At 53.4% G+C, this 57,671-nt stretch carries 51 protein-coding genes and 2 pseudogenes (2 of these 53 only partly in view); 40 read left to right on the top strand and 13 right to left on the bottom strand.

The features are described 5' to 3' along the window. The 9 genes and pseudogenes from fabF to ACE6ED_RS10695 form a co-directional block, all read left to right on the top strand. Positions 1–234, top strand: the 3' end of a protein-coding gene (gene fabF, locus ACE6ED_RS10655) for a beta-ketoacyl-ACP synthase II (protein ID WP_410827095.1). Its footprint begins 1,005 nt before the window's first position; only the last 234 of its 1,239 coding nucleotides appear in the window; its start codon lies beyond the left edge, outside the window; it ends in the stop codon at positions 232–234. A gap of 12 nt (positions 235–246) precedes the next feature. Further along, positions 247–951, top strand: a complete 705-nt coding sequence (gene rnc / locus ACE6ED_RS10660) for a ribonuclease III (RefSeq protein WP_410827096.1) — start codon at positions 247–249, stop codon at positions 949–951. A 290-nt stretch (positions 952–1,241) separates the two neighbouring features. After that, positions 1,242–4,811, top strand: a complete 3,570-nt coding sequence (gene smc, locus ACE6ED_RS10665; protein WP_410827097.1) for a chromosome segregation protein SMC — start codon at positions 1,242–1,244, stop codon at positions 4,809–4,811. A gap of 88 nt (positions 4,812–4,899) precedes the next feature. Further along, a complete protein-coding gene (ftsY, locus tag ACE6ED_RS10670) occupies positions 4,900–5,895 on the top strand; it encodes a signal recognition particle-docking protein FtsY (RefSeq protein ID WP_410827098.1) in 996 nt (331 codons plus the stop codon). A gap of 203 nt (positions 5,896–6,098) precedes the next feature. Then, entirely contained in the window at positions 6,099–6,881 is a 783-nt protein-coding gene (locus ACE6ED_RS10675; RefSeq protein WP_410827099.1) for a MerR family transcriptional regulator, read from the top strand. Further along, positions 6,862–7,212 carry a DMT family transporter gene (locus ACE6ED_RS10680; protein WP_410827100.1) on the top strand — a complete coding sequence of 117 codons (351 nt, stop codon included), beginning with the start codon at positions 6,862–6,864 and terminating at the stop codon, positions 7,210–7,212. The genes ACE6ED_RS10675 and ACE6ED_RS10680 overlap by 20 nt, the downstream gene beginning before the upstream one ends. Next, positions 7,212–7,526, top strand: a complete 315-nt coding sequence (locus tag ACE6ED_RS10685) for a DMT family transporter (protein ID WP_410827101.1) — start codon at positions 7,212–7,214, stop codon at positions 7,524–7,526. Before ACE6ED_RS10680 ends, ACE6ED_RS10685 begins: the two co-directional genes overlap by 1 nt. Positions 7,527–7,952: 426 nt before the next feature. Further along, positions 7,953–8,759, top strand: coding sequence for an SDR family oxidoreductase (locus ACE6ED_RS10690; RefSeq protein WP_410827102.1), 807 nt, complete (start codon positions 7,953–7,955; stop codon positions 8,757–8,759). Between the two features lie 688 nt (positions 8,760–9,447). Next, positions 9,448–9,585, top strand: a pseudogene (locus ACE6ED_RS10695) (IS5/IS1182 family transposase); the annotation flags it as partial. A gap of 86 nt (positions 9,586–9,671) precedes the next feature. Here ACE6ED_RS10695 and ACE6ED_RS10700 read toward each other — a convergent pair. Beyond that, positions 9,672–10,208: a hypothetical protein gene (locus tag ACE6ED_RS10700; protein ID WP_410827103.1), complete on the bottom strand. Its 537-nt coding sequence runs from the start codon at positions 10,206–10,208 to the stop codon at positions 9,672–9,674. A gap of 77 nt (positions 10,209–10,285) precedes the next feature. Here ACE6ED_RS10700 and ACE6ED_RS10705 point away from each other — a divergent pair, with 77 nt between their 5' ends. The 3 genes from ACE6ED_RS10705 (at position 10,286) to ACE6ED_RS10715 (ending at position 11,929) form a co-directional block, all read left to right on the top strand. Continuing rightward, entirely contained in the window at positions 10,286–11,071 is a 786-nt protein-coding gene (locus ACE6ED_RS10705) for a DUF2087 domain-containing protein (RefSeq protein WP_410827104.1), read from the top strand. Positions 11,072–11,133: 62 nt separating this feature from the next. Further along, entirely contained in the window at positions 11,134–11,526 is a 393-nt protein-coding gene (locus tag ACE6ED_RS10710; RefSeq protein ID WP_410827105.1) for a GIY-YIG nuclease family protein, read from the top strand. Between the two features lie 34 nt (positions 11,527–11,560). Further along, positions 11,561–11,929 carry a DnaJ family domain-containing protein gene (locus tag ACE6ED_RS10715; protein WP_410827106.1) on the top strand — a complete coding sequence of 123 codons (369 nt, stop codon included), beginning with the start codon at positions 11,561–11,563 and terminating at the stop codon, positions 11,927–11,929. A 129-nt stretch (positions 11,930–12,058) separates the two neighbouring features. On the opposite strand, the gene gluQRS is transcribed toward ACE6ED_RS10715, so the two are convergent. After that, positions 12,059–13,048 (bottom strand): tRNA glutamyl-Q(34) synthetase GluQRS, encoded by a 990-nt coding sequence (gluQRS, locus tag ACE6ED_RS10720; RefSeq protein WP_410827107.1) that lies wholly within the window; start codon positions 13,046–13,048, stop codon positions 12,059–12,061. A 419-nt stretch (positions 13,049–13,467) separates the two neighbouring features. On the opposite strand from gluQRS, the gene hrpB reads away from it, so the two are divergent. The 3 genes from hrpB to ACE6ED_RS10735 all read left to right on the top strand — a co-directional run bounded on the left by hrpB (position 13,468) and on the right by ACE6ED_RS10735 (position 17,523). Then, positions 13,468–15,963, top strand: a complete 2,496-nt coding sequence (gene hrpB / locus ACE6ED_RS10725) for an ATP-dependent helicase HrpB (protein WP_410827108.1) — start codon at positions 13,468–13,470, stop codon at positions 15,961–15,963. Between the two features lie 228 nt (positions 15,964–16,191). Beyond that, positions 16,192–16,833 carry a general stress protein gene (locus ACE6ED_RS10730; RefSeq protein ID WP_410827109.1) on the top strand — a complete coding sequence of 214 codons (642 nt, stop codon included), beginning with the start codon at positions 16,192–16,194 and terminating at the stop codon, positions 16,831–16,833. A 330-nt stretch (positions 16,834–17,163) separates the two neighbouring features. Then, positions 17,164–17,523: a helix-turn-helix transcriptional regulator gene (locus tag ACE6ED_RS10735; protein ID WP_410827110.1), complete on the top strand. Its 360-nt coding sequence runs from the start codon at positions 17,164–17,166 to the stop codon at positions 17,521–17,523. Between the two features lie 300 nt (positions 17,524–17,823). Here the strand turns inward: ACE6ED_RS10735 and ACE6ED_RS10740 are convergent, their stop codons facing one another. Then, positions 17,824–18,387 (bottom strand): TraR/DksA C4-type zinc finger protein, encoded by a 564-nt coding sequence (locus tag ACE6ED_RS10740; protein ID WP_410827111.1) that lies wholly within the window; start codon positions 18,385–18,387, stop codon positions 17,824–17,826. Between the two features lie 175 nt (positions 18,388–18,562). On the opposite strand from ACE6ED_RS10740, the gene ACE6ED_RS10745 reads away from it, so the two are divergent. The 6 genes from ACE6ED_RS10745 (at position 18,563) to ACE6ED_RS10770 (ending at position 24,360) form a co-directional block, all read left to right on the top strand. Continuing rightward, positions 18,563–18,973, top strand: a complete 411-nt coding sequence (locus tag ACE6ED_RS10745; RefSeq protein WP_410827162.1) for a DivIVA domain-containing protein — start codon at positions 18,563–18,565, stop codon at positions 18,971–18,973. 179 nt (positions 18,974–19,152) lie between these two features. Then, complete coding sequence (locus tag ACE6ED_RS10750; protein ID WP_410827112.1) at positions 19,153–20,025, top strand: PRD domain-containing protein; 873 nt, start codon at positions 19,153–19,155, stop codon at positions 20,023–20,025. A 13-nt stretch (positions 20,026–20,038) separates the two neighbouring features. Continuing rightward, the gene (locus ACE6ED_RS10755) at positions 20,039–20,548 is read left to right on the top strand and encodes a PTS sugar transporter subunit IIA (protein ID WP_410827113.1); all 510 of its coding nucleotides are present in this window, start codon (positions 20,039–20,041) and stop codon (positions 20,546–20,548) included. 34 nt (positions 20,549–20,582) lie between these two features. After that, positions 20,583–22,037, top strand: coding sequence for an N-acetylglucosamine-specific PTS transporter subunit IIBC (gene nagE, locus ACE6ED_RS10760; protein WP_410827114.1), 1,455 nt, complete (start codon positions 20,583–20,585; stop codon positions 22,035–22,037). Between the two features lie 216 nt (positions 22,038–22,253). Then, complete coding sequence (locus ACE6ED_RS10765) at positions 22,254–23,135, top strand: VanW family protein (protein ID WP_410827115.1); 882 nt, start codon at positions 22,254–22,256, stop codon at positions 23,133–23,135. An 88-nt stretch (positions 23,136–23,223) separates the two neighbouring features. Continuing rightward, on the top strand, positions 23,224–24,360 hold the full coding sequence (locus tag ACE6ED_RS10770) for a zinc-dependent alcohol dehydrogenase (protein ID WP_410827116.1): 1,137 nt from the start codon (positions 23,224–23,226) through the stop codon (positions 24,358–24,360). A 105-nt stretch (positions 24,361–24,465) separates the two neighbouring features. Here the strand turns inward: ACE6ED_RS10770 and ACE6ED_RS10775 are convergent, their stop codons facing one another. After that, positions 24,466–25,293, bottom strand: a complete 828-nt coding sequence (locus ACE6ED_RS10775) for an HAD-IIB family hydrolase (RefSeq protein ID WP_410827117.1) — start codon at positions 25,291–25,293, stop codon at positions 24,466–24,468. A gap of 74 nt (positions 25,294–25,367) precedes the next feature. Between ACE6ED_RS10775 and ACE6ED_RS10780 the strand changes: the two genes are divergently transcribed. The 3 genes from ACE6ED_RS10780 to ACE6ED_RS10790 all read left to right on the top strand — a co-directional run bounded on the left by ACE6ED_RS10780 (position 25,368) and on the right by ACE6ED_RS10790 (position 28,958). After that, positions 25,368–26,360 (top strand): LacI family DNA-binding transcriptional regulator, encoded by a 993-nt coding sequence (locus ACE6ED_RS10780; RefSeq protein ID WP_410827163.1) that lies wholly within the window; start codon positions 25,368–25,370, stop codon positions 26,358–26,360. 805 nt (positions 26,361–27,165) lie between these two features. Next, on the top strand, positions 27,166–28,083 hold the full coding sequence (locus ACE6ED_RS10785; RefSeq protein ID WP_410827118.1) for a DMT family transporter: 918 nt from the start codon (positions 27,166–27,168) through the stop codon (positions 28,081–28,083). A 38-nt stretch (positions 28,084–28,121) separates the two neighbouring features. Further along, positions 28,122–28,958 (top strand): class I SAM-dependent methyltransferase, encoded by an 837-nt coding sequence (locus ACE6ED_RS10790; protein ID WP_410827119.1) that lies wholly within the window; start codon positions 28,122–28,124, stop codon positions 28,956–28,958. 96 nt (positions 28,959–29,054) lie between these two features. Here the strand turns inward: ACE6ED_RS10790 and ACE6ED_RS10795 are convergent, their stop codons facing one another. Then, positions 29,055–29,939 carry a LysR family transcriptional regulator gene (locus tag ACE6ED_RS10795; protein WP_410827120.1) on the bottom strand — a complete coding sequence of 295 codons (885 nt, stop codon included), beginning with the start codon at positions 29,937–29,939 and terminating at the stop codon, positions 29,055–29,057. Positions 29,940–30,187: 248 nt separating this feature from the next. On the opposite strand from ACE6ED_RS10795, the gene ACE6ED_RS10800 reads away from it, so the two are divergent. The 7 genes from ACE6ED_RS10800 (at position 30,188) to ACE6ED_RS10830 (ending at position 36,237) form a co-directional block, all read left to right on the top strand. Continuing rightward, positions 30,188–31,171 (top strand): phosphate ABC transporter substrate-binding protein PstS family protein, encoded by a 984-nt coding sequence (locus tag ACE6ED_RS10800; protein WP_410827121.1) that lies wholly within the window; start codon positions 30,188–30,190, stop codon positions 31,169–31,171. Between the two features lie 90 nt (positions 31,172–31,261). Continuing rightward, positions 31,262–32,164, top strand: a complete 903-nt coding sequence (gene pstC / locus ACE6ED_RS10805) for a phosphate ABC transporter permease subunit PstC (protein WP_410827122.1) — start codon at positions 31,262–31,264, stop codon at positions 32,162–32,164. Continuing rightward, entirely contained in the window at positions 32,161–33,057 is an 897-nt protein-coding gene (gene pstA, locus ACE6ED_RS10810; protein ID WP_410827123.1) for a phosphate ABC transporter permease PstA, read from the top strand. Before pstC ends, pstA begins: the two co-directional genes overlap by 4 nt. Before the next feature lie 115 nt (positions 33,058–33,172). Next, on the top strand, positions 33,173–33,946 hold the full coding sequence (gene pstB, locus ACE6ED_RS10815) for a phosphate ABC transporter ATP-binding protein PstB (RefSeq protein WP_410827124.1): 774 nt from the start codon (positions 33,173–33,175) through the stop codon (positions 33,944–33,946). 213 nt (positions 33,947–34,159) lie between these two features. Beyond that, a complete protein-coding gene (locus ACE6ED_RS10820) occupies positions 34,160–34,897 on the top strand; it encodes an MBL fold metallo-hydrolase (protein ID WP_410827125.1) in 738 nt (245 codons plus the stop codon). A 27-nt stretch (positions 34,898–34,924) separates the two neighbouring features. After that, entirely contained in the window at positions 34,925–35,503 is a 579-nt protein-coding gene (locus ACE6ED_RS10825; protein WP_410827126.1) for a TetR/AcrR family transcriptional regulator, read from the top strand. 41 nt (positions 35,504–35,544) lie between these two features. Continuing rightward, entirely contained in the window at positions 35,545–36,237 is a 693-nt protein-coding gene (locus tag ACE6ED_RS10830) for an AlkZ-related protein (protein WP_410827127.1), read from the top strand. A 395-nt stretch (positions 36,238–36,632) separates the two neighbouring features. Here ACE6ED_RS10830 and ACE6ED_RS10835 read toward each other — a convergent pair whose 3' ends face one another. The 3 genes from ACE6ED_RS10835 to ACE6ED_RS10845 form a co-directional block, all read right to left on the bottom strand. Then, the gene (locus ACE6ED_RS10835; protein ID WP_410827128.1) at positions 36,633–36,800 is read right to left on the bottom strand and encodes a hypothetical protein; all 168 of its coding nucleotides are present in this window, start codon (positions 36,798–36,800) and stop codon (positions 36,633–36,635) included. 228 nt (positions 36,801–37,028) lie between these two features. Further along, the gene (locus tag ACE6ED_RS10840) at positions 37,029–38,258 is read right to left on the bottom strand and encodes an aminopeptidase (RefSeq protein WP_410827129.1); all 1,230 of its coding nucleotides are present in this window, start codon (positions 38,256–38,258) and stop codon (positions 37,029–37,031) included. A 30-nt stretch (positions 38,259–38,288) separates the two neighbouring features. Continuing rightward, positions 38,289–39,521: an aminopeptidase gene (locus tag ACE6ED_RS10845; protein WP_410827130.1), complete on the bottom strand. Its 1,233-nt coding sequence runs from the start codon at positions 39,519–39,521 to the stop codon at positions 38,289–38,291. Between the two features lie 651 nt (positions 39,522–40,172). Here ACE6ED_RS10845 and ACE6ED_RS10850 point away from each other — a divergent pair. Further along, positions 40,173–40,448 carry a hypothetical protein gene (locus ACE6ED_RS10850; RefSeq protein ID WP_410827131.1) on the top strand — a complete coding sequence of 92 codons (276 nt, stop codon included), beginning with the start codon at positions 40,173–40,175 and terminating at the stop codon, positions 40,446–40,448. A 1,082-nt stretch (positions 40,449–41,530) separates the two neighbouring features. Here the strand turns inward: ACE6ED_RS10850 and ACE6ED_RS10855 are convergent. Continuing rightward, positions 41,531–42,877, bottom strand: coding sequence for a TrkH family potassium uptake protein (locus ACE6ED_RS10855; RefSeq protein ID WP_410827132.1), 1,347 nt, complete (start codon positions 42,875–42,877; stop codon positions 41,531–41,533). A 153-nt stretch (positions 42,878–43,030) separates the two neighbouring features. On the opposite strand from ACE6ED_RS10855, the gene ACE6ED_RS10860 reads away from it, so the two are divergent. Next, entirely contained in the window at positions 43,031–43,387 is a 357-nt protein-coding gene (locus ACE6ED_RS10860; RefSeq protein WP_410827133.1) for a VOC family protein, read from the top strand. 235 nt (positions 43,388–43,622) lie between these two features. Here the strand turns inward: ACE6ED_RS10860 and ACE6ED_RS10865 are convergent, their stop codons facing one another. Continuing rightward, on the bottom strand, positions 43,623–44,942 hold the full coding sequence (locus ACE6ED_RS10865; protein WP_410827134.1) for a hemolysin family protein: 1,320 nt from the start codon (positions 44,940–44,942) through the stop codon (positions 43,623–43,625). 144 nt (positions 44,943–45,086) lie between these two features. Here ACE6ED_RS10865 and ACE6ED_RS10870 point away from each other — a divergent pair, with 144 nt between their 5' ends. Both ACE6ED_RS10870 and ACE6ED_RS10875 read left to right on the top strand, forming a co-directional pair. Then, positions 45,087–45,845, top strand: a complete 759-nt coding sequence (locus ACE6ED_RS10870) for a DUF1836 domain-containing protein (protein ID WP_410827135.1) — start codon at positions 45,087–45,089, stop codon at positions 45,843–45,845. A gap of 33 nt (positions 45,846–45,878) precedes the next feature. Beyond that, on the top strand, positions 45,879–47,090 hold the full coding sequence (locus ACE6ED_RS10875) for an MFS transporter (RefSeq protein ID WP_410827136.1): 1,212 nt from the start codon (positions 45,879–45,881) through the stop codon (positions 47,088–47,090). A gap of 75 nt (positions 47,091–47,165) precedes the next feature. Here the strand turns inward: ACE6ED_RS10875 and ACE6ED_RS10880 are convergent, their stop codons facing one another. Beyond that, entirely contained in the window at positions 47,166–47,396 is a 231-nt protein-coding gene (locus ACE6ED_RS10880) for an LSm family protein (RefSeq protein ID WP_410827137.1), read from the bottom strand. Between the two features lie 177 nt (positions 47,397–47,573). Here ACE6ED_RS10880 and ACE6ED_RS10885 point away from each other — a divergent pair, with 177 nt between their 5' ends. The 5 genes and pseudogenes from ACE6ED_RS10885 to ACE6ED_RS10905 all read left to right on the top strand — a co-directional run. After that, a complete protein-coding gene (locus ACE6ED_RS10885; protein WP_410827138.1) occupies positions 47,574–49,616 on the top strand; it encodes a TerB N-terminal domain-containing protein in 2,043 nt (680 codons plus the stop codon). 4 nt (positions 49,617–49,620) lie between these two features. After that, a complete protein-coding gene (locus ACE6ED_RS10890; RefSeq protein ID WP_410827139.1) occupies positions 49,621–50,934 on the top strand; it encodes an ATP-binding protein in 1,314 nt (437 codons plus the stop codon). Beyond that, complete coding sequence (locus tag ACE6ED_RS10895; RefSeq protein ID WP_410827140.1) at positions 50,931–53,141, top strand: DEAD/DEAH box helicase; 2,211 nt, start codon at positions 50,931–50,933, stop codon at positions 53,139–53,141. The genes ACE6ED_RS10890 and ACE6ED_RS10895 overlap by 4 nt, the downstream gene beginning before the upstream one ends. Positions 53,142–53,233: 92 nt before the next feature. Further along, positions 53,234–53,743, top strand: coding sequence for a GNAT family N-acetyltransferase (locus ACE6ED_RS10900; protein WP_410827141.1), 510 nt, complete (start codon positions 53,234–53,236; stop codon positions 53,741–53,743). A gap of 494 nt (positions 53,744–54,237) precedes the next feature. Then, positions 54,238–54,416: pseudogene (locus ACE6ED_RS10905) on the top strand (transposase); the annotation flags it as partial. 400 nt (positions 54,417–54,816) lie between these two features. Here the strand turns inward: ACE6ED_RS10905 and ACE6ED_RS10910 are convergent. Both ACE6ED_RS10910 and ACE6ED_RS10915 read right to left on the bottom strand, forming a co-directional pair. After that, entirely contained in the window at positions 54,817–56,430 is a 1,614-nt protein-coding gene (locus ACE6ED_RS10910; RefSeq protein ID WP_410827142.1) for a response regulator, read from the bottom strand. Then, positions 56,427–57,671: the 3' portion of a sensor histidine kinase gene (locus ACE6ED_RS10915; RefSeq protein ID WP_410827143.1), read on the bottom strand. 498 nt of this gene lie beyond the right edge of the window; 1,245 of the gene's 1,743 nt are visible here — the last part of the coding sequence; the start codon falls outside the window, past its right edge; it ends in the stop codon at positions 56,427–56,429. Before ACE6ED_RS10915 ends, ACE6ED_RS10910 begins: the two co-directional genes overlap by 4 nt.

A 57,671-nucleotide genomic window follows, 5' to 3' on the forward strand; every position in this document is an offset into this window, starting at 1 on the left:
ATGACAGGCCATCTGCTTGGCGCTGCCGGCGGGGTGGAAGCGATCATCTGCGCCCTGTCGCTTCAGAAGGGGATCATTGCCCCTACGATCAACTTGGAGAACCCGGATCCGGAATGCGATCTGGACTACGTGCCAAACGTGCCGCGTGAAGCGGACCTCAATATTGTAATGTCGAATTCCTTTGGTTTTGGCGGACATAACGCAACCGTGATCTTGAAAAAATTCAACCAGTAAGGGGACTGTGCGGTGAATGGAGATCTGAAGCAACTTCAAACTCAACTTCAAATCAAATTTCACGATCTATTGCTGCTGAAGCAGGCCTTTACCCACGCTTCATACGTTAACGAGCACCGTTTTCATCAGCATCAGGATAATGAGCGCCTGGAGTTCCTGGGCGACGCCGTGCTGGAGCTTACGGTGTCCGAATATTTGTACAACCTTCTGCCGGACCGTCCGGAAGGGGAATTGACCAAGCTGAGGGCTGCGATTGTCTGCGAGCCCTCGCTGGTCAAATTTGCGGAGAACTTAAACTTCGGCAAATTTGTTCTCCTCGGCAAAGGCGAGGAGCTGACAGGAGGACGGACACGGCCGGCGCTGCTGGCCGATGTGTTCGAGTCCTTCGTGGGAGCGCTTTACCTGGATCAGGGACTGGACGCGGTCCGCGATTTCCTGAACCGGTACGTCTTCCCGCTCGTCGAGACGGACGGGAAGCTGCAGATGCAGATGAGCGACTTCAAGACCGAGCTGCAGGAGCTGATCCAGCATCACGGCATGGGATCGCTTGAATACCGGATCGTAGAGGAACGGGGCCCTGCTCATGAACGGGAGTTTGTATCCGAGGTGTTTATGGGCAGCCGATCACTGGGACGCGGTACGGGCCGCTCCAAGAAGGAAGCGGAGCAGCAGGCGGCGGCGGGAGCGTTGAACGAGCTGAAAGACAGCGGTTCTTAAGGGACAAGCTGTGTGCTGAGGCATAAACATGCGGGAGCAACAACGGACTGCGGCGCCGTGCGGGCGCGGGCAGACGTTGTTGCTTTTTTTCTGCGCAGGGGCGTCACGGGGGCTTGGCAGGGGACTGGACTGGCATTGAAGTAGAGCTACACTCCAGCCGGAGCTTAGAAGCCGAGAGCATAGGACGGCTGTGTAAAATTAGAGTTTGCCAGGCGGTTCTGCAGCGGGTTTTACGCATATTAGCCCGCGGTCAGGCTGTGGTATAATAGGGCAGAGGTGATTGTCTAGGTATGTTTTTGAAACGGATTGAACTGTCGGGCTTTAAATCGTTTGCCGACAAGACGGAAATGGAGTTTGTCCGCGGCATTACCGCCGTGGTCGGTCCCAACGGGAGCGGCAAAAGCAATATTTCCGACGGGATCCGCTGGGTGCTTGGCGAGCAGAGCGCCAAATCGCTGCGCGGAGGCAAGATGGAAGACATTATTTTTGCCGGCAGCGACGCCCGCAAGGCGGTCAACTATGGCGAAGTGTCCCTGACGCTGGATAACGCCGACCATGCGCTTCCGCTGGATTTTAGCGAAGTGACCGTGACCCGGCGCGTACACCGCAGCGGAGACAGTGAATACTTAATTAACAAACAGGCCTGCCGGCTGAAAGATATTACGGAGCTGTTCATGGACACCGGGATTGGACGCGAGGCGTATTCCATCATCGGACAAGGCCGTATCGAGGAGATTCTCAGCACACGGTCAGAGGACCGGAGGGGAATCTTTGAAGAGGCGTCGGGGATCGTGAAATACAAATCCCGCAAAAAAGACGCCGGACGCAAGCTGGATGAAACCGAGCAAAATCTGCTCCGGATCCATGATTTGATCTCCGAACTGGAAGATCAGATCGGCCCGCTGAAGGATCAATCCGAAAAGGCGATTCGCTACAAGAGTTTACGGGAAGAACTGAAGCATAAAGAAATTTCGGTTTATGTGCACCAGATTGAAGGCATTCACACCGCCTGGCAGGAAGGCAACGCCAAACTCGAACGTCTCAAAAGCGAGCAGCTGGAGCTCTCCACCGTCGTGTCCGCGCATGATGCGAAGCTGGAGAGCGGACGATCCGCGCTGCGCGCGTTGGAAGAGCAGCTCGAACGCCAGCAGGAAGAACTGCTGCGCTGCAGCGAGGCGTACGAGAAAGCGGAAGGCTACGGCGAGCTGCTGAAGGAACGCCGGCGCAATCTGGAGAGCAACCGGGAGCAGCTGCTGGCGACGCTGGGGTCAGTGGGCGAACGGTCCGAAGGCAGACAACGCGAGCTGGCCGATCTGGAGCGTAAGCTGCAGCAGGCAAAGGAAGCGCTGGAAGCGCTGCGGCTCGAAATCCAGGAAGAAGAGCGCAAGCTGGAAGGCATGGCTGGTGAAATTAGCCAGAGCAAGGAAGAAACGCTGAAAAGCGGCCTGCTGGAGCTGATGAACCAGATGGCGCAGGCGCGCAACGAAATCCGTTATGCCGACCAGCAAAAAGAAGCGCTGGAGCGCCGGGCTTCCCGCAGCCAGGAAGAAGGCGACAAGTGGAACAAGAAGCACCAGGAGCTGCTTGCAGCCCGCAAGGCGCTGGAAACGCGGATTAAGAAGCTAGGCGAGGAGCTGAACAGCCTCCGCAGCGGCTATATCACGGAAAGCGAGCAGGCAAGCAGCCGCCGCAAGCTGCTGGAGGAAACCCAAAGCTCACTGCGCAAATGGGAGCAGAAGCGGGAAGCCCAGGTCTCCCGGCAAGAGACGATGAAGGAAATGCAAGAAGACTTCGACGGCTTTATGCTGGGGGTCAAGGAAGTGCTGAAGGCTTCGCGCAAAGGCCAGCTGAGCGGTGTGCACGGTGCGGTCGCCGAGCTGATTTCGGTGCCCGAGAAGCTGGAAACCGCGATTGAGACGGCGCTTGGCGCATCGCTGCAGCATGTGGTTATGGACAATGAAGCCGTCTCCAGACAGGCGATTCAGTTCCTGAAGCAGCGGCAGCTGGGACGCGCTACCTTCCTGCCGCTGGATGTGATTCGACCGCGCCAAATCTCGGGCAGCGAGCGGCAGACGATTGAAGGAGCGGAAGGTTTTGTCGGCATCGGCGCCGACCTGGTAGGACATGATCCGAAGTATGCCAGCATTGTCGGCAGCCTGCTCGGCAACGTGGTGATCGCCGAGACGCTGGAACAGGCGAACCGGATTGCCGCGCGGTGCCAATACCGCTTCCGGGTGGTCACGCTGGAAGGCGATGTGGTGAATGCCGGCGGTTCGATGACAGGCGGCAGCCAGCACAAGAAGAACAGCAGCCTGCTGGGCCGCAAACGCCAGCTCGATCAGCTGTCGGAGGAGATTCAGGAGACCGAACGGCAGATTGTGAAGCTGAAGCAGGGCATGTCGAAGCTGCGCGCGGAGCAGGAGGCGTCTGATCTGAAGCTGGACGAGCTGCGCCGTGCGGGCGACGAGAAGCGGCTGGAAGAACAGCAGGCCGCGGGCGACCTTAAGCAGCTGGAGCAGGAGCTGCGGCATGTGCAGGACCAGGTCGACAGCGCCGGCGCCCAGCGCACCGGATACATGGACGAAGTGAAGCAGCTGGATGAAGCTCGGCTGAAGGCCGTCCGGGAGCTGGAGCAGCTGGAGCTTCAGGAGCAGGAGGCGCATGCGAGCATCCGCAGTGCGGAATCCGAACGCAAAGCGAGCGAGTCCGCTAAGGAAGCGCTCCAGAGCCAGCTGACCGGCAAAAAGGTGGCCGAGGGCAAGCTGGACCAGGAGGTTTTTTCACTGGAGGAACAGCTTCGGCGGCTGCGCAGCGACGCGGGTTCGCAGGAAAAAGAGCTGCGCCAGAACCGCAATCTGCTGAACACCATTGAGCAGGACCTTGAGCGGAATGCGCAGGAAGCGGTCAAACAGCTGGAGGATTTAAACGCTTGGCGGCTGAAAAAGGAAGAAACCGCGGGCAAACTCGATTTTGGCCGTGCGGAACGGGCGGCTTTGACGCGGAAGCTGGAGCAGGAGGAAGGACAAACCAAAGACCAGCGGCAGGCGCTGCGTACGGTGGAAGAGCAGCTCCGGCAGACGGAAGTGGCTGTAGGACGGATGGATGTCGAGCTGGAGAACATTTTGCGCAAGCTGCGGGATGATTACGAGCTGAGCTACGAGCTGGCGAAACAGCGGTACCCTGTACCGGACGACGTTCCGGCCGCCCAGGCTGAAGTTCAGCGGTTAAAGCGTTCAATTTCGGCGCTCGGCGAGGTGAACCTAGGGGCGATCGACGAATATCAGCGTGTACATGAACGTTACACGTTCCTGAGCGGACAGAAAGACGACCTGGTGGAGGCGAAAACAACGCTGTACCAAGTGATCCGCGAGATGGAAGACGAGATGTCCAAGCGCTTCAAGACGACGTTTGATGCAATCCGCAGAGAGTTCGGCACGGTATTTACCAAGCTGTTTGGCGGAGGACGGGCCGATCTGGTCCTGCTTGATCCGGAGCATATGCTGGATACGGGGATTGATATCGTCGCCCAACCGCCAGGCAAAAAGCTCCAAAACCTGCAGCTGCTGTCCGGCGGCGAGCGGGCGCTGACAGCGATGGCGCTATTGTTTGCCATTTTGCAGGTCAAACCAGTACCGTTTTGCGTGCTGGACGAGGTGGAAGCGGCGCTCGACGAAGCCAATGTGGTGCGGTTTGCCCAGTACTTACGGGAGTTTAGCGAACAGACGCAGTTTATCGTCGTGACGCACCGCAAAGGTACGATGGAGGAAGCCGATGTGCTGTACGGCGTAACAATGGAGGAAGGCGGCGTGTCCAAGCTGGTTTCCGTCCGGCTGGAGGATGAAGAAGCGGAAATCGCCTAAAGGATGGATAGCCGGCCCGGCAATCCGGTGATCATACAATAGAAGGACTTCGCGGCAGATGCGGGTCATATACGGAGGAGCGTAGACGATGAGTTTTTTTCGCAAACTTAAAGAAAGCATCGCCGGGAAAACGGAAAGTGTAACAAAAAGCTTCCGCGACGGCCTGGAGAAAACAAGGAAAGGGTTCGTCGAGAAGGTCTCGGACCTGATTATCCGCCGCAAAAAAATCGACGAGGAGTTCTACGAGGAGCTGGAAGAAATCCTCATCGGCGCGGACGTTGGCGTAAATACGGTGATGACGCTTGTGGAGGAGCTGCGGGCGGAAGTGAAAAAGCAGCGGATCGAAGACGCGGCCCAGCTGCAGCCGATCCTCTCCAGCAAGCTGATGGAGCTGCTCCGCGGCGACGACGACAACCAGCTGAAAGAAAATCCGGACGGGATTACGGTGATTTTGTTTGTTGGCGTTAACGGCGTCGGCAAAACCACCACGATCGGCAAGCTGGCGCACCGCTACAAGCAGCAGGGGAAAAAAGTGCTGCTGGCCGCGGGCGATACCTTCCGCGCCGGAGCGATCGAGCAGCTTGAGGTCTGGGGCGGACGGGCCGGCGTCGACGTCATCAAGCAGCAGGCAGGCTCCGATCCGGCGGCCGTTATGTACGACGCGGTCCAAGCGGCCAAGCAGCGCGGCGTGGACGTACTGCTGTGCGACACGGCAGGCCGGCTGCAGAACAAAAGCAACCTGATGGAGGAGCTGAACAAAATTTTCCGCGTCATCCAGCGGGAAATTCCAGGGGCCCCGCATGAGGTGCTGATGGTGCTGGACGCGACAACCGGACAAAACGCCTTGACCCAAGCCAAGTTGTTTGGCGAAAAAAGCGGCGTAACCGGTCTCGTCCTGACGAAACTTGACGGAACGGCTAAAGGCGGCATCGTGGTCGCCATCCGGCAGGAAATGAACCTTCCGGTCAAGCTGGTTGGCCTCGGCGAAAAGATCGACGATCTCCAGCCATTTGATTCCGAGCAGTTCGTGGGTGCGCTGTTCGCGGGACTTATTTCGGAGAACGAACAGACAGAAGAAACGTAAATCCATAATGGAATGTTGAAATACGAGCAGCGGAACCCCGCGCCGGCCTTTGAGCTGGCGCGGGTTTTTTTAACATTATCTCATTGTGGAGTTTTACTTTTCATCTCACTTGTAAATCCAAATTTATTTAAGGATATTTCCAAATAAACTTGACTCTCACGTATACCGGAGACTATATACTTGATTTTGAGAGGTGGGTCATTATGTACAGCATTGGGGAGTTGTCCAAGAATACAAATATATCTATAAGAACACTGAGATACTATGACGAGATTGGATTACTAAAACCTGCCAAGGTAGCTGATTCGGGCTATCGGTACTATTCAAATGAGGAGATTAGAGTACTCCAGCATATAGCTGCATTGAAGGAGCTAGGCTTTACGCTGGCGTCGATCAAGGAAATGTTGTCTACAGGGAAGGATTCACAGGAGCAACGATGGAGAGATTATTTGGATTTTGAGTTGGATGCTATTGCAAAAGAAAGGAAACGTCTGGATGAGATGGCGAAGTTGTTGCAGACAGCAAGAAATGCCTTTGAAATGAAAGGGAAGATCGAAACGGAGGATATCTTTCTTTTCATTAGGTCACTGCAATCCCCCTCAGAGGCTAGAGAAACCTTTTTAACCCAGCATTTTTCGGATCATGAAATTAATATTATTAAAAACTTGCCGGATCTGAGTTCAAACGATCCACGAAGCATGGAGTGGACGAAGCTGATGCGAAAGGTCAAGGAGCATATGCACGAATCCCCTTCCTCTATCATTTCTCAGAAGCTTGCGGCACAAATCATAGAAATCTCTATGGAATGGTTTCAGCAGGACGAGCAACTCATTGATAAGTATTGGTCATTAATTCGCCCTGAAGAAGGAATGGAAACAAAGGTTTACGGAATGGATGCAGAAGTAATGGATCATATCGATCGAATTGTTGACTATTATCTGCATCACTTACAGGAAGGAGACGGCAATGACAGTTACAACGGATAAGCGAATAAGTGAGGCAAGAGCATGGACTTATGTACTCTTAGGCGGACTATTGGAGATCGTATGGGCAAGTGGCTTCAAATACGAGGGTATTCCCAGCATTGTCGTTCTTGTCTCCCTATTGACAAGCTTTGATTTAATTATTAAAGCTGCCAAGGCATTGCCGGTTGGAACGGTATACGCTGTGTTTGCAGGGATGGGAACTTTGGGGACTACGATTGTGGAAATGGTGATGTCTGGCGGTACCGTCAGTATATTGCGGATTATTTTCATCTTATTGCTGTTAGCGTGTATCATCGGCTTGAAATTATCGAGCAATGGAAGTGAAGCCTGATGGATTGGATGATGCTTATTGCGGCTGGATTGCTGGAGGTTATCGGGGTAATCGGTATTAAACGCGTAGCTAAAAATAATAACTGGACCAATAACATCATCCTCATAGGCGGGTTCGTCCTAAGCTTCAATCTTCTTGTCGGGGCAATGGGAACAATACCGCTGGCGACTGCTTATGCAGTTTGGACAGGAATTGGAACAGTGGGGGCTGCTATTGTTGGAATGATATTTTTTAAGGAATCGAAAAGCTGGCTTCGTATCAGCTGCATTCTTGGAATTATTTTTGCCGTTGTTGGCTTGAAGCTGGTCAGCTAAGCTTGGCTTCCCCCCAAAAAAACTTTCAAAACGCCGACTGCGAATTGTGGATTTGCCAAGCCACGTTTCGGCTCCACCATCATCAAAGCCAGCCGCAAGAGGCTGGCTTTTTTGTCTTGCGTTAATAATAACCGCGTTTACGTTTGGGAATAGCTGGTGTTTATGGTGGCGGAGATTTATAAAAATTTCATTGTATAACTATTAAATCATGTGAAAAATTCAAATAAGTACTAGACTTTAGTTAGGTAGTAAACAATAAGGATAACAGTGCCACAGAGCAAATCACGTGTTTCTTTCATTAAGCATCCAACAACCGATGCTGCTGCGCGCTGTGCAATTTTTTGCACACACTGATTTAAAGGAAGGGGCATTTGGGTAATCTTGAGACATAACCCACCCATCAAAACCGTGAAGGAGAGATTACATATGAGCCCTACCAGTAAAAAACAGCGTTATGCGGGAAAAATCGCAATTGTGACCGGCGCGGGCTCGGGAATCGGAAGGGCGGCAGCGATTCAGCTGGCCCGCGAAGGCGCTTGTGTCGGCCTGTTCGATCTTGTGAATGAGCGCACTTCGGTACTGGAACGCCAGCTGAACCGGATGCGTGAAGGATGCGCACTGGCAATTGACGTTGACACGTCGGACCCTGAGCGGATGGAAGAGGCGGTTCGCCGGACGGTGGAACAGTTCGGCGGTCTGGACATGGTGTTTGCCAATGCCGGGATCAACGGCGTGGTTGGACCGATTGAAGACTTGTCTCTGGCCGATTGGGAACAGACGCTGCGGGTGAATTTGACCGGAACCTTTTTAACGCTGAAATATACGATTCCGCATCTGAAGGCACGCGGGAAAGGAAGTATTGTCATTACCAGCTCCATCAACGGCAATACTCGGTTTACCAGCTTCGGCTGGTCTCCTTACAGCACTACGAAGGCCGGGCAAGTTGCTTTTGCCAAAATGGCTGCGCTTGAACTCGCCAAATTCAAAATCCGGGTGAACGTGATATGCCCCGGAGCAATCTCCACGAATATTGACGAAACAACCGAGATGAGCGAAGAGATTGAACAAATCGTAATCCCAATCGAGTTCCCTGAAGGCGCGCAACCGCTCGCGGACGGCCCGGGCAAACCTGAGCATGTGGCGGACCTGGTTGCTTTTCTGGGTTCAGATGAATCCGTGCATATCACGGGGGCGCAAATTGTGATCGATGGTGCGGAATCACTGTTATCTTGAGCAAACAAAAGGCGATGGACGGCTGGAATAACGGATATCCTCAGCGTATAAAACGTGATTGCCGGAGCGGAATCGCTGTCGCTGTTATAGCCGAAATGAACAAAACGTGAGAGTGACTGAAAAAAGAACAGGCCACGGCTTGTTCTTTTTTTAATTAGGGTGTGTACGCAAACTGTAAATTAAGGAAATAAGGGTCAGTCAAATTTCGTGATGGGTTACGAAATGCGATCAGCCCTGGATCTACACCTGTTTATTGTCAGATCGATCTACGAATCCTCTCCTGTGACACACCCGCAGCGGATCACCACAGAACACGATACCGAGCTCTTTAGAACACGATACCGAGCTCTTTAGAACACGACACAGAGGTCTTTCCGGACCCAGCGGCCGTTATTTCTGAAATTCTCGGGTTTTGGTATGCCTGACGGACTCCAGTTCCGTTATTCGTACCGAAAACATCCAAACGATGGCTTCTCCGCGTAAATAGGTGATTCTGAGTCCGCAACTTTGCCAAAACACGGGATAATCAGCAAATAAGGCATCCTCAGTCCGTGAACTTGTACCCCTACTTTCTGTGGCGGCTACAAAAGGCGAGAATCTGGGATGGGATGAAATCCTGAAGAACGTTACCATTGAGCCGGACTTTGAGCAGATGAGGATGTGGGTGCAACCATAATCCGAGTCCATCAGCATAGGGCCGGCGCAAAAGGGGGCAAAGCAAGCAATCGGACGTTCCCGGGGCGGATTAACGACCAAGATTCATGCCGTGGTCGATGCACGGGGAAACCCGCTACACTTTGAATTCACACCTGGACCGTCACACGATTCCAGAGCTTCAATAAGCCGTACACCGTGAATTTCTTTCTTAGCAGGAAAAAGAGCCCACCGTGTGGAGAGCCCTCTGTCGTTGGTTTAATTATTTTGAAGCTTGGCTAGATCGGTTTTCGCTCGAGTAACGAGATTATTCATAATCTCTAATTCAGCGGTTAGCTTCTTTATGGTAGAGGTGATGCTCTCCCTTTCTCCAGCGGTCGCGGCACGGTTTAGTTTTGCTTTCTCGGCTGACAGATCAGATTGGGTCTTCTCAATTTCATTCGTCCATTTTTCGATATTCATTTTGATTTCCAAAATTTTAGTAGCCTTTATTTGATCGGATACGCTCAACCCATCCACTAATTTCTCTTGAATAAGGATACGTTTTCCCTCTACAGTCAATTCAATTCCCGCTGCGTCAGATACCGCTCGTATGGGAACGTATGCCGTACCATTGATTACGACCGCATCTGCCACTTTTGTTCCTGCCTTTTCTAAAGAGAATAATCCTTGTACTTTCTGCCCGATTAAACTTGAACTAGCTGCAAATGCAGAGGCTCGCCTTTTCAAAGGCGTTTTTTTATGCACACAAATATTAGAATCAACTATCCATTTATTCAAGAAAAAAATAGACAAATACACTATTCATTTGATAAAAAATAGATGTGGTGTTATATTGTTTAGTATATTCGATTTAAAGAGCAGGTGATGAAGTGTCGGAACCAAAAGAGGCAAGTGCAATTTCCGAACGGTTTTGGAAAGCATCCATTGAGGAATTGAAACGGGGATGGGTCTGGGAGGAACGGGGCCGCGACCAGTTTTGTGTGTGTTTGATCTGCGGAGAATCCTTTGAAAAGGGATTGATTTATAAACATGGACCGGTTTTTTGTGATGCGGAGAAATATGCGTCGCTCCATCTGACGGAGGCGCATGGCTCCATGTTTGAATATTTGCTGGGCCTGGATAAAAAGCAGACCGGGCTAACCGAGCTGCAAAAAGGTCTGCTGCAGGCGTTCCGCCAAGGAACCGGAGATGCCGAAGCGGCCAGAGCGCTTGGTATCGGCAGCACGTCGACTGTGCGCAACCATCGGTTCACGCTGAGGGAGAAAGCCAAACAGGCCAAGTTATTTTTGGCAGTGATGGAGCTCTCTGAGGAAGAGAGCGCGGCTCCCCAGTTTGTGACGTTCCCCCGGACCGCCTCTGTTGCCGATGAACGGCTAGCGATCACGGAGAAAGAAAACGAAGAGATCATTTGGTTTTATTTTAAAGAAGGCCCGGAGGGACCACTGTCCGAATTTCCAAAAAAGCAGAAGCGGAAGGCGGCTATCCTGCGCCATTTGCTGAAGCGCTTTGAGCCGGGAAGAACCTATACGGAGAAAGAGATCAACAGCGTGCTGAAGGAGGCTTTTCCCGATTATGTCACCCTCAGGCGTTATATGATCGACTACGGACTGATTGACCGGGAACCGGACGGCAGCCGGTATTGGGTTCGTTTGTAAATGCGGTTTTTTTGATGGGCAGCAAATTGAAGTTTACAGAAGTTGAAATAAGGAGGAACATAATGATGGAAAAAGCAAAACGCAAGGAAATCGGTTACGAATACGCACATTCGCATAGACCGATGGGGGTATTTAAGCTGTATAATACGGTTAACGGCAAAATGCTGGTCGGCAGCAGCATGAATCTGGATGGCATCTGGAACCGCCACAAGTTTATGCTTGACGCCGGACTGCACGATAATAAGGACATGCAGGCGGACTGGAAGGCTTTTGGCGAAGAGGCGTTCCGGTTTGAAATCTTGGAGCAGATTAAGCCGGAGGAAGAGCATGTGGAGCAAACGGCCGATTTGAACAAATACCGCAAGCAGCTGCCGGATATGGAAGCCAAATGGCTGGAGACGCTGTCGCCTTATGGTGAACAGGGTTACAATACGCTCCGGACGAGGGGGAAATAACAGCTGCAGTCCGGGGAAAAAGGAGGGAGTCCGCATGTCCATCATGCCTTGGCTGGCGGAACAGCGTATTCTTGAAGCGATGCGGGAAGGCGAATTCGACAATCTCCCGGGCAGCGGCAAACCGCTGGAGCTCGAAGATCTGTCGGGTGTCCCCGAAGAGCTGCGGATGTCATTTAAAATTTTAAAAAATGCGGGGGTTCTTCCGGAAGAACTGGCGGTGCAGCAGGAATGCGTCAGGCTGGAGGAGATGCTGTCGGTATGTATGGACGAAGAGCGGGAAGCTTTGAAGTCCCAGCTGAACGCCAAGCAGCTTAAATTGCGGGAGTTGTTGCAGCGGCGCGGATTGAACAGCAATCCTGCGTTTGCGGAATACAGTGACCGGATTTACGGCAGGTTAACCTGAATGCTGTGGGACGCAAGAAACCGGGGCTGGATTCCAAGAGCTGTGACGCAAACCAACTACAGGAGTTAAAATAGGTAAAGAGCAGCAGCCGATTGTCTACGGCTGCTGTTTTGCATTCTGTTTACAGGATCAGTGCAGCAGAATATCCAGATCGCGGGCGGCAACAACTATGTTGCCGGTCCGGATATGCTCCAGCCGGAACGATGGAATGAGCTGCTGCGGCGTTACAGGATCCGGTCCCGGAATCAGTCCGCAGATCCAGGCCAGCCAGCCGATAATCCGCTCCGGTGCGACCCCGCGTCCGCGAAGCTCGGAAATCGCGATTCCGCCATGGCGTTTGGCCAGTCTGCGCCCATCAGGTCCCATAAGCAGCGGGAAATGCGCAAAACGCGGGGGGTTCCACCCGAACGCTTCATAAAGGAGGAGTTGACGGGGTGTCGAATCGGCCAAATCGTTACCGCGCAGCACATCCGTAATGCCCATCATAGCATCGTCAACCACCACCGCAAGCTGATAGGACACGATGCCGTCCGCTCTGCGGACGATGAAGTCGCCTGCATCCGAGAATTTACCTTCTTTTGTCCCGGATAACAGATCCTGAAAATGATAGGTTCTGTCGGGAGGGGCCGCAAACCGCAGGGAAGGGGATTTTTCCGATCTGCGCGCTTCCGCTTCGGCAGAGGTAAGCCCGCGGCATGTTCCCGGGTACACTGGACCTTCGGATGCCAAGCCATGCGGCGCTGCGGCGGCAGCCAAAATATCGTGCCTGCTGCAAAAACAGGGGTACAGTCTGCCCCCGGCCTGAAGGCGATCTAGCGCCTCCTTATACAGGGCGATACGTTCGCTTTGTATGTATGGAGCATAGGGTCCGCCGACATCCGGGCCTTCATCCCAGTCAAACCCAAGCCAGGACAAGTCGCGTTGTAAATCGGCGGTATAAGCAGGCTTACAGCGCGCTGTATCGATATCTTCAATGCGCAGCACAAACTGTCCGCCAGCCTGTCTGATTTGCAGCCAGGCAAGCAGCGCGGCGAGCGCGTTGCCGATATGCATGGCGCCCGACGGGCTTGGCGCAAACCGGCCGCGCGGCACTGCCGCTGCGGGAGGAATCGTTAACATAGGTAGGCCACTCCTAACTACATATTTTCATCATAAACTTAATTCAATATATGAAAAATTCACAAAAGAAAGGTGCAAAAAAATGAAATAAATCTATAAAAAGAACTCTATAAAAGAAATTCAGCCGTACGGAAGTCACTCGGATAATTTCATATAAACAGCAAATTTTTTAAGGCTGCGCAGGTCTGCGGCAGAGAATACAAAGTAATTTAAGTATAAACAAGCAAAACGGAGAAATTCAAGAGCCCGCCGATGCCGAGTGCTGCCGAGGGAGAGATAGTGGAAAGAACCGGTTGATCTTTTTAACGGGTTCGCCCATCATATAAATGATAACCGGACTAAGAAGTAACGATATTTTTAATGGATGGAGCAAATCCGGTCCTACCACCTACTAACCAACCTAGTTATGGAGCGATAAAATGACAAGTCTGCCGATTCAACAAGTGCTTCCCAAACTGCGCGACATTTTGAATAACCACCGTAACGCCGTGCTTACCGCCGAACCCGGGGCGGGCAAAACAACAGGTGTCCCGCCGGCTCTGCTGGACGAACCCTGGATGCAGGGCAAAACGATCCTGATGCTGGAGCCCAGACGGCTTGCGGCCCGGTCGGCGGCCGTTTTTATGGCGGAGCAGAAGGGAGAATCCGTGGGACAAACCGTCGGCTACCGGATGCGCCAGGATACACGTGTCGGCCGTACGACACGGATAACCGTCGTTACGGAAGGCGTTTTGACAAGAATGCTCCAGCAGGATCCCGGTCTTGGGGACGTGGGCCTGCTTATTTTTGACGAATTTCATGAACGGAATCTTCATGCGGATTTGGGATTGGCTCTGGCGCTGGAAGCGCAGTCGATTTTACGGGACGATCTGCGCATCCTCATCATGTCCGCAACACTGGATACCGGGCGGGTATCCGAGCTGCTTGGCGGCGCTCCGGTTGTGAATTGCCCGGGGCGTGTGTATCCCGTGGAAACGATTTATGCGCCGCCGGCGCAGGGAACGCGGATCGAGCTGGCCGCAGCGGCGGCCGTCCGCCGGGCGTTGTCCGAGCAGCCGGGCGATATTCTGGTATTCCTGCCCGGGGAAGGCGAAATCCGGGCTGTCCAGCGTGAGCTTGGCCGGCCGCCGCTTCCCCCGGGCACGCGGGTCCGGCCGTTGTACGGCCAGCTGCCGCAGGCCGAGCAGGATGCGGCGGTCGCGCCGGCAGCCGAAGGGGAGCGCAAGGTTGTGCTGGCGACGACCATTGCCGAAACGAGCTTAACGCTCCCGGGGATCCGGACGGTCATCGACAGCGGATTGCGGCGGACCCAGCTGTTTTCGCCGCGTACCGGCATGCCGCGGCTTGAAACGGTCGCAATTGCCCGCGCGTCCGCCGACCAGCGCCGCGGCCGAGCCGGCCGTACCGCGCCGGGCGTCTGCTACCGGCTGTGGAGCCGGGAGCAGCATGACCGCCTTCCGGCCGACAGCGTGCCGGAGATCCGCGAGGCCGACCTCGCACCGCTGGCGCTTGAGCTGGCCGTGTGGGGCGCGCGCGATCCCGCCGCGCTGCCTTGGCTGGACGCGCCGCCGGCCGCCGCTTACGCGCAGGCCTTGGCGCTGCTCGGCAGCCTCGGCGCGCTGGACGCCGCTGGCGCCGTCACTGCGCACGGGCGCCGGCTTGCGGCGCTCGGCGCCCACCCCCGCGCCGCGCATATGCTGCTCTGCGCGGCGGAGCGGGGCGACGCGCCGCTGGCCTGCCGGCTCGCGGCGCTGCTGCAGGAGCGGGACCCGCTGCGAGGTCCCGCGGGGCAGGACGCCGACCTCGCGCTGCGGGTCGAGGCGCTCCTGCGGTTCGAGCGCTCCGGCGGAAAGGAGCCGGAGCAGGCCGATCTTCAGGCGCTGCGAAGAATCCAGCGCGAAGCCCGCGCATTGATGAAGCAGCTGGACGTCCCGCCGGACGGGCCTGTCCAGCCGGCGCACTGCGGCCGCGTTTTGGCTTACGCGTACCCGGACCGGATTGGCCAGTCGCGCGGAGGCGGCACTTATACGCTGTCCGGCGGCCGCGGCGCGGAGCTGCCCGCCGGGCAGCCGCTGGCGCGTTCGCGGTACATTGTCGCCGCGTCAATTGACGACCGGGGCACAAGCGGCCGGGTGCTGCTGGCAGCCCAAATTACGGAAGCGCAGCTGTTTGAATCTCAAGCGGAGCATATAGAAGAGCGTGCCGAGGTGTATTGGGATAAAGACAGCGGCAGCGTGAAGGCTAGGACCCGAAAAATGTTAGGCAGCCTGACGCTAAAAGAGCAGACTCATGACCGGCCTTCGCCCGAAGAAGCGGCGGAGGTGCTGCTTGACGCTGTGGCGGAAGAGGGGGTGTCCAGTCTAAACTGGGACAAGGCGGCCATTCAGCTGCGGGAGCGGATGCAGTTTATGCACCGCCTGTATCCCGACTGGCCCGATGTGTCGGACGAAGCGTTATGCGGCTCGCTGCGGGAATGGCTACTGCCTTTTGCTTCCGGCATGCGGAGCTTGCGTGAGCTGGCCCGCGTTCCTTTGGCAAAAGCGCTGGAGGCTGCACTCACCTGGGAGCAGCGCCGGCGGATGGAGGAGGAAGCGCCGACCCACATCAAGGTCCCGAGCGGCAGCAGGATTGCCGTAGATTACAGCGATCCCGCGGCTCCGGTGCTGGCCGTCAAACTGCAGGAGCTGTTTGGTCAGCGGACTACGCCTAAGTTGGGCGGCGGGAGGGTGCCGGTTGTGCTGCATCTTTTATCTCCGGCGCGGCGCCCGGTCCAGGTAACTTCGGATCTTGAAAATTTTTGGGAGCACACTTATTTTGAGGTGAAAAAAGACTTAAAAGGCCGTTACCCCAAGCACTACTGGCCGGATAACCCGTATGAAGCGGTTGCGACTGCGCGCGTGCGTCCCAGGAATTAAGGCAAGTGGTTGGACCGCGTGGATGCGGCCAGGAATTAAGGCAAGCGGTTGGACCGCGCTCATGCGGCCATGAATTGAGGCAAACGAGTAGCAGAACTCTAGCCAAGCACTACCGGTATATAAGCATCCAAGAAATGAAGTTCCATGCCGCAGGAATCAGGTTATGTTTTGCCTTTTTAAGATAGGGTAATAATGTAACGAACGATCATTCCGAAGGAGGGACTTCAAATGGCTAAAAAAATCGTAGGTGTGTTCGAATCGGAACAGGAAGCAACCAGAGCGATTGAAGGACTGCAGGCCCAAGGATTTCGTAATGAAGATATTTCCGTCATCACGCGTGACCGGGATGAACTCCGCAGCATCTCTGAAGATACAGGCACCATGGCTCCGGAAGGCGTGGCAACCGGCGCTGCAACAGGCGGCGTGGTTGGCGGCGTAGCCGGACTGCTTGCCGGAATCGGCGCGCTGGCGATCCCCGGTATCGGGCCGATCCTGGCGGCAGGACCAATTGCCGCAACTTTGACCGGGGCGGCTGTTGGTGCAGGAGCCGGCGGTCTGGTCGGCGGTCTCGTTGGCCTCGGAATCCCGGAAGACGAAGCACGTGAATATGAAGGATACGTGGACAAAGGCAAAATTTTGGTGCTGGTGGAGGACAACGGACGCGATACCGAGATTCACGATATTTTCCGTTCCAACCGTTCGCTGAACTCGAATTATTACACGTCGCCGAACATGTCGGTGAACGATCCGGGTGCGCCGACTCCTAACGTTTATAACGGGACGGAGCCAACGGTGGGCAACACGCTGGGTAACCGAGGTTCGATGAATGCGGACCAAGATGTTGACCGGATCAACCGCGACAGAATGTAAGACGATATGATCAAAAATAAGACGCAGCATAACGCTGCAAGCAGGCCGTCCAGGGTAACCTGACGGCTTGTTTTTTTGTCTTTTTCAATGCATGAGTTTGCGGGAGAGTGTTACATCTGTGCAAATAATAATTATTTCAACATATGAAAAATTCACAACAAATATCCACAATCTCTCCCGCCTACTTCACCTTTTGGCCCTCCGTCAGCCCTCCGGCACCAGTCGAATGGACCAAAGAACTCTCTTATTTCAGGATATGAAAGTTGGAAAAAAGTAGCTATAATAGGAAGTGGAAAGCGTTACTAAAACATTTGTTCGAGGAGGTGCCTTATGGCATTTATGATCGCACAACGGGCTTTTATCAAATTGTATCTGATTACCATGGTGGAACAGCATCGGGGATACGGCTATCAGATGCTGGAGGATCTTCGTCGCGATTTCAAAAGTCACGGGTACGCGCCTCCGCAGAGTGAGATTTACCGGGCACTGCATGAGCTGGTGCAGCAGGGGATTTTGTACCGGACCAAGCAGCTTAAAGGCAACGATCCGAAGGTTGATTTTCAGGAAATTGTACTCTATCATTTCACGCCAGACGGCGCCGAAAAGGCGAAGCTTTACAAGAAGCAGGTGAAGACCGATCTGGACCGGTGTCTCGGCATGCTGAATAAGGCGGTAGCGGATAATTTTTGATTAATAGTTTGGGTTTTGAAAATTGTTCTTATGATAGTTTGAATAATAGTTTGAGTAATCGTACTTATGATGGTTTGACTTTGGGTAACCGTTTTTATGATGGTTTGAATAATGGTTAGATTGGTTTGAATAATGGTTAGATTGGTTTGAATAATGGTATCGAATGGTACTCGACTGGTTTGAATCGTTTGAATAATGGCCGGTATGCAGGCCAAAATAAAACCCGAACCTCTCAGACGAGAGGTTCGGGTTTTTGCTCATAATTATTTCTCTCCGTACCTTAAATCGGCGGGAATTCAATTATTCATTATATCCCTTCACGTCGCGTTTTGCTTCCATCGCCGGGGTGTTGGAGTTGCCGTATTCCTCAACCGCCTCCCAAGCCTGGGCGTCGTCAAAACGTCCGCTGTGGTTTTGTCTGCCTTCACCGGCGCCGGATGGCGGGCGGGTAATGACATCCTCCTCTACAGGCCGGCCGTCGCTGACCTCGCGCCGCGGCGTATGTTCTATCGTATAACGGGTAAAAGGGATCGCCTCAAGCCGCTCAAACGGAATCGGTTCACCGCTGGCTTCACAGATTCCGTATGTTCCGTCTTCGATCCGCTGCAGGGCGGCGTTCACCTCATTTAACTCATCGCCAAGCGAATCATTAATCGCCAAATCCCGGCTCCGCTCGAACGTTTCGGTTCCGACATCGGCGGGGTGGTTGTCGGCCGCGCTGAGTTCTCCGGTCGATACGCGCAGTGAATCGCCCAGCAGGCTGTCCTCCTGCCCGTTATCTTCAAAATGTTCTTCGAGCTCTTGTTTTTGTTCCAGAAGCTGCTTCTTCAGCTGTTCCAGCTGGGAGTGGGTCAAGTGGTTCATCTGCCCTCATCCTTTCCGTGTAATGTACGAATCGGGTATGCTTTTTCTTACCCGAATCCGCCATGGGACAATCAGCAGCATGACCTGCGCCCAATGCCATGTTTTCAGCAAAGGCCTTGCCTGTTATAATAATGGGACCGGACAATTGGAGTTTACAATGGGGGTATGGACGAACATGGATGAGCACATGAAACGCCGGTTGGACAAGCAGAGAAAGCTGTTTACCCAGCTGGGAATCGGGCTGGACGCACTCACCATACACGAGAAGGAATTTAACTTGAAGCTTCGGGGCTACGATCCGGAGGAAGTCGATACATTTCTGGACAGCGTGATTAAGGACTATGAACGGTTTTATGCAACCATCGCTGACCTGATGGACAAGTGGCAGGAACAGCAAATCGAGCTGCGCGAGCTGAAGGCCGAAGCGAAGCAGATCCCGGTTGTACCGCCGGTTATCCGCGGTATCGATCCGCTTGAGCTCGAAGAGATTGTAGCAAAGCTGGAAGCGGACGTGCGCCAGCTGAAGAGCAAGGTGATCCGGCCTGAAGAAATCCGGCCCGTCTCGGGAGCTGCCGATCTCTTTTAATAAGAAAGGGATTGACGGCTTCCGGGTCTGTGTTTTATGATGAGTGCATAAATGATCATTTATAGGAAATGGCGTGTTACCGTGAGGGCATGAGCCAAGAATGAATCTCAGTGAAGTGAGATTGTTCTTGGCTTTTTTTGATGGACAGAGGTTGCAAAAATTGGAAAGGAGGGGAGGAGATGTCACGCCATACAGAGCGGTTCAGCGTTCAGCGTGTGATTGGAAACAACGTCCTGCTGGTAGAAAGCGAACGCAGCCGGAAGGAATACGTCCTCATCGGCAAGGGAATCGGCTTTAGTGTCAAAGGAGCTGGGGTGATCGATGGGGCAGACGAACGGATCGAAAAGATGTTCCGGCTGGAGGACCGCGAGGAGTGGAGCCATTACCAGGTGCTGCTTGAGGATATCGATCCGCGGATCATGAAGATTACCGAAGAGATTATCGACGAGATTGCGGCGGTGTTCCCCAGTGAGCTGAACAACAATGTGTATTTGGCGCTCCCCAGCCATATCCAGTTTACACTCTACCGTCTGCGGAACGGGATGGATATCGTGAATCCGTTTCTTCAGGAGACGATGCTGACCTTTCCGAAAGAATATGAAATCGCTTGCAGGGCGGCGGGGAAAATTGCTGAGACCTTTCAAATTCGCATCCCCGAGGATGAAACCGGTTTTTTGACGTACCATGTCTACTCGGCCGTAAGTCATGTGACTGTCGGACAAATCGCCAAAACATCCAATCTCGTCAGCGAGCTTGTCGACATGATCCGGGCGGAAAATGGGCTTGATTTTGTGCAGGGCGATATGAGCCATGTCCGCCTGATGATCCATCTCCGGTATATGCTGGAACGGATGCTGAAAGGAACGTTTGCGGAGAATCCGCTTGTCAAACAAATTAAAAAAGAATACAAAGCCGAAATCGGCCTGGCTCAGAAGCTGGCGGAGCGAATTGCCGCATCGCTGGACCGGGAGGTTCCGGAAGGCGAAGTTTGTTTTTTGGCCATGCATTTAAGAAGGCTGCACCAGACGTCGCGAAAACCGCAGCAGGAATAGGAGTGAACTCAACATGTTTGCAAAATGGAAAGCAAAAAAAGAACATATCCAACCGCCGGAGCTGAATATTAAGGCTCCCCTTACAGGAGAATCGGTTCCGCTAAGAGAGGTTCCGGACCCGGCGTTTGCCGGAGGACATATGGGACGGGGCATTGCCATTCTGCCCGAATCCGGAGTGTTGAAAGCGCCGTTTGACGGGCGGGTGGCGCATGTCGTCAAATCGGGCCATGCCGTTATTTTGGAGCATGACACCGGTCTGCAGCTGCTCCTTCATATCGGCATCGATACGGTTAAGCTGAAAGGCAGCGCCTTCCGGCCGATGATTTCACAGGGCGACCGGGTGAAGGAAGGGCAGACGCTGATTGAATTTGACATTTCCGCGATCGAAGCGGCAGGTTGTCCGGTGATTACACCTGTGATTATAACCGGGGACGAAGCAGGAAATATTACGGAGGTTATCCCCAGCTACGGGCAGGTTGCCGCGGGGCTGGACGCGGTATTGACCGTCAATACCGGAAAATAGAAGTGCATTTTATGATGAGAGAGGATGATCGTTAATGCTGGCATTTCTGCAAAAGCTGGGCCGGTCGTTGATGCTGCCGGTGGCCACGATGCCCGCGGCCGCTATTTTGCAAGGGTTTGGACTCATCAATTACGAAGAAGATCTGCATTTGGGCAGCGTGATCGGCGGCTTTTTAAACCAATATGTAGCTCCGTTCCTGAATGCGGGGGCAGGCGCGATTTTTGGAAATCTGGCGCTGATTTTTGCGGTAGGGGTGGCGATCGGATTCACCGGCGATGCGGTAGCCGCTCTGTCGGCGGTAATTGCCTATGAAGTGCTCATCAGGATTCTGGAGCTGGTACCGGGGCAGTTTGCTTTTATCAACGATGATGTGGTGCTGAATATGGCGGTGCTTGGCGGGATTTTTGCCGGCGGCTGGTCCGCGTTCCTTTACAAAAGGTATCATAATATCAAAATGCCGGATTGGCTCGGGTTCTTCTCGGGCAAACGGTTTGTGCCGATTATTACGGCTGTTACCACAATGGTGTTATCGGTTTTTATCGGGATGATCTGGAGCCCGATCCAGGATGTCATCAGCGATTTTGGCAACTGGGTGGTCAGCCTTGGCGGCATCGGCTCGTTTGTATTTGGCACGGCGAACCGGCTGCTCATTCCGTTTGGACTGCACCATGTGCTGAACACGATCGCCTGGTTCCAGATTGGCGATTTTACGAATGCGGCGGGGGAAGTTGTTCACGGCGACTTGACGCGGTTCTTCGCCGGCGACAAGACAGCAGGCATGTTTATGACCGGATTTTTCCCGATTATGATGTTTGCGCTTCCAGGCGCTGCGCTTGCGTTTATTCATACGGCTAAACCGGGCAAACGCAAAATGATGGCTTCGCTGTTTATCGGAACCGCCTTTGCATCGTTCCTGACCGGCATCACCGAACCGCTGGAATTTACCTTCATGTTCCTGGCCCCTGTGCTGTATGTGGTGCACGCCCTGCTGACCGGTTTGTCCGGACTCATTATGTATCTGCTTGACGTTAAATTGGGATTTGGCTTTTCGGCAGGCTTGATCGATTATCTGCTTAATATGAAGTTGTCCACCAATGCTTGGGTGCTTATTCCGGTCGGGTTGGCGTTTGCGGTAGTTTATTATGTATTGTTCCGGTTTATTATCGTCAAATTTAATCTGAAAACGCCGGGCCGGGAGGAAGAGGACGAAGTTGTGTCCAAAGACGGTGCCGCCGCTGGCAAAACGGCTGCGGCTTCCACCCGCGCCGCGCAAATTTTGGAGCATATCGGAGGGCCGGATAACATTCGGGCGATTGACGCATGCATTACCCGGCTGCGGTTAACGGTCAAAGATGACCGGGCCGTCGAAGATGCCGCGCTGAAGCAGCTTGGCGCTTCCGGCGTCATGCGGCTGGGACAGGGAGCGGTTCAAATTGTATTTGGCCCGCAATCGGAACAGATCAAAGACGATATCAAAAAGCTGATGTAACTTAAACTGCATGCTGATTTAGCGATTTAGCGATTTAGCGAAAAAAGGGAGGACACGGACAAAAGGGCCGTGTCCTTTTTGCTGCACAATGAAACGCAACCTTTTTCCGAAGATCTGGTATAAATAGGTAATTAGCTGACGCACGGGCTGCTTATAAAGTTGGCCGCCTACATAGGGCAGGTCTATAAATCCATTTTGAAGGAGGTGCCTGGCACAATGAATCTGAATCACCAGGCAATGAAGCCAATTCCGCGCTCCAAGCTGAGATTAGCGGCGGGAAAGCAGTATTTTACCTGGAAACGGTATTGGAAGTGGTACACGTCCGGCGCAAACATGGCATCGGATCTGCAGCTCAGCCCGCTGGATTATAAGGTGTCAGAGCATCACACGCCGCTGCTGCGCAAGCTGAAGGATGTGGATATGCAGCTGCAGTACAACAAAATCGTTAATCTGAAGCTGGCGGCCGAGAGGCTTGACGGTCTGCTGCTGAAACCCGGGGAGACCTTGTCCTATTGGCGGCGCATCGGCAAACCTACCCGCCGCAAAGGGTATGTGGACGGTATGGTGCTTTATTACGGCGGTTTCAAAGCGGGGACGGGCGGCGGGCTCTGCCAGCTCTCCAATCTGATTTACTGGATTGCGCTGCATACGCCGCTGACCGTAACCGAAAGGCACAGGCACAGCTACGATGTATTTCCGGATGCCGGCCGGACCCAACCGTTTGGCAGCGGGGCCACGTGCGCTTATAATTACCTCGATTTACAGATCGAAAACCGGACTTCAACCGTATATCAGCTAAAGCTGCAGCTGGATGATACCTATTTGTATGGAGAATGGAGAAGCGCCGACCCCTGCCCATACCATTACGAGGTATACGAAAGCGATCATAAAATTACATTGGAGCCGTGGGGCGGTTATATCCGCAGTAATGAAATCCGGCGAAAAAAATATACGCATGACGGAGAATTGCTGGCGGATGAATATGTGACGGAAAACAAAGCGCTGATGATGTATTCGCCGCTGCTGCCTGCGCCGGAAGCCTCACCGTCTGCACATTCAATGGAATGGCAGCCGGACAGCGTAGAAAATTCGAAATAGGGTAATAGACTTGGGAAGACAACTTCGCATTAAGAGCAGGGCTGGAAACGAGCCGGCACTTAATCTTCTTGAAGGAGTGATTCCTAGCATGAGAGCAGTGACGTATCAGGGGAAGAAAAAAGTTGAGGTTAAAGACGTAGCCAACGCGAAGCTGGAGAAAAAAGACGATATTGTGGTACGCATTACGTCCACCGCCATCTGCGGCTCGGATCTTCACATTTACAACGGCAACATTCCGGGGATGTATGACGATTACGTCATCGGTCATGAACCGATGGGGATCGTGGAGGAAGTGGGCCCCGAGGTTACAAAGGTGAAAAAGGGCGACCGGGTGATTATCCCGTTTAATGTGGCCTGCGGCGAGTGTTTTTTCTGTAAACATGAAATGGAAAGCCAATGTGATCATGCCAATGACGCCAAGGATACAGGCGGTTTTCTCGGGTACTCCGAGACTTACGGCGGATATGCCGGAGGGCAGGCCGAGCTGCTGCGTGTGCCTTATGGCAATTTTGGCCCGTTTGTGATTCCGGAAGACGCCGAGATGGAAGATGAAAAGCTGCTGTTCCTGTCTGATATCGTGCCGACGGCCTGGTGGGGTGTCGAAAACGCGGGCGTCAAGCCTGGCGACACCGTTATTGTGCTTGGCTGCGGTCCGGTGGGATTGCTTACGCAAAAATTTGCCTGGATGAAAGGCGCATCGCGGGTGATTGCGGTGGATTATGTTAACTACCGGCTGCAGCATGCCAAAGCGACCAACCAGGTGGAAATTTATAATTTTGAGGAAATTGATGATTTTGAGGCCCATATAAAAGAAGTAACCCGGGGCGGCGGGGATGTCGTGATCGACTGCGTTGGCCTGGATGCGAAAAAAAATCCGCTGGAAGCAATTGAAACGACGCTGAAGCTGCAGGGCGGATCGCTTAGCGCATTCAACACCGCTGCCCAAATCGTCCGTAAATTCGGAACCATCCAGCTGATTGGCGTGTATGGGCTTCGTTATAACATGTTCCCGCTGGGCCATTTGTTCGAACGGAACATTACTGTAAAAATGGGACAAGCCCCGGTTATCCACTATATGCCGATGCTGTACCAAATGATAAAAGACGGCAAATTTGATCCGACGGATATTATTACACACCGGCTGCCGCTCAGCCGGGCGGAGCACGCTTATCAAGTATTCGGCGACAAAGAAGAAGACTGCATCAAGGTTGTGCTGAAACCTTAATTTGAGGTGAATTTCTAATTCCGCCTCATCCTCCTGATTTCATATGAACGGTGATAAGAACTTCACGGCTCCGCCTTTTTGGGCGGGGTTTTTTATGCGCGGATGTTACTCCCCAAAGATTTTTTTGCAAACATATAGAATTCCCTGAGCGTAAGGATAAGGGGCAATGTTGTTGTAGCAAGACTTCGCTTCTGCTGTTGCGTTCTGGAGAAGATACCCGCGGGCAACCATCCGGAGCATCTCAATGTCGTTTCCGCTGTCCCCAAAAGCCAAGGTTTTGGACGGACGTACCTGACTATAATCCATTAGAAATTGCACAACGGCTTTTTTTCCCGTTCCAACGGGGATAAAATCAACATCATAAGCATGCTCCGGATCACCCGCTTTGGGATTGCAAGCATTAATATTTATTCCGATCCCGTTAGTTGCCGCCAGATGCCTGATGATATCTAGATCATACCGGGTTCTGGCGGCGGATACCGGATAATAATAGTAGTTCATTTTATAAACGGCTTGACCCAATTGCGTCTGTTCGTGAAGGACGATATTGAAGGCGTATTTGAGTTCGCTAATTAGATCTTCAACATTTTTTCGAGAAAACCGGGATTCCTTTATGATCTTTGCCCAAGCAGGAATAGCGGCCAGCTGCCCGTCGGGTTCTACTTTCCACATCTCCGTGCCCAAATTGCTTGCGATAAAATGGGGGAGCAGCGTCAAGCCGGCGATTTTCATTTTTGCTTGAATTTGCTGAACACTGCTTCCCGTCACCCAAGCGATTTTTACTTGATGTTTTCTGGCAAGCTGCTGGAGGTATTGCTCCAGTTCGTACACCATGTTAAGTTGTTCAGGCAAACCTTCATGCGGATAATACGTTTCGTCGAAATCAAAAAATATCAGATAATTGGTTACAGCGGGGCTGTAGATGACTTCCATAAGTATGAATCCTCCTACCGTTGTTACCGACAGCATAATTGCAGGGAACGTTCCCAGGTCAATCTTTAATTGAGGTGTTAATTTTGCCTACCATAATCGATATTTCACGTGTAAGCGGTTTGTCCAAGTCGACGGTATCGCGTGTGTTGAACAACCATCCGCATGTGTCTGCCGAGAGCAGAGAAAAAGTACAAGAAGCCATTACGGAGCTGGGGTATGTCCGCAATACACAGGCGGTTCAGCTGCGTCTGAAGGCAAGCCATCATATCGGTGTGCTTGTTCCGGATGTAGAGCATCCTTATTTCAGCCAGCTTGTTAGTGCGCTCAGCCGGTCGTTAGCCTCATTGGGGTATCAGCTTGTCATCTATCAGACTGAATTATCCCGCGAGTATGAACGTGATGTGTATGCCCGTTTGTTACGCCGGGAGATGGATGCTGTGATCATTGCTCATTCGCAATTTACAGAAAAAGAAATTAAAGAATACATAGGTTCTTACGTCGGGATCGTATGCAACGAGGCGATGGACGGAGAGTTTCTCGATGTGTTTCGGTTGGATGAAGAAGAGGCGGCCTTTCAAGCGACAGCCTATTTGCTGTCCCAGGGACGCCGGAATCTGTTTTTCTGCATGGATCACCTGACACCTCTGCAAAAGAAAAGATGGAACGGGTTTCAACAGGCACACCTGCAATTTGGGCTTGCGTGTACGAAATCACAATGTTTTACGGGTCTGGTCACGATGGAAGATGGTTATGCCTTGGGAGAGGGATTATTTACTTCTGATTCATTGCCGGATGGCATGATAACAGGCAGTGACTTTGTAGCTACCGGCTTATTAAAAGCAGCAATGCAGAAGGGGGTCTCCGTGCCTCAAGAAATGTCTGTCATCGGATTTGATAACCATCCTGTGGGATTAATGACGAATCCGGAGTTGACCACATTAAGCAATTGTATTCCCGAAATGGTTAGGGATGTTACGGAATGCCTGATCCAGAGATTGAAGGGGCTGCGGTCTGCTCCTATAGTGAAAACCTACAAGGCGTCGCTGATTATTCGTAGTTCAACTTAAGGTAGATGAGACTTGTATTAGGTAGATGAGACTTGTATAGGTGGATTCGACTGGTCAATTTGGATGGTGCTACTTTTGATTTATTTCTTGGCAGACTGACCAGAGATGCCATTGTATTTTCGTGTATGGGAGGAAGTGAAGCAGATGGGGGCCGATATTCATGTATTTATGTATTTATGGTAACATGCTTCAGGATCATCCCGGATTACCGCCTTTTGTAGCCGCCAGAGAAAGTATAGGTACAAGTTGATGGACACAGGGGCCCCTATTTGCTGATTATTCCGTGTTTTTGCAAAGTTACGGACTCAGATGCAGTTATTTACGCGGAGAATCCATAGTTTGTATGTTTTCGGTACGGATAACGGATCTGGAGTCCGCAAGGTAACCCAAAAGCCCAAGAATTTCAGAAATAACGTCCTCTGGGTCCGGAAAAACCTCGGTATCGCATTCGGTGGTAATCCGCTGTGGGCAACCCACAGGACGGCGTTTAGCATCTGCCGACGGTCTTAGGTGGTCGACCTCCTTGTTCTTTTCGGGCTGGCGGTAAAAACATCTGAACGACTTCCCGCTCATGGTCTGTTATCTCGTATCTTCGTCACACAGTTCATTTTTTACCGGATATATTTCCTTGAATTTACATTTTGCGTACACACCCTAGCCCAGTAAGTCTTTTTTATTATCTTAAAATGGCAGTCAGGACAAGCAAAAGAATGTAAATGAAAAAAATAATGCAATTTTTCTTCGCCTGCGTTACATTACTAATTGGACTTTATGTTGACTCGCTTACGAAAGGAACGCTGTCTCTATGAAACGTAGCACACCGCCGCTTCCGATTCCGCTGCTGATGCTGGTCGGAATTGTGGCGATTTCGTTCTCTGCCATTTTTATTAAATGGTCAAACGCGCCGGCCTCGGTGCAGGGCATGTACCGCCTATTGTTTACCTCCCTGCTGATGCTTCCATTCGCCCGGCCTTATGTGAAGGCGGCAAAAGCTCTTACCCGTAAAGACTGGCTGCTTGTTGCCGCTTCCGGCGCGCTGCTTGCACTGCATTTTTTATTGTGGATGAGCTCGCTGATTTACACCTCCGTTGCCAGTTCCACGATGATTATGGCGCTGGAACCGCTGTTTATCATGGCGGGGGCGTTTGTTTTTTTCCGGGAGCGGACCGGAGTGTCTGCGCTGCTCGGAATGCTGATCGCAATCGCGGGCGTTATTTGTATCGGCTGGGGGGACATCGGGTTGTCCGCGGATCATATAAAAGGGGATCTGCTGTCGATCGGCGGCACGGTAGCGGTGGCAGGCCATTTGCTGCTTGGGCAGCGGCTGGTTGTAAAAATGCCGTCTTATTTGTACAGCCTGACCGTCTTCCTGTCCGCGGGGATGGTATTCGTGCTCTACAATCTAGCGACACGAACGCCATTTTTCGATTATCCGGCCAGAGAATGGGGCATCTTTATTTTGCTGGCGATTGTGCCGACCGTGTTCGGCCATATATTGTTTAACTGGCTGCTTCAATACACTTCCGCTACTACAGTATCCATGAATATTTTGGGCGAACCGGTTGGTGCAAGCATGCTGGCTTATCTGCTCCTGGGTGAGCGGTTGACGGCGCTGCAGTGGGGCGGGGGGCTCCTGGTGACCTGCGGTTTGGCCTATTATCTGTACAGCGGCCGGTCGAAGACACAAGCAGAACTTTCCGCACCGATCGAAAAGGCATCGTAACGGTATTCAGCCGACATCAATGAAGGAGCTAAACCACAATGAACAACAACGATAATCAGCTTGACGGGGCGGGATCTGAGGCGGAGAGACTTCAGGCTGCGGGCGAAGAACAATGGAACAAAGATACGTTTGCCGCATGGACCGAACGGTTTGGCGAACCCGCTGCGGCGGCGGCAAGGCTTGCCGCTGATCCTGCGGGGAAGCTCAATCCACTACTGGAAGCGATGGGTGAGGTACGGGGACGCAAGGTAATAAACTTAATGGGATCCAATGGGATCAAAGCCGTTGCGCTGGCGCTGTTGGGTGCGGACGTTACAGTGGCCGACTATTCCGCCACCAATGCGGCTTATGCCAGGGAGCTGGCCCGGGCGGCGGGCGTTCCGCTTACTTATGTGGTATCCGATGTGCTGAATTTGCCGGAGGAGGTGCGGCGAGGGGAGTTTGATCTGGTTTTTGCGGAGATGGGTATCGTTCATTACTTTACCGATCTGGACCAGTTTATGCACACGGCCTTTTCGCTGCTTGTACCTGGAGGACGGTTTGTGCTGCGGGATTTTCATCCGGTTACAACCAAGCTGATTACTTCCCGCGGTTCGACGGCTAAAGTACGCAAGCATAAGGTAACAGGGGATTATTTTGACACCTCGCTTGAGGAAAAGACCATCTCCTATTCCAAATATTTGCCTGGCGGCGGAACCGAGCAGACGGCGGAGACCGTGCAGTGGCGACGCTGGACCTTGGGAGAAATCGTTACCTCTGCGGCCCGGGCGGGGCTGACGATTGAAATGCTGCAGGAAGAGCCCAATTTATCCTCCGCCACATACGACAAAGGCATTCCCAAAACGTTTACGCTTACCGCACGTAAGCCGGTATAAATGGTTGAGACAAAGTCAGCTAACCGAAGCAGCCGAATGGAGCTGTTCCGGTTAGCTGATTTTTTTATTCTTATTAAATATAGGTTGAATATGCATTTACCTTGGGACAAGCTGAACCAATGCCTTCTGAGAAGGAGACAAAGGCAGCTCCTTGCGCCAGACCAGCCGGTATACGGAGCGGGGCGGGGCAATTCCGGGCAGGGGACGGTATTCCAGCCCATCTTCATGGAAGGCGCCGGTTAATCCCGACTTCGGAAACAGCCCGGCTGCCGCACCGCTGCGGATCAGCGCTTTTACTGCCTCCGGCGAATCCAGCTTGGCCTGCGTCCACAGCTGCACCCCATTGCTTTTGGCCCAGGTTTCGCCCGTTCTTCCGATGCAGTGATCGCCTCTTAAACTAACTAGCGGTTCTTGAGCGATGAGGTCGGGCGTCCAATCCCCGATTGCGGCAAACCGGTGTGAAGTTGAATAAGCCATCACCGTTTCGTCTGCCGCGACTGTCAAAGCAGCTCCCCGTTCCGCTCCGGCTTGTTCCTCAACTTCGTGGAGCAGTGCCAGCGCAAGCGAGCGGTCGCGGAGTTTCTCGGCCAACGCCGGCTCAGCGAGCGTGGATACGCAGACCTGCGCGCCGGGCTGATCCTTCATAAATAATGCCAGCAAATTTGGGAGAACATACACAGAAGGAAAAGGAGCGGCAGCCAATTCCAGCTTGCCGTTTGCTTTTCCCAGCATGGCGACGCTGCGCTCGGCTTCCGCTGTAAGCGACACAATTTTGACGGCATATGGTAAAAGGGTTCTGCCCGCGTCCGTCAGGAGAACGCGGCCGCTGCGGTGTTCAAACAAAGCGGTTCCCAGTTCCGCTTCAAGGCTTTTCATATGGAACGAAACGGTGGGCTGCTTCAAACCCAGCTCTGCCGCCACATCGGTAACCCGTTTATATTTATCGATCAACATTAGAATATGCAGCTTCATATGATTCATAGATCAGGCCTCCAGCATAAATGTTACCTACGTAGTATTTTTCCATTATAGATGGATTCTATGGATATATAAATAAATTATTGTATTATTTATCTTTCGTTTTACATAACCGGAACGTTTACCTTACGTACAAGCAATACAATTAAACATGTTGAGAGTGCAAGAGCGCCCAACACCGACGTTTCTTGTTTGGTCTTGAAGCGTCCTGCTTCAGACAAACAAAAAAATTTAGGAGGAGACAAACTACAATGCGCGTTAGAAAATCCTGGATCATGAGCTTGGCCTTGACAAGTGTGCTTGCACTTGCCGCATGCGGAAACGGAAATAACGGGGGAAATACCGGAGCAGCGACAAACGGGGGAAATAACGCGGCAGGCAACACGCCTGCGACTGCATCAACTAATGGCGGCAACGCCGCTACCGAACTGAGCGGTTCGATTCTGGCTTCGGGTTCGACGGCTATGCAGCCGCTGGTCGAACAAGTGGCTGAAAAATTCATGGAAGCTAATCCCGGCGTTGACATTCAGGTACAGGGCGGCGGAAGCGGCACCGGCCTGACGCAAGTCGCCGAGAAATCCGTAGACATCGGCAACTCCGACGTATTTGCCGAAGAGAAACTGAAAGACGCCGACGCTGAAAAAGCAAAAGCGCTGGTTGACCATCAAGTGGCGGTTGTGGCGATCGCTGCCGTGTCTCATCCGGACGCAGGGGTTGACAACCTGACCAAACAGCAGCTGGTTGACATTTTCACTGGTAAAATCACGAACTGGAAAGATGTTGGCGGTGCGGATCAAGCGATCCAAATCATCAACCGTCCGGCCAGCTCCGGTACCCGCGCAACGTTTGAATCGTTTGCCCTGGGAACCAAAACGCAGGATCTTCAAGGTTCCGTACAAGAGGATTCCTCCGGTACGGTTAAGAAAATGATTGGTGAAACTCCGGGCGCAATCGGCTACCTGGCGTTCTCTTACCTGGATGACAGCGTAAAGACGATCAGCTACGAAGGCGTTGAGCCGTCGGTTGACAACGTTGTGACAGGTAAATATCCGATCTGGGCTTACCAGCATATGTACACGAACGGCGAGCCGAACGAAACCGTGAAGGCTTTCCTCGACTACATGATGACGCCTGAAATTCAAGGGCCGGAAGGTGACGTCGTAGAGCTTGGCTACATCTCCGCTGCCGACATGAAGGTTCAGCGTGATGTGGAAGGCAACGTGTCCAACAAGTAATCCGGATGACAAATCCGTACAAATTTCATTGTTCAAGAGGCGGAGTACTTCTGCCTCTATTTTCACTTTAGTCAGAAAGAAGGAACCTTCTTGAGTGTGAAGCCGAATAAGTCGCGTATCGAAAAACATCATATTGAAGATGCGGTTGGACGCATTTACATGTCATTTTGCGTCTTTCTGCTGGTCATTATCATCGTTTCGATGGTTTATTTTGTCGCGTCCAAAGGGGTATCAACTTTTGTGACCAGCGGCGTAAGCCTGTCCGAATTTTTCCTGGGCAAAACCTGGGATCCTACGGGGGACGTTCCGAAATACGGCGCGCTTCCTTTTATTACGGGATCGTTTCTTGTGACGCTGCTGGCTGCGCTGATTGCTAGTCCGCTCAGCATTTGCGCGGCGCTGTTCATGACGGAAATTGTACCAGGCTGGGGTAAAAAGCTGCTGCAGCCGGTTATCGAGCTGCTGTCCGGCATCCCGTCCGTCGTCTACGGATTTGTTGGCCTCAGCGTAATTGTGCCTTTCCTGCGTGACGTCTTCCCGGGTCAGGGAATCGGGGTAGCTGCCGGCGCATTAGTGCTGTCGGTGATGATTCTCCCGACGATCACCAGCGTAGCGGCCGACGCGCTTGCCGCGCTGCCGCAGAACCTGAAAGAATCGTCTTTTGCGCTTGGCGCCACCCGCTGGCAGACGATTGCCCGCGTAATTCTGCCGACTACCTTCCCGGCTATTATGACGGGGGTAGTTCTCGGTATGGCCCGCGCGTTTGGCGAAGCGCTGGCGGTTCAGATGGTTATCGGCAACGCGCCGTTTGTACCGCGCTCGCTTTTTGAGTCGGCCTCTACGCTGACGAGCGTCATTACCCTCAGCATGGGCAACACGACCATGAATTCGCCGCATAATAACGCGCTCTGGAGCATGGCGCTTGTCCTTATGCTGATGACGTTCCTGTTCGTCTTCCTCGTAAGGCTGCTTGAAAGGAGAAATCGCATTTGAAGCCAAGAACCGCAGATAAAATCGCTACCGCCGTTATCGTTACGTTTGCGCTTATCATCGTTGGCATCCTGGTTGGCCTGCTGGGTTACATTTTGGCCCGCGGCTTCAGCCATATCAGCTGGGATTTCCTCACGTCCGCCCCGCAAAAAATCCGGGCAGGCGGCGGCGTAGGCCCGCAGCTGTTCAACTCCTTGTTCCTGCTTGTGCTGACGCTGCTGATCACCGTGCCGCTGGGCCTCGGAGCAGGCATCTACATGGCGGAATACGCACGGCCTGGTAAAATCACTAACTTTATCCGTTTGATCGTGGAAGTGCTGTCGTCATTTCCGTCGATCGTAGTGGGTCTGTTCGGCCTGCTGCTGATCGTCAACTATTTTGGTCTCGGATTTTCGCTTGTATCCGGCGCGCTGGCGCTGACCGTGTTTAATCTGCCGCTTATGGTGCGGATAACGGAGCAGGCGTTCCGCAGCGTACCGAAGCAGCAAAAAGAAGCGGGTTTTGCGCTTGGCCTCTCCAAATGGAAAATCGTCACCAGCGTCCTGTTCCCTGTGGCGCTGCCTACGATTATCACCGGCACGATCCTGTCGGCCGGCCGCGTCTTTGGCGAAGCCGCCGCCTTGATGTTCACGGCGGGGATGAGCAGCCCGCGTCTCGATTTTTCCAACTGGAACCCGTTCAGCCCGTCTTCACCGCTGAATCCGTTCCGTCCGGCCGAGACGCTGGCGGTTCATATCTGGAAAGTCAACAGTGAAGGTCTTGCTCCGGATGCCGCCGAAATTGCGGCGGGAGCCTCGGCCGTACTGGTGCTCACCGTGCTGATCTTCAACCTGGCGGCCCGGTACTTTGGACGATTCTTGTACCGCAAGCTGACCGCGTCCAAACGAATGAATTAAGACGTGTTCATTAGCAAGTTTGACTGGACCCTAGCCGTCTCTGAACTGGCACCGCTGCCCACCGGGAGCGGACTTGCCGATTCGGCGTTGATGGGAATCATGAGGAGGAGAAACAATGGGAGCACCGGCCGTGGCGCAGAAATCATTTGAAACCGAAAACTTAAGCATTTTTTATGGAACCTATGAAGCCGTTAAGGGAATCAGTCTTCCGTTTCCGGAGAACACCGTCACCGCACTGATCGGCCCTTCAGGCTGCGGCAAATCAACCTTCTTGCGTTCGCTCAACCGGATGAACGATGAAATCTCAGGATCGACAACCAAAGGAAACATCTGGATCGACGGCGTGGACATCAACGCTTCCGGCACTGACGTCATCAAGCTGCGGCAAAAAATCGGCATGGTCTGGCAGAAGCCAAATCCGTTCTACAAGTCGATTTACGATAACATTGCTTTTGGCCCGAAATACCACGGGGTTAAAGGGAAGCAGAAGCTGGATGAGATTGTGGAAAGCAGCCTGCGGCGTGCGGCCCTTTGGGATGAAGTGAAGGACCGGCTGAAGGATTCGGCGCTTGCGCTCTCCGGCGGACAGCAGCAGCGATTGTGCATCGCACGCGCGTTGTCCGTTAATCCGCAGATTTTGCTGCTGGATGAACCGGCTTCAGCGCTTGATCCGGTATCCACCGGCAAAATCGAAGAACTGATCAAAGAACTGAAAGAGGAGCTGCGCATCGTAATCGTCACGCATAACATGCAGCAGGCCGCACGGATTTCCGACTTCACGGCTTATTTTTATCTCGGCACGCTGGTGGAATACGGCAAAACCGAAACACTGTTTACCACTCCGCAAAACCAAATGACTCAGGAATATATTATGGGACGTTTTGGCTGATTGCCAGGGCGCTTTTGTTCGAAACAGACCGCAGGCTTTGGGATGCGGTCTGTTTTTGTTTTTATAAGAGAATCGGATACCCGCTTGTAAAACTAATCATATTAGTTTAAAATAAAACTAATGACATTAGTTTTTTGTCTGCGGCAAATAGACCTAGCCGGCGGGATGGCGGCTGACGTACTCATGGTTAGCGAAATGGAGGATGGTATTCTTATGAAAATAACGAAAATTGATCGTTTGCAGCAGCTGGCTTTTATGCCCGGCTGGTTTCCGGTGAACTGTTACCTTGTTGAGGAAGAGAACGGCTTAACCCTGATTGATGCGGGGATGCCGTTTAGTGTACGCGGCATTCAGGAGGCGGTACGGCGGACAGGAAAAAGTCTGGGCCGCATCGTGCTCACCCATGCGCATAGCGATCATATTGGGGCGCTGCAGAGGCTGAAGCGTCTGCTACCGGAAGTGCCGGTCCTCATCTCGGAACGCGATTCGCGGCTGCTGGCAGGGGATGTGTCGCTGAGACCCGGAGAACCGCAAACGCCAGTGAAGGGCGGTGTACCGAAGCGGGAGACCATCCGGCCAGATGTTCTGCTTCAGGAAGGAGACATGATTGGATCTTTAAGGGCCGTGGCTTCACCGGGTCACACGCCGGGATCGATGTCGTTTTTGGACCAGCGGAACGGCAATCTGATCGTGGGCGACGCTTTTCAGACTAGAGGACGGGTGGCGGTATCCGGGCAGCTTGTACCCTCTTTCCCGTTTCCGGCAATGGCAACCTGGAGCAAAGAGCTGGCTTTGGCCAGTGCAGTAAAGCTGGCCAATCTTCAGCCTGAATGGATGGCTGCCGGGCACGGGCTCATGATTCAGGCGCCTGGGGAAGCGATGCAGGCAGCGATCCGGGATGCTAAGCGCCGTCTGGGCGAAGCAGAAGCGCTTATGAACACCATAGACTAACCGGCAAATACGGTCAGGAGGGACACTATGTCACCAAGAGCAGGACTGGATATGGAAACCATCGTAACGGCGGCCGGCGAGCTTGCGGATGAGCTAGGGACGGATCAGCTGTCTTTGGCATCACTGGCCGCGCGGCTGGGGGTCCGTTCCCCCTCGCTTTATAATCATATCGGCGGATTGCCTGAGCTCAAGAAAGCGCTGGCCCGGCACGGGCTGGCACAGCTGTATGAGGCGATGCGCTCGGCGCTTGACGCTGAAGCAGATGAAGACATGGAGATTTTGGCGATAGGCCGGGCCTATGTGGCTTATGCCCGCAGGCGGCCCGGCGTTTACGAGCTGACCCTGCGGGCGCCGGACCAAAATAATCCCGGCGCAGAAGAGGCGGGACGCAGGATTCTGGGCCTGATTATGGAAGTGATAAGGAAGCGGGAAAGCGAGCTTGAGGAAGAAGAGCTTTTGCATACTGTGCGGGGACTGCGCAGCCTGCTGCACGGCTTCGCTTCCCTGGAGCAGCATGGCGGGTTCGGGATGGAGCTTGACAGGGATGTTACGCTGACCAAAATCCTGACCGCATACATGGCAGGTGTCCGCAGCAGGGAGCAATGATAAACGGCTGTACCACAGAAATCCGAAATGAGGCGGGAAAAATGGAATTGACGGAACAGATTCAGGTGAGTACATACGAACAAGCGAAAGCTCTGGTTGAGGCTGCCGGTATACTTCCTCTGGCATCCCTGATCCCGGCTCATCCGTCTTTGCAGGGCGTGACCAAACCGGAGAGCTGGCATACCGGGGAGGATAGCGACCCTTGGGGATGGCGGGTGCGCTTCCCGGCAGATGGTACGGCGGGTTACGGCAAATTTATCCGCAAAAAAGCGGTGTTTGTGTCTGCCGCCTGGTTTCCTGCTTTTGCCGCCGCATTAGGAAGCACCCTGTCTCCCGAGGAAAGGTACAAGCAGGGCTTAATAAGCAGAGAAGGGGCGGAGATCTGCCGGATTGTGCGTGAACAGCCAGGGATAGACACCCGTGAGCTTCGAACCGCAGCTGGACTGCGGGCTCAGGAGCACAAAAGCCTGTTTGACCGGACGGTAGCTGAACTGCAGGGTTCCCTCGACATTGTTATTTCTGGTGTCCATGTCCGGATAAATGAGGCCGGCGAGCAGAGCGGATGGAACAGCACTTCTTACGAGACGGTGGAGCATTGGATGAAGCAGATCGGACTCCAGCCGTTTGCCGGAACAGCGGAAGAAGCTGCGGAATGGCTGTACCGGGAAGCGGAGTCCGCGTGGACCGAGGAGGCTGCCAGCTGGCTGCGGAAAACAATCCGGCCGCAGCGTTAACTACATATATAGACTGAACTATTGAATGACAGGAGAGAGGAGATGTCACGGAGGCAATTTGGAGATGGAGGAGCGAACGCGATTGCCTTTATTTTCGGAGTTCTCCCGCTAATTTAGGAATACCAATCTGGAACTCCGAAAATAACAGCAACCGGAAGTCCCAAGTTCGCCGCAGTGACAGCTTCGCCCCGCCTATATGTCATTTGTTCAGTCCGTACTGAGCACTGTTGAACTCCGTAAATAACAGCGGGTCGAAGTCCCAAATTCGCCGCAGTGGCAACTCTGTCCCAGCTGTCCCTCTTAAGTTCAGTCTATATCGATCTAGGATACAAAAACGGCCGGCTGAGCTTATGCTCAGGCCGGCCGTAAGCGTTTTCGGAAGGTGCGGCAGAGAATCAGTAATGCGGGAGAACAAACTGAACGAGGAAGTACAGCAGTCCGAAAAACAATATAATATAAGCGCCATATTTCATATAGTTGGCGATCATAATACGGGTTTCGGATATTTCTTCCTGTTCGACATCAAGGGGCTGGGTCTCGGCCGTATAGGGATCCTTCATCATGGGAAATCTCCTCCTTGATTCATCCTTTGATGTCTTAATTGTGACATAAATGTGAACTAAAATCAACAATAATGTGAAAAATAATCAACAAAATAGTGAACTGTCTTGACTAACTCACTTGCCTGCTCAACTTTTAGCTTGTTATAGGAAACCGATAAGGCAACACAAACAGCCCGCTATTCTCCCATAGGGGATTAGCGGGCTGCAAGACGTGTGATAAAATCTGGGTTAGACCCAATCGCCGCTGCGGAACAGCGGTTCGGACTTACCGTCACGGGTAATGCCGTCGATGCTCATCTCCGGCGAACCCATCATAAAATCAACATGAATCAGACTTTGGTTCATTCCGCGTTCGATCAGCTGGTCTTTGGTCAGGGTAGTGCCGCCTTCCAGCGTAAACGCGTAGGCCGCTCCCAATGCGATATGGCAGGAAGCATTTTCGTCGAACAGTGTGGTGTAGTACAAAATGCCGCTTTGGGAAATCGGCGAGTGATAAGGGACCAGCGCCACTTCACCGAAATAGGCGGCCCCTTCATCCATGGACAACATGCGTTCCAGCGTCTCGCCGCCAACTTCAGCAGTATAGCGGGTGACCTTGCCGTTCTCCAGCGTCAGAGTGAAGCGGTCGATAATATTCCCTCCGTAGCTCAGCGGCTTCGTGCTGGTTACCGTACCGCTCGCTCCATGTTTAAGCGGAGCGGTAAACACTTCTTCCGTAGGAATATTGGCCATAAACGGTGTTCCCCGTTCGTTAACGGCACCCGCCTGGCACCAGATATGACCTTCCGGAAGCTCGATGGTCAGGTCGGTGCCTGGTCCTTTGTAGTGCAGCTTGCTGTATCTTTTAGCGTTCAGGTGCTCGCAGCGGCGGGTCAGGGAGGCCTGATGCTCTCTCCAGGCGGCTACCGGATCTTCGAGATCGGCGCGGACGGCGGAGAAAATAGCATCCCACAGCAGGTCGACACGCTGGTCCTCCGGAGCATCCGGGAACACTTTGGCCGCCCAGGAAGGGGAAGCGAAGGCGAGACCGCTCCAGCTGGCATGGTTGCCCATAAGCAGCTCCCGGTAACCGGCCATCGTGCTGCTGTGCGTCCGCTGGTTATCCGCGATGCGGGCAGGGTTGATCCCCGACAGTAGATCCGGGTCCGCTGAAATGATCGTCAGGAATGCGGCATTATCCCGGGCCAGCTCCTCCAGTTCCTGCGCCTGCCATTTCGGCGGGATCAGGAAGGACTCCGCCGGTGCAAGATCGTAACGCAGCCGGGTGACCTGTTCATCGGTGTAATTAACCTTAACCAGCTTGGCGCCGGACTCATAAGCCGCCCGTACGACCAGGCGCACCAGTTCGGCGGCGGCAAGGTCGGCGTTCACAACAAGCGTTTGTCCAGGCTGGATGTTAACGCCGATCTTAACGGCCAGCAGCGCGTAGTTTTGCAGTTTTTGTTCAAAGCTTAACATAGATGTGGACTCCTCCCTGGTGTGGACGAATTAGAACGCCCAGTTGCCGCCTCTGAATACAGGTTCGCGTGTGCCGTCGGCCAAAATGCCGTCGATATCCATTTCAGCGGAACCGATCATGAAATCGACATGCGTGACGCTTTTGTTAAGACCGCGGGCTACCTGTTCCTCTTTGCTCAGTTCCTTGCCGCCCTCAAGACAAGTAGCGTATGCTTCGCCGATCGCCAGGTGGTTGGATGCATTTTCGTCAAACAGTGTATTGTAAAATAAAATGTTTGAATTCGAAATCGGAGAACGATGCGGAACCAGCGCGACCTCACCTAAGTATTTGGAGCCTTCGTCCATGCTGATCAAATGCTCCAGCGTTTCTTGTCCCTTCTCGGCTGACACCGACACGATCCGGCCGTTCTCGAAGGTGATGGAGAAGCCGTCGATAACGTTGCCGCCGTAGCTGAGCGGCTTGGTGCTGCTGACGGTGCCGTTAACACCCGTCTTCAGCGGCGCGGTGAATACTTCCTCCGTCGGCATGTTAGCTACAAAGGAATGGCCTTTGGCATTGATACTGGAGCCTTGTTCCCAGCGGTGGCCTTCCGGCAGCTCGATCACCAGGTCGGTTCCAGGCGCTATGTAGTGAAGCGACTTGTACTTCTTGGCATTTAGGACGGAGGCTTTGCTCTCCAGCGTGTTCAGATGGCTCTGCCAGGCCGCAACCGGATCGTCGCTGTCCAGTCGAACGGCACGGAAGATCGCTTCCCACAGCTTGTTTACGCGCTCGTCCTCCGGAAGCTCAGGGAACACTTTGTCGGCCCAGGCCTGCGAAGGATAGGCCACAATGCTCCAGCTGACCTTGTCGGACATCTGCATTTCGCGGTATTTGGTGAGGGTCTCGCTGCGCGTCTTCTGATAAGTAGCAATCCGCTGCGGATCAATGCCTTTCAGTGCGTCCGGGTTGTCGGCTACCACGGCCAGCGTAGCGGCCCCGTTCTCGGCCAATTCTGTCAACTCACCGGCAAACCATACGGGCGGCTTGGAGAGGATCTCGTCCTCGGCGTGTTCGAACATCAGCCGGGTGATTGTCTCATCGGTCCAGTTCACTTTGACGAAGCCGGCCCCAGCCGCATAGGCCTGACGCGCGATCAGACGGATGAATTCGGCCGCAGCAAGCGGTGCGTTAATCACCAGCGTCTGCCCGGGCTGTACGTTTACTCCGATTTTTACCGCCAGTTCGGCATACTTTTCCAGCTTGGCTTGAAAGGTTGTCATATTCATTCCTCCATATCTTGGTATGGGCATTCGGCATCACTCGGGTTGACTTGACTCCCGGCGTGCGGGTTCCTAACCGCCTGCGGCTGCCGTGTCCAGCGCCGAAGGCTGATGTCGGGGCAGTAGAATCTGAATGTACCTGAAATGCTCGGCTTTTAGGCTTACTCCATATTGTACTAAATTAACCACCGGATGAAAAACAGGAATTGAACGCCGGTTAGTAAATAGATGAACAGGACGGGGGAATGGTATAATATACACGCTAAAGGCTCATGCAAGGAGCAGTGGATTTCGTACTATATAGACTGAATTGTTGAATGACAGGAGAGGAAATGGCACCGAGGCAATTTGGAGCTGTAGGAGCGAATGCGAAGCCTTGTTTTGCAGTTCTCCGGCTGATTCATCTAGACTGAACGGTTGAAATACAGGATGGCGGGGATGGCACGGAGGCAATTTGGAGATGGAGGAGCGAACGCGAATGCCTTTATTTGCGAAGTTCTCCCGCTAATTGGTCGACCATGCAAGAACTCCGAAAATAACAGCAACCGGAAGTCCCAAATTGGCCGCAGTGACAGCTTCAATCTACCTGGCTTTTTTAATTCAGTCTATATTAGGAATAATCAGGAAAGTTCAATAGGAGGAGACGCAAACATGAACGTTGAAATTCAAAGCGCCCAGATGCAAAAAGTAGAAGAAGGGTTTTCGGGCCGTACCGTTTTCACACTGGAGGGACACCGGGCACCCTATGAAATTACCTTTTACAGCAAAAACGGCAAGGATTGGGATTATAGTCTGCATTTCGCCGGCGAGCCGGGAAGCGAAGAGCAGTTTCTGCAAGCGGACGAGCAGATCGAAAGCGACGACGAGCTGTACAACGCGCTTCTGGATGCGGCGCTGGATGCGTATGAAGACGGCGGGGAGAGCTAGAGTCTGTACGCAAACTTATTTTAGCCATAACTCATCGAGATCGATGCCAAAAAAGCCTTAAACATGCTCGCTGTCTTGTCATAGCGGGTTGCCAATCGCCTTTTATTAAAAAAGCATTCGATTAAGTGCCGTTCTTAATAAGTATCCTTGTCGTAAGGTTGTTTCTTTCGCCGGTTTCGCTTGCTCGGAATGACGGGAGCTGCGTTTTGTGTTCCTAACAAGAAAATAATTGCGCCAGTAACGTAACCCCCAATCGGCCAAAACTTCTCGATTCTGTAGCTCCAGGGTAGATAGCATTCGTAACCCATCGTAACCCATCATGGAATCGTGTGACGGTCCAAGTTCGAATTCAAAGCGTAGCGGGTTTCCCAGTGCATCGACCACGGCATGAATCCTGGCCGTTAATCCGCCCCGGGAAAGTTCGGCCGCTTGCTTGCTTTGTCCCTTTTGCGCCGGCCCCATGCTGACGGACTCGCACTGTGGCTGTATCCCTCATCATCTGCTCAAGTTCCGACTCAATGGTAACCTAAGTCCGGCTTAATGGTAACGTGCTTCAGGATTTCATCCCAGTTTTCCGCTTTTTGTAGCTGATAGAGAAAGTAGGGGTACAAGTTCACGGACTGAGGATGCCTTATTTGCTGATTATTCCGTGTTTTGGCAAAGTTGCGGACTCAGAATCACCTATTTACGCGGAGAAGCCATAGTTTGGATGTTTTCGGTACGAATAACGGAACTGGAGTCCGTCAGGCATACCAAAGCCCAAGAAATTTCTGAAATAACGTCCGCTGGGTCCGCGAAGACTCCGTATCGCGTTCTATAGACCTCCGTATCTCGTTCTAAAGACCTCCGTATCGTGTTTTGTGGTAATCCGCTGCGGGTGTGTCACAGGAGAGGTTTCGTAGATCGATCTGACAATAAACAGGTGTAGGTGTAGGTGTAGCTCCAGGGTTGATAGCATTTCGTAACCCATCACGGAATCGTTTGACTGATCCTGATTTCCTTAATTTACAGTCTGCTTACACACCCTAGACCCAAAAAAATAAAGACCGGGGCGGATGAAAAGCCGCTTCCGGTCTTTACTTTTATCCAATCACGATATCCCCTTCAGGATGCCGGTACAGCTTTTTGCCCTGCTTTGGACGGAAGGCGTAAGCAAGGGTTACGGGACCAAGCCGGCCGGCGAACATCAGTAGGATAATTACGATTTTGCCGGCTGCGGACAGGTGCGGTGTAATTCCCATCGATATTCCCGAAGTGCCGTAAGCCGACACCGCTTCAAACATCACGGGAAGAAACTCCGCCGCTTCTGTTATGCTCAGGATCATGGTCGATACGGCGAGTACGAGAATCGATAGCATCGTCAGCGTGATGGCGCGGTATACATATTCAGGCGCAATCCGGCGCCGAAACATGACGACATCCTGCCGGCCCCGGATACGCGTAAACACAGCCGTCAGCATCAGCGCAAAGGTGGTGACTTTGATGCCGCCGCCGGTCGAGCCGGGAGCTGCGCCGATAAACATCAGCAGCAGCAGCAAAAACTGTGTGGCCTGCCGCAGGTCCGCCATGTTCAGTGTTGTCACGCCGCCTGAGCGGGGGGTGACAGACTGCAGCAGCGATGCAAGCACCTTGCCTCCGGAGCTAAGCGGCTGCAGCGCATGAGCGTACTCTAGCAGCAGGAACAGCGCCGCGCCAACCACTACAAGTATCAGCGAAACGCTGAGCACGACTTTGGAGTGCAGGCTCAGCCGTTTTTTGATCCGAAAATCCAGAATATCCGCCAGAACGATAAATCCGATACCGCCGAGGAAGATCAGCGCCACGGACACCAGGTTAACAATCGGATCTTCCGGGTAACGGCTCAATCCGCTGTAAGGGCCGTGCACATCCCCGAACAGGTCGAAACCGGCATTGTTAAAGATGGAGATGCTGTGGAAAATACCGTAATACACCGCTTTGCCCAGCGGCATGTCGTACATAAACCGGATGCAAAACAAGACGGCTCCGGCCAGCTGAATGACCAGAGAATACAGCAGCACTCTGCGGATCAGCATAACGATACCCTGCATGGACTGCTGGTCCATGGAAGCTTGGATGAGCAGACGGTCTTTAAGCGATATTTTTTTATTGAGAATCAGCATGATTAGGGTGGCCATCGTTACAAATCCCAGCCCGCCAAGCTGGAACAGGACCATCAATACAATTTGCCCGAAAAGGGTCAGTTCGGTACCCGCATCTACTACGGACAAACCCGTAACGCAGACGGCCGAGGTGGACATAAACAGCGCGTTTAGCCAGGACAGCCTGCCATCCGTGGATGCAACCGGCAGAGAAAGCAGCACCGTTCCCGCAATAATCAGCAGGGCAAAGCCGAGGGACAGCACTTTTGGCGGCGTCCAGTGTAGCCGTTTGAAAGGTAATAAAGCCATCTTGGTCTCCTGTACAGTGTGATGGGTGGCAATTTCGACAAAATTATAGCATAAAACCGCAAAAAATCCGATCATCCGGCAGGACTCCCGCCGGCGGCGGCGAACCCTAGTAAAGTAAGGCCAACTTCTGATAAAGAAAGAGGAGGGTGTGGGGTGACCAGTCCGGTTCTCAACCAAATCGGCGCTGTATTTATTCCGGTCAGCGATATTGAACGATCAAAGGAATGGTACTGCCGTCTGCTCGGCCAGACCGCGGACGAGGATGTATTGTTCGGCCACCTGTTTGTGCTGCCTATGCAGGGTCCGGATCTTGTGCTCGACAGCAAGATTTTCACCAAGGAATGCATTTTGAGCGCACCCGCGTTTCATCTGAAAGCAGAAGACATCGACGCAGCCTACGACTATGTAAAAGCGCTCGGAGCCGAGCTGCTGAGCGACATCGAAAATGACCACTGGTTTACATTCAAAGACCCGGACGGCAATGTGATTATGGTCTGCCGCAACGACTGACCGCCTGATACTTTTTACGAATAATTTACACATCTCATCCATTACCGCAAAAAGAAAAAGCGGGTCCGCCGAAGTGCTTCGGACGGGCCCGTTTTGCGGTTCACCGTTAGCTCGTTGACCGTGATTCAGTAAAGGTTGCGTTAGTAGGTTTATTTTTACCCGCTAAAGGTTGCGTCAGTGCGTTTACCGTTACTTGTTACGGCTGCGTTAGTATGTTGTCCCGACACTCAGTTTATTAATCTACCGTAATTTCGTCCGTGTCAGCCGCCGGCTCAATGACGATTTCGACCTTGCGGACGCGGTTGCGGTTCATCTCCCGGATCGTAAACGTGACCGAATCACGCGGGATGCTCTTTCCGGTGGCCGGTTCCGTAATGTGGCTGTACACCCAGCCTCCGATCGTCGTCACTTCCTCATCCGCAAAGTTCAGCCCGGTAAGCTGGCTGATTTCCGGAAGGGACACCTTGCCGTCCACCATATAGTGATAATCGCTGAACTTCTCAATGGCTTTTTTCTCGTCGGCGTCGAATTCGTCACGGATCTCGCCCACGATTTCCTCCAAAATATCTTCAATGGTGATCATGCCCGACGTACCGCCGTATTCATCCAGCAGAAGGGCGATATGAACGCTTTCGGACTGCATCCGGGTCAGCAGCGTCTTCACCGGCGTAACTTCAGGAACCGTCAGAACCGGATGAACCAGCGACTTGAAATCAAAATCCGGGTTGTTGTCGTATTCCAGGTACAGCTGTTTAGTGTTGACCATACCGATGATATTGTCTTTGTTGCCTTCCGCCACCGGGAAACGTGTATATTGTTCCTTGCGGATGATATCAAAATTCTCTTTCAGGGAATAATTGGTGAACAGGCAGACCATATCGGTCCGGGGCACCATAATCTCCCGCGCCAGCATTTCGTCAAAAGCGAAAATACGGTTCACATAACCATATTCGGCTTTGTTAATCTTGCCGCTTTCATAACTCTCGGACAAAATAAGGCGGATTTCCTCTTCAGTATGCGCTTCTTCATGCTCGCTCGCCGGCTTCATGCCAAACAGGCGGACAAGCAGGTTGGCCGAACCGTTCAGAAGCCAGATTAACGGATAAAGGATTTTGTAAAACCAGATGATCGGCTTGGAAGTAAAAAGGCCGATTTCCTCCGGCTTGTTGATAGCCGCGGTTTTGGGCGCGAGTTCTCCGACTACGACGTGCAGAAACGTTGCGACGAAAAAGGCCAGGGCATAAGACATCACATGGCTTACGCTGGACGGAATGCCAAAGGCCTCAATGGCCGGCAGCAGCAGCCGCTCAAACGCCGGTTCGGCAAGCGCGCCGATTCCGAGTGCCGTAATCGTGATCCCCAGCTGGCAGGCAGAGAGATAACCGTCCAGGTTGGAAGTGACCCGCTGCATTGCAACAGCATTTTTGCGTCCTTCCAACACCATCTGGCTGACCCGGCTGCCTCTAATTCTTACAATCGCAAATTCCGTAGCCACAAAAAAAGCGGTCAATACTATTAAAACGGCCACCAACGTCAAACTAAGTCCTATACCCATATAATCTTTACCATCCCTTTCGTTTATGAAATAATATATACTCATGGTATGAGTTCATATGAACCTATTTTACGAACTTTACGCCAAAATATCAACCCGGCGGAGAACCGGCTGCCGGAAGGATAGAAGGAGGGGATGCCGGTAATGGAAACTTTCACACTGACCCGGAAGGAATTGTCCGCGCTGCTGCTGTCGATTGGAGGCGCCGGCGGGCGCGCTCCGCAGGAGATTCTTCAGGAAGCGTGGACAAAACACCATCGTAAAGAGGTTCAGAAAGGAACCGCTTTGCCCGCCCTGCTGTCTACCGATATACCGCCCGTTCTGCTCAAAATTATCCGCGGAGGCGCTAAAAGGGGGCTGTCCCTGCGGGAAATCGCCGCTCTCGGCCAGCTGATCGAATATTCTTCGCTGTCGCCAAGCGCCATGCAGAATTGGGTGAAAAGGGACTTCAAGGAATACCTAGGCTCTCCCCGCATGGGGAAAAAGTACTCCGTCAATCAGGCGGCGCTGCTGCTGATCGTCGAAGATTTAAAGGCGGCGCTGGATTTTGAAAGCATCCGGAGGCTGTTCCGGCAGCTGTTCCTTGCTCCGGATACCGATGAAGATGATTTGATCGAGCCTGCCGAGCTTTATTATTCGTATGCGGAGCTGTTTGAGAATCTGCGGGGAGAGAAGCTGCTGCAGGAGCTGGCCGAAGGGCTTCCGGGCAGTATGCCGCTGGCCGGCGGCAGCCCGGCGGTCCCCCGGTCGGAACGGCTTGTCCGCCGGCTGGAACGGCTGACCCGCAAGCAGCGGGACGCGGTGGCCAACATGCTGCTGATCGCGGCGGTGTGCGTGCAGACGGCGTGCCTTCAGGCTGCGGCCAGACAATATGCAAATGCGGCTTTGTTTTTGGATTTCTAAGGAACGTATACTTCGTTAGAAGAGGAGAGTCAAATGGAACAGTTGACGGTTCTGAAACAACCGAAGCAAAGAAAACTGCTGCTGAGCGCCGGTCTCAGCTGGCTGTTCGACGCCATGGATGTAGGCATGGTATCGTTTGTGGTCGCGGCGCTTGCCAAGGATTGGAGTCTTGGTCCTGAACAAGTGGGCCTGCTGACCAGCATGAACTCGATTGGCATGGCCGCAGGGGCGGCTGCCGCTGGAATTCTGGCCGATAAATACGGAAGAAAAGCGGTGCTGCTGTGGACGCTGCTGATCTTTTCGATCGCAAGCGGCTTGTCTGCGCTCGCTACGGGGTTCGCTGTGCTGTGCGCACTCCGGTTTGTTACGGGTTTTGGTCTCGGCGGGGAGCTGCCCGTCGCCTCCACACTGGTGTCGGAAAGCGTCCCGGCGAAAGAACGGGGCAGAGCGGTTGTGCTGCTGGAGAGCTTTTGGGCGTTAGGCTGGATCGCCGCGGCAGTTATCGCTTATTTCGTCATCCCCGAATACGGCTGGCGGACCGCCTTCGCGATCGGCGCGCTTCCCGCTCTGTATGCTCTTTACTTGCGCCGGGCAATCGACGATTCGCCCCGGTTCGCCGAAATCCGCAGACAACCCGTTCCGCTGTCCCAGCGGTTTGCGTCCGTGTGGTCAAAAGAATACAGACGCTCCACTATTATGCTCTGGATTTTGTGGTTCACCGTTGTTTTTTCCTATTACGGCATGTTCCTTTGGCTGCCCTCGGTTATGGTGATTAAAGGCTTCAGCCTTGTGCGGAGCTTTCAGTATGTATTAATTATGACGCTGGCGCAGCTGCCGGGGTATTTCACCGCCGCTTATTTCATCGAGAAGTTCGGCCGCAAATTCGTTTTGGTTGTTTATCTTGTCTTTACTGCGGCAAGCGCTGCATGGTTCGGCAACGCCGACACGGAGGGAATGCTGCTGGCGGCCGGCATCTGCCTTTCATTTTTCAACCTGGGGGCATGGGGCGGCATGTACGCCTACACTCCCGAGCTGTACCCTACCAGCGTCCGTTCTACCGGAGCCGGTCTGGCGACCTCGTTCGGACGGATCGGCGGTGTAATTGCGCCGCTGCTGGTTGGCTTTCTCGTGGGCGGGGAGGTAAGCATCTCGGCAATTTTTATGCTGTTTTTTGTGACCATCCTGGTTGGGGCGGCGGCGGTGCTGCTGCTTGGTAAAGAAACTAAAGGTCTGGAGCTGGATTAGCAGCATAAGCAAAAGGGCATTCCCGGAGGTGCGTCCGGGGATGCCCTTTTTGGGAGGAACCTTTTGTTTGTTCCGTCAGATGAGGGCGATGGCCAGAAGCGTAAACAAACTCAGAGTGAGAATCGGGTTGTAATACCCGTAGCCATACGGATAATACGCGGAAGTTGAAGCTTCCTTTTGCTCCGTCCGAAGATAGACGTTTTGATGGTCCACATCAACGATCGTGCCGGTATACTGCTTGCCGTCGATCGTCATAATGCGGACCTTTTTGTTTTTGCAGCGCAGACAATTGTAATATGCCTCCATATCAGTACCCCTCCTTCTCCTACTATACATATGGCCGCGCGCGTGGACGGGAACGGCGAAACGCCCCTCTTTGCAGGCAAAAGAACAGGGAAAGCAAGAACCGCTTTGTCCCGGAGGCGGGCTGGGTTATAATGAACGGTATATGGAACACACATTCGGATATTGGAGAGATGGCGCATGAGTCAAGAACGAAGCCGACCGCCGCATTTTGCGGAGCTCGTCTGGCACAGCGAAGAACGCGAGCTGCCTATTCCTCCGCGTGAGGAGGACGGGGCGGGAAACGGCGGGGAAGCTGCGTCCGGGGATAAGGCTTTGAACCGCGGCGGGGAAGCTCTGTCGGGATATAAAGAATCGAACCGCGGTGCGGGGAATATTGCCCCGGCAAATCCGCTGTCCGGGTCAGATGCTGGACATGAATCCCCTGAACAGCTGGAGCTGTGGGAAGCGTCCGGGCTGGAGGAGAATTCAGAGAACCGGGAGTCCGGCGGCGGTTACGGAACGACCGAAAGTCTTTTTGTGCAGCGGGCCCGGGAGTTGGAGCGGCATACCGAACCTCTGGCCGAGTTTGTCCCGTTTAAAAGTTATTGGCCGACTTACGGGCATATGACCGGCAGGCAGAACCGGTGGTATTTTTATTGGCGCAGCAGGGTGAGGGAGGGAGAGTATCTTCCGACCGATCTTTCTTATATTTTTCTGCATGTTTATGAGCTGATTAACGGAGTCGGCTGGGCTGACCCGGAAGATGGACGGGAGCGGCTGATCGCGATCTGGGATGCCTACCGGGAGACCTATAAACGGCTGGATCACTATCTCGGAGGCTGGATTGCGGACTTTTGTTTTGTGCACAGCCTGCAGCCGCCGCTGGGATTAATTATTGCCCGCTCGAAACGTCCGCCGGGAGATTTGGAGGAGCTGGAGCTGATGCGCGGCTTAAGCGGCGATCCCTCCACGCTGTCTTTAAGCGCGCTGTCGGCTTTGTCCGATTACGAAGTGGGCAAAAGCCGTTTTTATACCGGAGAAGGACGGGAAGCGATGGAACGCTACCTGCCCAAAACGCTTGCACTGCTGGCCGCCTGGATGGAGCGCAAGCACGGCAAGCCGCTGCTGGAGTTGTACCCGCCCGGCGAGCCGGTAATGCGCGAGCGGTTCTTGTTCCGCAGCGCCGTTTATGATATCTCGCTCTACGGGTACTCTGTGCTTGTGCCGGTGGTCCGCATCACAAGACAGCCGCGGCTGCGGACGCTGATTACCCATTTGTTCCGGCTGACGGAGAACAAGCTGCGCCAGCTGTACGGCTTTCGCGGCAGGCTGAAAGGCCCGGCGGCGGACCCGGAGCTCGAAGGGCTGATTTCCCGCTATCTGGAGCGGGAGGTCGAGCAGGAGCGGGCGAAGGTGCCGGAAGGGCCGCGGGTAACGATCGATGCGGAGCGGGTCGAGCGGCTGCGTAGGGAGTCCGAGCAGGTGAAAGAGCTGCTGACTGTGGAGCCGGCAGACGGCCTGGTCAGTGCAGAAATCGGGCAGGATGCAGCTATGCCCGGCCCCGTTATGCCACTGGCAGACGGCAGCCGTAGCGAAGATACTGCGCAGGAACCGCCGGCTGCCGAGTGGAATGGAGCGCCGCTGGAATCGATGGCCGATTTGCAGCGGCGGGCCATGAAGGAGTGGGGGCTGGAGGGCGAAGCCAACAGCCAGCCGCCGGAGCTGCTGTATGTCGGCGAGATGAAGATGGAGCCGGCAGAAGGGCTGGCCGGCTACGGCATGCCGCCGGCAGACAACAGCCGCAACGAAGACGCTGAGCCGATACGAGGGGCAGCCGATCGGGGCAGGCCTGCCGAAGCCGGCCGGGATACGCCGGTGGGCAGTGTTGCGCCGATGGGCAGCGATACAGGCGACGGCACGCCGACGGCTGCCAATCCGGCGGGTGCAACCAGCGGCGGCTTCGGCCAGTCCGGCGGCGATGGCGCGGCGGCCCTTGCTGGCGGAGAGTGGGCGGCTCTTGCAGCCGCCATGACCGATATGCAGCGGCGCGCACTGACGGAGTGGCTGCTTCATGGCTATGACGCTTTTTGCCGTACTGTCTCTGCTGCGGGTTCGCTGCCGGACCTGCTCATTGACGAACTGAATGAACTGGCGATGGACGCCATTGGAGATTTGCTGATTGACGGAAATGAAATTTTGGAAGAGTATGCCGATAAGCTGCGCAGCAGTATAAGGGGATAGATGAATGAGTGAACTAAAAATACCAAAGCGGGTGACGACCGCACTGGTAAATTCGCTGACCGCCGGCGTTGTGCCGAGAATCGGACTGGAGCATGTGGCGGTCGGGCGGCGGCCCGAGGTTGAAGCAATTGTTAGAGATCTGGATAATATCGCCGAAGGCGGAGCCGCCTTCAGACTGATTACGGGTAAATACGGGAGCGGAAAAAGCTTTCTGCTGCAGATGGTCCGCAACTATGCGATGGACCGTGACTTCCTCGTGGCGGATGCCGATCTGTCGCCGGAGCGCCGTCTCGTCGGCACTAAAGGGCAAGGGCTGGCGACGTACCGCGAGCTGATGACTCATTTGTCGTCACGGACCCGGCCGGACGGCGGGGCGCTGGAGGCGGTGCTGCAGAAGTGGATTTTTGCCCTGCAGCAGGAGGTAATGAGGGAGCGGGGCTGGCCCGCCGATCATCCGGAGCTGACGGGGCAGGTCGAAGCCCGGATTTTTGAAGCGGCGGCTGGACTGCACGGGATGGTCCACGGATTTGATTTTGGCAAAGTGTTGTCCGCCTACTGGAACGGCCACAAGCTTGGCGACGACAATCTGAAGCAGGATGCGCTCCGCTGGCTGCGCGGCGAATTCGCCACTAGAACCGAAGCGAGAAAAGCGCTTGGCGTATCGGTTATCGTCGACGACGAGAACTGGTACGATTACATGAAGCTGTGGGCCGGATTTGCGGCGGCGATCGGCTACAAAGGGCTGCTCCTGTTCATAGACGAAGGCGTTAATTTATACAAAATCACGAACACCATCTCCCGCCAGAGCAACTACGAGAAGCTGCTGACCATGTTCAACGATACGATGCAGGGCAAAGCGGAGCATCTCGGCATTTTGGTGGGCGGGACGCCTCAATTTGTCGAAGATACCCGGAGAGGGCTGTTCAGCTATGAAGCGCTGCGTTCCCGCCTGGTCGCTGGCAGATACGGCTCGGCTTACGCCAATTACACCGGCCCGATTTTGAAGCTGGAGATGCTGACCCACGAGGAGCTGCTGGTGCTGCTGCAAAAGCTGCGCGACATCCATGCCCTGCATTTCGGCTATACACCGGTGCTGTCGGACGAGCAGCTGATTCATTTTATGGAGGAGGCGGCAGGCAGACTTGGTGCGGAGGAGCTGCTGACTCCACGCGAGATTATCCGCGATTTCCTCGATCTGCTGCATACGCTGCATCAGAATCCGGAGGCATCATTTGAGAAGCTGGTCGGGGAGCGGAACATTCAGCCGGACAAGCAGGAGAATGAGCTGGACGATCTGCTAGCGGAGTTTGATCTATGAGCGGCGGCACTGGCAGTGGCGGCAGCAATCCGTTTTACCGGCTCGCTCCATTCATTAAGGAGTTTATCTACAAAAACCGCTGGGAAACGCTGCGGGAAGCGCAGATCGACGCCTGCCGGGTGCTGTTTGAGACAAACAGCCACCTGCTGATCGCCTCGGGCACCGCGTCGGGAAAGACGGAGGCTGCTTTTTTTCCGGCGCTGACTGATCTGTATGAATGCCCGTCTGCATCGGTCGGCATTTTATATATCGCCCCGCTGAAAGCGCTGATTAACGATCAGTTTACCCGGCTGAACGACCTGCTGCAGGAAGGGAATATTCCGGTGTGGCATTGGCACGGCGATGTGCCGTTAGCCGAAAAAACGAAGCTGATGAACAACCCTTCAGGTGTGCTGCAGATTACGCCGGAGTCGCTGGAAGGGCTGCTGATGAACCGGCCGAATGCGATCCCGGCGCTGTTTGGCGATCTCCGGTTTATTGTTGTGGATGAAGTGCATGCGTTTATGGGCGGAGACCGGGGCATCCAGGTGCTCAGCCAGTTGTCCCGGATCGAGCGTATGGCGGGCTGCCGTCCGCGCCGTATCGGTTTGTCGGCTACACTCAGCGATTACAGCTCGGCCACCGATTGGCTTGCGGGCGGAACGGGTACCCGGGTGGAGATTTCGGCTCCCCAGGGCGGAAGGAAGCTGCGGCTGAGCGTTGAGCATTTTTCTTTCCCTGATGCGCGGGATGAGGTGCAGGCTGAACAGCTGGAGAAGGCGCGCGAGTCCTATTACAACTTTATTTATGACCACACCTCCCGCAAAAAATCGCTGATCTTCACCAACAGCCGCTCCGACGCGGAGCTGACGGTGCTGGAGATGCGCCGGATCGCAGCCAAACGCGAGGAAAGGGACGTCTTCCACGTTCATCACGGCAGCATTTCCGCGATGCTGCGGGAGGATGCCGAATCCGCGCTGCGTGACGGCCCCGGACCGGCCGTTGCTGCCGCAACGCTCACGCTTGAGCTTGGCATCGATCTGGGCAGCCTGGAGCGGGTGCTCCAGCTTGGCGCGCCGTACAGCTGCGCCAGCTTCGTGCAGCGGCTGGGCCGTTCGGGCCGCCGGGGCGACGCGTCCGAAATGCTGTTCGTTACACCGGAGGAAGAAGATGAGGAAGCACAGCTTCCGGCGCGGATGCCCTGGACGCTGCTGCGGGCGATTGCGGTCATTGAGCTGTATGTCCGGGAGAAATGGGTGGAGCCGATTACGGTACGCAAGCTGCCGACCGGGCTGTTGTATCACCAGACGATGAGCATTCTGAAGAGCATGGGCGAGGTGGAGCCGGAGGAGCTGCAGGCGGCCGTGCTGTCCCTGCCATCGTTCCGGTCGGTTGCTCCCGCTGAGTTCGAAGCGATGCTGGAGTACCTCATTGGTCTCGGCCATATCGAGACGATGGAGGAAGGGACGCTGATTCTGGGACTGGCAGGGGAAAAGGTCGTCAACAACTTCCGTTTTTTTGCCGTCTTCAAAGATGACGAAGAGCATGCCGTCTACAACGGCACCGAAGAAATCGGTTCAATTACGACGGTGCCTCCGCCCGGTTACTGCTTTTCGCTGGCCGGGAAGCTGTGGAAAGTGGAGGAAGTGGATGCCCGCCACAAATCCGTTTATGTCAAAAAATCTCGGGGTAAGGTGGATACGCTCTGGCTGGGTGCCGGAGGCGATGTGCATACCCGGATTATGAACAAAATCCGCGAAGTGCTCAGCTCGGAGCAGCTGTATCCTTATTTAGCCCCGCATGCGGCCTCCCGGCTGGAGCGGGCGCGCAGACTGGCGCGGGAGAGCGGGCTGCTGCTGCGGTCGGTGCTCCCGGCGGGCGGGAATTCAATGTACATTATGCCCTGGACGGGCAGCCGTACATTCCGGACGCTGGAACGGCTGCTGAAGCACCGTTTGGCCGGCCGTCTTGCTTTGCGCTCCATTGTCCCCATGGAACCATACTATATGGTGGTTGCCGGCAAATGCGATCCCGAAATGCTGGAGCAGGCGATCCGGGAAGATGCGTCGCAGCTTCCGGACCCATCGGAGCTGCTTGCTCCAGGCGAAGCGCCCCAGCTGGGCAAATACGACGAATACATCCCGCCGGAGCTGCTGAGGCAGGCTTTTGCGGTGGACGGTTTGGACCTGAGGGGACTTGCTGAGACGGTGCGCGGCTGGCAGAGCTAAACGGATCGGAAGCTGCAGACGGACAAAGCTTTTTTGGGGAAGGATCCAGGCAAATCGTCACCTTACTAAAAGATACAAGGCGAGGTGCTGTTATGAGCGAAATCCGTATCCGTATCATGGATGTACATGACCCCGAGGTTATCTCCAAGGCATTTCATCACCAAGGGTGGGAAAAGCCTGTCAGTCTGTTTCAGAACTATTTAGAGGAACAAAAAAAGGGGCAGCGGATCACGTTGGTTGCTGAGAGTAAAGGTGATTTTGCAGGTTATATAAATGTGGTGTGGGAATCAGATTATCCCTACTTTAAGGAACATTGCATACCAGAAATCGGGGATTTTAACGTACTGATCAAGTACCGATGCCACGGAATAGGCTCCATGTTAATGGATAAAGCTGAAGAAGTGGTTAGTGAACGATCCAATGTTTCAGGTTTGGGGGTAGGCCTGTACAGTGATTATGGGGCCGCACAAGCCCTATATGTCAAACGCGGATACGTTCCTGATGGAAAAGGAGTATTTAAAAACGGGGAGCACCTTCAATATGGTCAGCAGGTATTTGTAGATGATGATCTTAATCTGTATTTTGTGAAAAAATTGAATTAATAAGAATAATGAGCTAGTCTTATAAAAACGAGCCTGCAGTCGCTGCTAGGCTCGTTTTTGTGTTTTGCGAAATGGTCTTGTGTATTCATAACATTTGTCCGCGGCTGACACTTGTTTATTGTCCGATCGATCTGCAAATCCTCTCCTGTGACACACCCGCAGCGGATTACCACCGAACGCGATACGGAGGTCTTTCCGGACCCAGCGGCCGTTATTTCTGAAATTCTTGGGCTTTTGGTATGCCTGACGGACTCCAGTTCCGTTATTCGTACCGAAAACATACAAACGATGGCTTCTCCGTGTAAATAGGTGCTTCTGAGTCCGCAACTTTGCCAAAACACGGAATAATCAGCAAATAAGGCATCCTCAGTCCGTGAACTTGTACCCCTACTTTCTCTAGCAGCTACAAAAGGCGGGAAACTGGGATGAAATCCTGAAGCACGTTACCATTAAGCCGGACTTTGGTCACCATTGAGCCCAACTTATAGCAGATGATGATGGATACAACCATAGTCCGAGTCCATCCGCATGGGACCGGCGCAAAAGGGGGCAAAGCAAGCAAGCGATCGGACGTTACCGGGGCGGGTTAACGGCCAAAATCCATGTCGTGGTTGATGTACTGGGGAACCCGCTATGCTTTGAACTCACACCAGGACAGTCACAAGATTCCGTGATGGGTTACGTTTGTTTACGTTTGGTTACTTATGGTTACTTTTGTTTACGTTGGGTTACATCTTGTTACGTTTGGTTACTTTTTGTTACGTTTAGCTACGTTTGGTTATAATGGGTTACGATGCATTACGATTGCTTTCAACCCTGGACCTGCAGAATCGTGAAGTTTTAGCCGATCTGGCTTACGATACCGGTGCAATTATTGCTTTGTTTAAAAGAACAAAACGCAGCTCCCGTCATTCCGAGCAAGCGAAACCGGCAAAAGAAACGAGCTTACGACAAGGGTACTTATAGAGAACAGCATTTAATCGAATGCCCCGGAAGAGGCTTTTTGTCATTCCATGCAGGTGAAGAAGAGGCTTTTTGTCATACCACGCAGGTGAAATCCCCGAGAAACGCCGTTACATCTGGACGCTCCGCAATGGCTCCTTCTTATACTCATTCGGCGATAACCCGACTTCCTGCTTGAACAGCTTGGAGAAATAAGAATAGTTTGTATAGCCGGTTTTGTTGGCAATCGTGTAGACTGACAGGTTGGTTGTCTCCAGCAGCTGTTTGGCGGCGGCGATGCGGACCTGGATGACATAGCTCCCGAGGGAGATGCCCGTTTCCCGCTTGAACAATCTGGCCAGGTAATCCGGGTTGAGATACACCACCTCTGCCAGATGGTTGCGGCTCAGGTCCTCTCCGTAATGCTCATGAATATACTGCTTGATTTCCTCCGCAACCGATTTGGGCTGGGCGGCAAAGTTAAGGTACTCCATCGCGGTATTCACCAAATACTTCAAATACTCCTCCATGTCCTCAATGGAATGGAGGAAGCGGAGTGTCAGCTTGTCATTGGCCTTGCCGGCATACAATTGATGGGCCTGAATCCCTTTTTGCTTAAGAAAAGAATACACCAGCTGCACGATATCCTGCTGAAACAGGCCCAGCACAGCTGTCTCCAGCGACTTGTGGATCAGCATAGCTCTTAAGTATCGGAGGGCTTCTTCCAAAAAAGCACTCAGCTTGTTCTGATTCAGCAGATCCTCCAGTTGGGCCAGATCAGGCGGCGTATAGGTTGTTTTGGGCTGGTGCAGGTAATTTTCTGCCAGGTAGGTCTGGTTCCGGCATTTCGTCAGCTCTTCGTCCATCTGCAGCAGCTGCTTCAGGATGCGGCCCGCCTGGTGCAGCTCACCGGATAAGCCAATGTTGCAGCAGGTGTCGCATTTGAGATAAGGGACGGCTTTTTGGATAAAAGAACCCCCTGCGGCCTCCAGCACCGTGGTATCTCCCGCATGCTCCTTCCATTTCAAGATGGCGATCCAGTTGTAATCCCTGATCTCCAGGATGCTTTCGACTGTGTAAGCGGGATGCTGCAGCAGCTCATACAGCACATTCAGCAGCGCAAAATCAAACAGATTTTTTTCTACTGTGCCCATGCTGCCGTTATGCGGGAAAACATTAAACAGGACGGGCTGAATCCGGTCATTCATCCGGTAGGACAGGTTTTGCTCCTGGATCGCGTGTTCAATGTCCGCTTGTTTAAGGGGAGAGGAGACGCTGCCGCTGACCAGTCTGCGCCAGAAATGCTCCAGGTTTTTGGACTGATTTTTGTGCCAAAAATATCCGCTGCGAATGGCCTGCTCGTTGCTTTGCTGCTCCTTAACACGGACAATGGCTTTTTGGATAATCAGCATCAGCTTGTCGAATTCGATAGGTTTAAGAAAATATTCAAAGCTTTGAAGCTCAATTGCTTTTTGGGCATAGTTGAAGTCCGCATAATTGGTCAAAAAGATAGCCTGTACGCTATAGTTATGCTCCCTGATCCAGGCAAGCAGCTCCAGGCCGCTGCCCTGGGGCATCTCAATGTCGGAGATCAGAATTTGCACCTGATGATGCTCAAGCACGTCTCTTGCCTGGGCAACATTGTTGGCCGTATACACGTTTTCGATGCCAAGCAGATCCCAGCCGATTCTTTTTTGCAGAGCCGCAATGACATAATAATCGTCATCTACCAGCAGTACATTCATCCGCTGCACTCCCTTTCTGCTGTAATATCGGGTAGATCCGGCAGCAGCAGCGTAATGCAAGCCCCGCCGCCGGGATTATTGGAGAAGCTGATAACGGCCAGGTTGCGGTACAGATATTCCAGCCGTTTCAACGTGTTCATAATGCCGATTTGCGTGCCTTTTGACTGATCCAGCGGCAGTCCGGCTTGAAGCTTCTCCAGCACATCCGGCGGAAACCCCGGCCCTGTATCTGTGAGCTGAATCAGCGTCGCTTCGTAATCACCCGCATACACGCCCCGTTTGACGACGAGCCGGATCTGCACTTCCTTTTCCCGGGAGATGGCATATTTAATGGAGTTTTCAATGAAGGTCTGCAATACGAGCGGCGGGATGTTGACGTTTTTGGCCTCCTCGGGCAGCTCCACATGATAACTGAAAGCGTCCCGGTAACGTTTCTGCTGAATCTCCAGATACATCTGCACATGCATGATTTCATTTTCCAGCTGGACAAAATTGTCGCCGTTCTGGAAAAGATAGCGGAAATACTTGGAGGTGGTCATCGCCATATCCTCAATCTCCTGGTACATTTGAAGCTGAGCCATGCTGTATATGCTGGTTAAGCAGTTGAGGACAAAATGAGGGTTGATCTGCTGCTTCATATAGTCCAGCTGAATCCGCTGCTTCTCCAGTTCCTGTTCATACATGGTGATCTTAAAGGATTTGATCTGCTCCACCAGATCCTTGAACTGGGAGTTGGCCTGCTCCAGCTCGATGATTTTGCTTTCTTTATAATCCGCCGGCAGGCTTTCTTCGTTGATGCGCGCCAGATTTTCGCTGAAGCGCTGCACCTGTCCAAGCACTTTTTTATTAAAAAACAAAATAATGACGAACAGGGCAGACGTAACAATAAAAAACAGCAGGACAATCAGGAGCTGGGCGATCATAATTTTTTCAAAGGCCCCGAACTGGATCACCATTCGTGCACTAAACGTGGTACCCAGAAATTCGCTGCTGATTGTGGTGCGCTGCTGCATCAGGAGGAAGGAGCCTTTGTCCTCCGGCACCGGCCTGCCGCTGTTGGACACCGGACTGGTGAGAACCGTCCCTTGGTCATCGACGAGTGAAGCGTAGCCATTGGCTCCAAGGTTGATTTCACGCAGCGGGCGGATCAGGTTATCGGCAGAAATCAGTCCAATCAAATAGCGGTTGTAATACGGTACAATGTTGATTACGTAATATTTTTTGTTTACGAGTATCGGCGT

The sequence above is a fragment of the Paenibacillus nanchangensis genome (assembly GCF_046543445.1).
Taxonomy (GTDB): domain Bacteria; phylum Bacillota; class Bacilli; order Paenibacillales; family Paenibacillaceae; genus Paenibacillus_AQ; species Paenibacillus_AQ nanchangensis.

Excerpts from the sequence above, each read along its gene's own strand:
- smc (WP_410827097.1), top strand. The coding sequence starts at position 1,242 with ATGTTTTTGAAACGGATTGAACTGTCGGGCTTTAAATCGTTTGCCGAC.
- ftsY (WP_410827098.1), top strand. The coding sequence starts at position 4,900 with ATGAGTTTTTTTCGCAAACTTAAAGAAAGCATCGCCGGGAAAACGGAA.
- ACE6ED_RS10675 (WP_410827099.1), top strand. The coding sequence starts at position 6,099 with ATGTACAGCATTGGGGAGTTGTCCAAGAATACAAATATATCTATAAGA.
- ACE6ED_RS10680 (WP_410827100.1), top strand. The coding sequence starts at position 6,862 with ATGACAGTTACAACGGATAAGCGAATAAGTGAGGCAAGAGCATGGACT.
- ACE6ED_RS10685 (WP_410827101.1), top strand. The coding sequence starts at position 7,212 with ATGGATTGGATGATGCTTATTGCGGCTGGATTGCTGGAGGTTATCGGG.
- ACE6ED_RS10690 (WP_410827102.1), top strand. The coding sequence starts at position 7,953 with ATGAGCCCTACCAGTAAAAAACAGCGTTATGCGGGAAAAATCGCAATT.
- ACE6ED_RS10710 (WP_410827105.1), top strand. The coding sequence starts at position 11,134 with ATGATGGAAAAAGCAAAACGCAAGGAAATCGGTTACGAATACGCACAT.
- ACE6ED_RS10715 (WP_410827106.1), top strand. The coding sequence starts at position 11,561 with ATGTCCATCATGCCTTGGCTGGCGGAACAGCGTATTCTTGAAGCGATG.
- gluQRS (WP_410827107.1), bottom strand. The coding sequence starts at position 13,048 with ATGTTAACGATTCCTCCCGCAGCGGCAGTGCCGCGCGGCCGGTTTGCG.
- hrpB (WP_410827108.1), top strand. The coding sequence starts at position 13,468 with ATGACAAGTCTGCCGATTCAACAAGTGCTTCCCAAACTGCGCGACATT.
- ACE6ED_RS10730 (WP_410827109.1), top strand. The coding sequence starts at position 16,192 with ATGGCTAAAAAAATCGTAGGTGTGTTCGAATCGGAACAGGAAGCAACC.
- ACE6ED_RS10735 (WP_410827110.1), top strand. The coding sequence starts at position 17,164 with ATGGCATTTATGATCGCACAACGGGCTTTTATCAAATTGTATCTGATT.
- ACE6ED_RS10740 (WP_410827111.1), bottom strand. The coding sequence starts at position 18,387 with ATGAACCACTTGACCCACTCCCAGCTGGAACAGCTGAAGAAGCAGCTT.
- ACE6ED_RS10745 (WP_410827162.1), top strand. The coding sequence starts at position 18,563 with ATGGATGAGCACATGAAACGCCGGTTGGACAAGCAGAGAAAGCTGTTT.
- ACE6ED_RS10750 (WP_410827112.1), top strand. The coding sequence starts at position 19,153 with ATGTCACGCCATACAGAGCGGTTCAGCGTTCAGCGTGTGATTGGAAAC.
- ACE6ED_RS10755 (WP_410827113.1), top strand. The coding sequence starts at position 20,039 with ATGTTTGCAAAATGGAAAGCAAAAAAAGAACATATCCAACCGCCGGAG.
- nagE (WP_410827114.1), top strand. The coding sequence starts at position 20,583 with ATGCTGGCATTTCTGCAAAAGCTGGGCCGGTCGTTGATGCTGCCGGTG.
- ACE6ED_RS10765 (WP_410827115.1), top strand. The coding sequence starts at position 22,254 with ATGAATCTGAATCACCAGGCAATGAAGCCAATTCCGCGCTCCAAGCTG.
- ACE6ED_RS10770 (WP_410827116.1), top strand. The coding sequence starts at position 23,224 with ATGAGAGCAGTGACGTATCAGGGGAAGAAAAAAGTTGAGGTTAAAGAC.
- ACE6ED_RS10775 (WP_410827117.1), bottom strand. The coding sequence starts at position 25,293 with ATGGAAGTCATCTACAGCCCCGCTGTAACCAATTATCTGATATTTTTT.
- ACE6ED_RS10785 (WP_410827118.1), top strand. The coding sequence starts at position 27,166 with ATGAAACGTAGCACACCGCCGCTTCCGATTCCGCTGCTGATGCTGGTC.
- ACE6ED_RS10790 (WP_410827119.1), top strand. The coding sequence starts at position 28,122 with ATGAACAACAACGATAATCAGCTTGACGGGGCGGGATCTGAGGCGGAG.
- ACE6ED_RS10795 (WP_410827120.1), bottom strand. The coding sequence starts at position 29,939 with ATGAATCATATGAAGCTGCATATTCTAATGTTGATCGATAAATATAAA.
- ACE6ED_RS10800 (WP_410827121.1), top strand. The coding sequence starts at position 30,188 with ATGCGCGTTAGAAAATCCTGGATCATGAGCTTGGCCTTGACAAGTGTG.
- pstB (WP_410827124.1), top strand. The coding sequence starts at position 33,173 with ATGGGAGCACCGGCCGTGGCGCAGAAATCATTTGAAACCGAAAACTTA.
- ACE6ED_RS10820 (WP_410827125.1), top strand. The coding sequence starts at position 34,160 with ATGAAAATAACGAAAATTGATCGTTTGCAGCAGCTGGCTTTTATGCCC.
- ACE6ED_RS10825 (WP_410827126.1), top strand. The coding sequence starts at position 34,925 with ATGTCACCAAGAGCAGGACTGGATATGGAAACCATCGTAACGGCGGCC.
- ACE6ED_RS10830 (WP_410827127.1), top strand. The coding sequence starts at position 35,545 with ATGGAATTGACGGAACAGATTCAGGTGAGTACATACGAACAAGCGAAA.
- ACE6ED_RS10835 (WP_410827128.1), bottom strand. The coding sequence starts at position 36,800 with ATGATGAAGGATCCCTATACGGCCGAGACCCAGCCCCTTGATGTCGAA.
- ACE6ED_RS10840 (WP_410827129.1), bottom strand. The coding sequence starts at position 38,258 with ATGTTAAGCTTTGAACAAAAACTGCAAAACTACGCGCTGCTGGCCGTT.
- ACE6ED_RS10845 (WP_410827130.1), bottom strand. The coding sequence starts at position 39,521 with ATGACAACCTTTCAAGCCAAGCTGGAAAAGTATGCCGAACTGGCGGTA.
- ACE6ED_RS10850 (WP_410827131.1), top strand. The coding sequence starts at position 40,173 with ATGAACGTTGAAATTCAAAGCGCCCAGATGCAAAAAGTAGAAGAAGGG.
- ACE6ED_RS10855 (WP_410827132.1), bottom strand. The coding sequence starts at position 42,877 with ATGGCTTTATTACCTTTCAAACGGCTACACTGGACGCCGCCAAAAGTG.
- ACE6ED_RS10865 (WP_410827134.1), bottom strand. The coding sequence starts at position 44,942 with ATGGGTATAGGACTTAGTTTGACGTTGGTGGCCGTTTTAATAGTATTG.
- ACE6ED_RS10870 (WP_410827135.1), top strand. The coding sequence starts at position 45,087 with ATGGAAACTTTCACACTGACCCGGAAGGAATTGTCCGCGCTGCTGCTG.
- ACE6ED_RS10875 (WP_410827136.1), top strand. The coding sequence starts at position 45,879 with ATGGAACAGTTGACGGTTCTGAAACAACCGAAGCAAAGAAAACTGCTG.
- ACE6ED_RS10880 (WP_410827137.1), bottom strand. The coding sequence starts at position 47,396 with ATGGAGGCATATTACAATTGTCTGCGCTGCAAAAACAAAAAGGTCCGC.
- ACE6ED_RS10885 (WP_410827138.1), top strand. The coding sequence starts at position 47,574 with ATGAGTCAAGAACGAAGCCGACCGCCGCATTTTGCGGAGCTCGTCTGG.
- ACE6ED_RS10890 (WP_410827139.1), top strand. The coding sequence starts at position 49,621 with ATGAGTGAACTAAAAATACCAAAGCGGGTGACGACCGCACTGGTAAAT.
- ACE6ED_RS10895 (WP_410827140.1), top strand. The coding sequence starts at position 50,931 with ATGAGCGGCGGCACTGGCAGTGGCGGCAGCAATCCGTTTTACCGGCTC.
- ACE6ED_RS10900 (WP_410827141.1), top strand. The coding sequence starts at position 53,234 with ATGAGCGAAATCCGTATCCGTATCATGGATGTACATGACCCCGAGGTT.
- ACE6ED_RS10910 (WP_410827142.1), bottom strand. The coding sequence starts at position 56,430 with ATGAATGTACTGCTGGTAGATGACGATTATTATGTCATTGCGGCTCTG.